This window comes from Deinococcus budaensis, from assembly GCF_014201885.1.
In the GTDB taxonomy this organism is placed as follows: domain Bacteria; phylum Deinococcota; class Deinococci; order Deinococcales; family Deinococcaceae; genus Deinococcus; species Deinococcus budaensis.
In genome coordinates this window covers 1-54,806 of the sequence record NZ_JACHFN010000011.1, presented here as the reverse complement: position 1 = coordinate 54,806, position 54,806 = coordinate 1, and the positions used below count along the sequence as shown (strand labels likewise).

At 71.0% G+C, this 54,806-nt stretch carries 50 protein-coding genes, 1 tRNA gene and 1 pseudogene (1 of these 52 running past the window's edge); 25 read left to right on the top strand and 27 right to left on the bottom strand.

Annotated elements, in window-relative coordinates; all coding sequences use genetic code 11:
* Positions 1–5: the 3' end of a hypothetical protein gene (locus tag HNQ09_RS13770; protein ID WP_184030400.1), read on the top strand. Its footprint begins 568 nt before the window's first position; 5 of the gene's 573 nt are visible here — the last part of the coding sequence; its start codon lies beyond the left edge, outside the window; the stop codon is at positions 3–5.
* Between the two features lie 104 nt (positions 6–109).
* On the opposite strand, the gene HNQ09_RS13765 is transcribed toward HNQ09_RS13770, so the two are convergent.
* From HNQ09_RS13765 to HNQ09_RS18970, 3 genes are all read right to left on the bottom strand, one after another.
* Positions 110–529, bottom strand: a complete 420-nt coding sequence (locus HNQ09_RS13765; RefSeq protein ID WP_184030396.1) for a Fur family transcriptional regulator — start codon at positions 527–529, stop codon at positions 110–112.
* Between the two features lie 84 nt (positions 530–613).
* Entirely contained in the window at positions 614–1,345 is a 732-nt protein-coding gene (locus tag HNQ09_RS13760; RefSeq protein ID WP_184030393.1) for a hypothetical protein, read from the bottom strand.
* Positions 1,342–2,466: a phage holin family protein gene (locus HNQ09_RS18970; RefSeq protein WP_246363369.1), complete on the bottom strand. Its 1,125-nt coding sequence runs from the start codon at positions 2,464–2,466 to the stop codon at positions 1,342–1,344. The genes HNQ09_RS13760 and HNQ09_RS18970 overlap by 4 nt, the downstream gene beginning before the upstream one ends.
* A gap of 67 nt (positions 2,467–2,533) precedes the next feature.
* Here HNQ09_RS18970 and HNQ09_RS13750 point away from each other — a divergent pair, with 67 nt between their 5' ends.
* The 3 genes from HNQ09_RS13750 to crtI all read left to right on the top strand — a co-directional run bounded on the left by HNQ09_RS13750 (position 2,534) and on the right by crtI (position 6,123).
* A complete protein-coding gene (locus tag HNQ09_RS13750) occupies positions 2,534–3,247 on the top strand; it encodes a class I SAM-dependent methyltransferase (RefSeq protein WP_246363368.1) in 714 nt (237 codons plus the stop codon).
* Positions 3,248–3,334: 87 nt separating this feature from the next.
* Complete coding sequence (locus tag HNQ09_RS13745; protein ID WP_380003569.1) at positions 3,335–4,234, top strand: phytoene/squalene synthase family protein; 900 nt, start codon at positions 3,335–3,337, stop codon at positions 4,232–4,234.
* Positions 4,235–4,365: 131 nt separating this feature from the next.
* Entirely contained in the window at positions 4,366–6,123 is a 1,758-nt protein-coding gene (gene crtI, locus HNQ09_RS13740; RefSeq protein ID WP_184030388.1) for a phytoene desaturase family protein, read from the top strand.
* A gap of 61 nt (positions 6,124–6,184) precedes the next feature.
* Here crtI and HNQ09_RS13735 read toward each other — a convergent pair whose 3' ends face one another.
* Positions 6,185–7,015 carry a M12 family metallopeptidase gene (locus HNQ09_RS13735; RefSeq protein WP_184030386.1) on the bottom strand — a complete coding sequence of 277 codons (831 nt, stop codon included), beginning with the start codon at positions 7,013–7,015 and terminating at the stop codon, positions 6,185–6,187.
* A gap of 35 nt (positions 7,016–7,050) precedes the next feature.
* Complete coding sequence (locus HNQ09_RS13730) at positions 7,051–7,905, bottom strand: alpha/beta hydrolase (RefSeq protein WP_184030383.1); 855 nt, start codon at positions 7,903–7,905, stop codon at positions 7,051–7,053.
* Positions 7,906–8,117: 212 nt separating this feature from the next.
* Here HNQ09_RS13730 and HNQ09_RS13725 point away from each other — a divergent pair, with 212 nt between their 5' ends.
* Positions 8,118–8,555 carry an OsmC family protein gene (locus HNQ09_RS13725; RefSeq protein WP_184030380.1) on the top strand — a complete coding sequence of 146 codons (438 nt, stop codon included), beginning with the start codon at positions 8,118–8,120 and terminating at the stop codon, positions 8,553–8,555.
* A gap of 107 nt (positions 8,556–8,662) precedes the next feature.
* Positions 8,663–9,223 carry a P-loop nucleotide/nucleoside kinase family protein gene (locus HNQ09_RS13720; RefSeq protein ID WP_246363367.1) on the top strand — a complete coding sequence of 187 codons (561 nt, stop codon included), beginning with the start codon at positions 8,663–8,665 and terminating at the stop codon, positions 9,221–9,223.
* 5 nt (positions 9,224–9,228) lie between these two features.
* Here HNQ09_RS13720 and HNQ09_RS13715 read toward each other — a convergent pair whose 3' ends face one another.
* Together HNQ09_RS13715 and HNQ09_RS13710 are read right to left on the bottom strand one after the other, a co-directional pair.
* A complete protein-coding gene (locus tag HNQ09_RS13715) occupies positions 9,229–9,435 on the bottom strand; it encodes a hypothetical protein (RefSeq protein WP_184030377.1) in 207 nt (68 codons plus the stop codon).
* Positions 9,432–9,788, bottom strand: a complete 357-nt coding sequence (locus HNQ09_RS13710) for a winged helix-turn-helix transcriptional regulator (RefSeq protein ID WP_184030374.1) — start codon at positions 9,786–9,788, stop codon at positions 9,432–9,434. The genes HNQ09_RS13715 and HNQ09_RS13710 overlap by 4 nt, the downstream gene beginning before the upstream one ends.
* Before the next feature lie 89 nt (positions 9,789–9,877).
* Here HNQ09_RS13710 and HNQ09_RS13705 point away from each other — a divergent pair, with 89 nt between their 5' ends.
* Together HNQ09_RS13705 and HNQ09_RS13700 are read left to right on the top strand one after the other, a co-directional pair.
* Entirely contained in the window at positions 9,878–10,498 is a 621-nt protein-coding gene (locus HNQ09_RS13705; RefSeq protein WP_184030371.1) for a nitroreductase family protein, read from the top strand.
* 81 nt (positions 10,499–10,579) lie between these two features.
* Complete coding sequence (locus HNQ09_RS13700) at positions 10,580–11,272, top strand: HNH endonuclease (RefSeq protein WP_221269839.1); 693 nt, start codon at positions 10,580–10,582, stop codon at positions 11,270–11,272.
* Between the two features lie 100 nt (positions 11,273–11,372).
* Here HNQ09_RS13700 and HNQ09_RS19280 read toward each other — a convergent pair.
* The 4 genes and pseudogenes from HNQ09_RS19280 to mntC all read right to left on the bottom strand — a co-directional run.
* Positions 11,373–11,438: pseudogene (locus tag HNQ09_RS19280) on the bottom strand (hypothetical protein); the annotation flags it as partial.
* 183 nt (positions 11,439–11,621) lie between these two features.
* Positions 11,622–12,434, bottom strand: coding sequence for a manganese ABC transporter permease MntB (mntB, locus tag HNQ09_RS13690; RefSeq protein ID WP_184030368.1), 813 nt, complete (start codon positions 12,432–12,434; stop codon positions 11,622–11,624).
* A 49-nt stretch (positions 12,435–12,483) separates the two neighbouring features.
* Complete coding sequence (gene mntA, locus HNQ09_RS13685) at positions 12,484–13,206, bottom strand: manganese ABC transporter ATP-binding protein MntA (protein ID WP_184030365.1); 723 nt, start codon at positions 13,204–13,206, stop codon at positions 12,484–12,486.
* Between the two features lie 88 nt (positions 13,207–13,294).
* A complete protein-coding gene (gene mntC, locus HNQ09_RS13680) occupies positions 13,295–14,272 on the bottom strand; it encodes a manganese ABC transporter substrate-binding protein MntC (protein ID WP_184030362.1) in 978 nt (325 codons plus the stop codon).
* A gap of 131 nt (positions 14,273–14,403) precedes the next feature.
* Between mntC and treS the strand changes: the two genes are divergently transcribed.
* The gene (treS, locus tag HNQ09_RS13675; protein ID WP_184030359.1) at positions 14,404–16,074 is read left to right on the top strand and encodes a maltose alpha-D-glucosyltransferase; all 1,671 of its coding nucleotides are present in this window, start codon (positions 14,404–14,406) and stop codon (positions 16,072–16,074) included.
* 71 nt (positions 16,075–16,145) lie between these two features.
* Here treS and HNQ09_RS13670 read toward each other — a convergent pair whose 3' ends face one another.
* The gene (locus HNQ09_RS13670; protein ID WP_184030357.1) at positions 16,146–16,844 is read right to left on the bottom strand and encodes a Bax inhibitor-1/YccA family protein; all 699 of its coding nucleotides are present in this window, start codon (positions 16,842–16,844) and stop codon (positions 16,146–16,148) included.
* 119 nt (positions 16,845–16,963) lie between these two features.
* Here HNQ09_RS13670 and HNQ09_RS13665 point away from each other — a divergent pair, with 119 nt between their 5' ends.
* Positions 16,964–17,335, top strand: coding sequence for a hypothetical protein (locus tag HNQ09_RS13665; RefSeq protein WP_184030355.1), 372 nt, complete (start codon positions 16,964–16,966; stop codon positions 17,333–17,335).
* A 3-nt stretch (positions 17,336–17,338) separates the two neighbouring features.
* On the opposite strand, the gene treY is transcribed toward HNQ09_RS13665, so the two are convergent.
* The 6 genes from treY to HNQ09_RS13635 all read right to left on the bottom strand — a co-directional run bounded on the left by treY (position 17,339) and on the right by HNQ09_RS13635 (position 27,107).
* A complete protein-coding gene (gene treY, locus HNQ09_RS13660) occupies positions 17,339–20,194 on the bottom strand; it encodes a malto-oligosyltrehalose synthase (protein ID WP_184030353.1) in 2,856 nt (951 codons plus the stop codon).
* Entirely contained in the window at positions 20,191–21,987 is a 1,797-nt protein-coding gene (gene treZ / locus HNQ09_RS13655; RefSeq protein WP_184030502.1) for a malto-oligosyltrehalose trehalohydrolase, read from the bottom strand. The genes treY and treZ overlap by 4 nt, the downstream gene beginning before the upstream one ends.
* Positions 21,988–22,232: 245 nt before the next feature.
* A complete protein-coding gene (gene glgX, locus HNQ09_RS13650) occupies positions 22,233–24,371 on the bottom strand; it encodes a glycogen debranching protein GlgX (protein WP_184030351.1) in 2,139 nt (712 codons plus the stop codon).
* Between the two features lie 241 nt (positions 24,372–24,612).
* Positions 24,613–25,407, bottom strand: a complete 795-nt coding sequence (locus tag HNQ09_RS13645) for a hypothetical protein (RefSeq protein WP_184030349.1) — start codon at positions 25,405–25,407, stop codon at positions 24,613–24,615.
* Positions 25,408–25,500: 93 nt separating this feature from the next.
* Positions 25,501–26,478, bottom strand: a complete 978-nt coding sequence (locus HNQ09_RS13640) for an ABC transporter substrate-binding protein (RefSeq protein WP_184030347.1) — start codon at positions 26,476–26,478, stop codon at positions 25,501–25,503.
* A gap of 86 nt (positions 26,479–26,564) precedes the next feature.
* Positions 26,565–27,107: a DinB family protein gene (locus HNQ09_RS13635; protein WP_184030345.1), complete on the bottom strand. Its 543-nt coding sequence runs from the start codon at positions 27,105–27,107 to the stop codon at positions 26,565–26,567.
* Positions 27,108–27,178: 71 nt separating this feature from the next.
* Between HNQ09_RS13635 and HNQ09_RS13630 the strand changes: the two genes are divergently transcribed.
* Positions 27,179–30,319, top strand: a complete 3,141-nt coding sequence (locus HNQ09_RS13630; RefSeq protein ID WP_184030343.1) for a DEAD/DEAH box helicase — start codon at positions 27,179–27,181, stop codon at positions 30,317–30,319.
* A 1-nt stretch (position 30,320) separates the two neighbouring features.
* Here the strand turns inward: HNQ09_RS13630 and HNQ09_RS13625 are convergent, their stop codons facing one another.
* On the bottom strand, positions 30,321–30,560 hold the full coding sequence (locus HNQ09_RS13625; RefSeq protein ID WP_184030340.1) for a hypothetical protein: 240 nt from the start codon (positions 30,558–30,560) through the stop codon (positions 30,321–30,323).
* 327 nt (positions 30,561–30,887) lie between these two features.
* Here HNQ09_RS13625 and HNQ09_RS13620 point away from each other — a divergent pair, with 327 nt between their 5' ends.
* Positions 30,888–32,417 carry a S10 family peptidase gene (locus HNQ09_RS13620; RefSeq protein WP_184030338.1) on the top strand — a complete coding sequence of 510 codons (1,530 nt, stop codon included), beginning with the start codon at positions 30,888–30,890 and terminating at the stop codon, positions 32,415–32,417.
* Between the two features lie 44 nt (positions 32,418–32,461).
* Positions 32,462–33,424, top strand: coding sequence for a hypothetical protein (locus HNQ09_RS13615; protein WP_184030336.1), 963 nt, complete (start codon positions 32,462–32,464; stop codon positions 33,422–33,424).
* Positions 33,425–33,483: 59 nt separating this feature from the next.
* Here the strand turns inward: HNQ09_RS13615 and HNQ09_RS13610 are convergent, their stop codons facing one another.
* Positions 33,484–35,448, bottom strand: a complete 1,965-nt coding sequence (locus HNQ09_RS13610) for a DNA topoisomerase subunit B (RefSeq protein ID WP_184030334.1) — start codon at positions 35,446–35,448, stop codon at positions 33,484–33,486.
* A 309-nt stretch (positions 35,449–35,757) separates the two neighbouring features.
* Here HNQ09_RS13610 and HNQ09_RS13605 point away from each other — a divergent pair, with 309 nt between their 5' ends.
* The 5 genes from HNQ09_RS13605 (at position 35,758) to HNQ09_RS13585 (ending at position 40,886) form a co-directional block, all read left to right on the top strand.
* Complete coding sequence (locus tag HNQ09_RS13605; RefSeq protein WP_184030332.1) at positions 35,758–37,809, top strand: vWA domain-containing protein; 2,052 nt, start codon at positions 35,758–35,760, stop codon at positions 37,807–37,809.
* A 43-nt stretch (positions 37,810–37,852) separates the two neighbouring features.
* The gene (locus HNQ09_RS13600; RefSeq protein WP_184030330.1) at positions 37,853–38,335 is read left to right on the top strand and encodes a hypothetical protein; all 483 of its coding nucleotides are present in this window, start codon (positions 37,853–37,855) and stop codon (positions 38,333–38,335) included.
* Positions 38,336–38,400: 65 nt separating this feature from the next.
* Positions 38,401–39,045: a cyclase family protein gene (locus HNQ09_RS13595; protein WP_184030328.1), complete on the top strand. Its 645-nt coding sequence runs from the start codon at positions 38,401–38,403 to the stop codon at positions 39,043–39,045.
* Positions 39,042–40,223: a kynureninase gene (kynU, locus tag HNQ09_RS13590; RefSeq protein ID WP_184030326.1), complete on the top strand. Its 1,182-nt coding sequence runs from the start codon at positions 39,042–39,044 to the stop codon at positions 40,221–40,223. Before HNQ09_RS13595 ends, kynU begins: the two co-directional genes overlap by 4 nt.
* 42 nt (positions 40,224–40,265) lie before the next feature.
* The gene (locus HNQ09_RS13585; protein ID WP_184030323.1) at positions 40,266–40,886 is read left to right on the top strand and encodes a LysE family translocator; all 621 of its coding nucleotides are present in this window, start codon (positions 40,266–40,268) and stop codon (positions 40,884–40,886) included.
* A 270-nt stretch (positions 40,887–41,156) separates the two neighbouring features.
* Here the strand turns inward: HNQ09_RS13585 and HNQ09_RS13580 are convergent, their stop codons facing one another.
* Both HNQ09_RS13580 and HNQ09_RS13575 read right to left on the bottom strand, forming a co-directional pair.
* Positions 41,157–41,621, bottom strand: a complete 465-nt coding sequence (locus HNQ09_RS13580) for an acyl-CoA thioesterase (RefSeq protein ID WP_184030320.1) — start codon at positions 41,619–41,621, stop codon at positions 41,157–41,159.
* Positions 41,618–41,953, bottom strand: coding sequence for a 4a-hydroxytetrahydrobiopterin dehydratase (locus HNQ09_RS13575; RefSeq protein ID WP_184030317.1), 336 nt, complete (start codon positions 41,951–41,953; stop codon positions 41,618–41,620). Before HNQ09_RS13575 ends, HNQ09_RS13580 begins: the two co-directional genes overlap by 4 nt.
* Positions 41,954–42,103: 150 nt before the next feature.
* On the opposite strand from HNQ09_RS13575, the gene HNQ09_RS19190 reads away from it, so the two are divergent.
* The 4 genes from HNQ09_RS19190 to mutL all read left to right on the top strand — a co-directional run bounded on the left by HNQ09_RS19190 (position 42,104) and on the right by mutL (position 47,384).
* A complete protein-coding gene (locus HNQ09_RS19190; protein WP_281378328.1) occupies positions 42,104–42,226 on the top strand; it encodes a hypothetical protein in 123 nt (40 codons plus the stop codon).
* Between the two features lie 59 nt (positions 42,227–42,285).
* On the top strand, positions 42,286–43,071 hold the full coding sequence (locus HNQ09_RS13570) for a hypothetical protein (RefSeq protein ID WP_184030314.1): 786 nt from the start codon (positions 42,286–42,288) through the stop codon (positions 43,069–43,071).
* A gap of 114 nt (positions 43,072–43,185) precedes the next feature.
* A complete protein-coding gene (gene mutS / locus HNQ09_RS13565) occupies positions 43,186–45,732 on the top strand; it encodes a DNA mismatch repair protein MutS (RefSeq protein ID WP_184030311.1) in 2,547 nt (848 codons plus the stop codon).
* On the top strand, positions 45,729–47,384 hold the full coding sequence (gene mutL, locus HNQ09_RS13560; protein WP_184030308.1) for a DNA mismatch repair endonuclease MutL: 1,656 nt from the start codon (positions 45,729–45,731) through the stop codon (positions 47,382–47,384). Before mutS ends, mutL begins: the two co-directional genes overlap by 4 nt.
* A gap of 3 nt (positions 47,385–47,387) precedes the next feature.
* Here the strand turns inward: mutL and HNQ09_RS13555 are convergent, their stop codons facing one another.
* Both HNQ09_RS13555 and HNQ09_RS13550 read right to left on the bottom strand, forming a co-directional pair.
* Positions 47,388–48,626 (bottom strand): hypothetical protein, encoded by a 1,239-nt coding sequence (locus HNQ09_RS13555; protein WP_184030305.1) that lies wholly within the window; start codon positions 48,624–48,626, stop codon positions 47,388–47,390.
* Positions 48,623–49,168, bottom strand: coding sequence for a flavin reductase family protein (locus HNQ09_RS13550; protein WP_184030303.1), 546 nt, complete (start codon positions 49,166–49,168; stop codon positions 48,623–48,625). The genes HNQ09_RS13555 and HNQ09_RS13550 overlap by 4 nt, the downstream gene beginning before the upstream one ends.
* 50 nt (positions 49,169–49,218) lie before the next feature.
* Here HNQ09_RS13550 and gltX point away from each other — a divergent pair, with 50 nt between their 5' ends.
* Positions 49,219–50,655, top strand: a complete 1,437-nt coding sequence (gltX, locus tag HNQ09_RS13545; RefSeq protein WP_184030301.1) for a glutamate--tRNA ligase — start codon at positions 49,219–49,221, stop codon at positions 50,653–50,655.
* Between the two features lie 88 nt (positions 50,656–50,743).
* Here gltX and HNQ09_RS13540 read toward each other — a convergent pair whose 3' ends face one another.
* Positions 50,744–51,874 carry a WD40 repeat domain-containing protein gene (locus tag HNQ09_RS13540; protein WP_184030299.1) on the bottom strand — a complete coding sequence of 377 codons (1,131 nt, stop codon included), beginning with the start codon at positions 51,872–51,874 and terminating at the stop codon, positions 50,744–50,746.
* 101 nt (positions 51,875–51,975) lie between these two features.
* Between HNQ09_RS13540 and HNQ09_RS13535 the strand changes: the two genes are divergently transcribed.
* Both HNQ09_RS13535 and HNQ09_RS13530 read left to right on the top strand, forming a co-directional pair.
* Complete coding sequence (locus HNQ09_RS13535; RefSeq protein ID WP_184030297.1) at positions 51,976–52,395, top strand: cobalamin B12-binding domain-containing protein; 420 nt, start codon at positions 51,976–51,978, stop codon at positions 52,393–52,395.
* Positions 52,396–52,440: 45 nt separating this feature from the next.
* The gene (locus tag HNQ09_RS13530; RefSeq protein ID WP_343057817.1) at positions 52,441–53,637 is read left to right on the top strand and encodes an MFS transporter; all 1,197 of its coding nucleotides are present in this window, start codon (positions 52,441–52,443) and stop codon (positions 53,635–53,637) included.
* Positions 53,638–53,640: 3 nt separating this feature from the next.
* On the opposite strand, the gene HNQ09_RS13525 is transcribed toward HNQ09_RS13530, so the two are convergent.
* Together HNQ09_RS13525 and HNQ09_RS13520 are read right to left on the bottom strand one after the other, a co-directional pair.
* Entirely contained in the window at positions 53,641–54,048 is a 408-nt protein-coding gene (locus tag HNQ09_RS13525) for a hypothetical protein (protein ID WP_184030296.1), read from the bottom strand.
* Between the two features lie 95 nt (positions 54,049–54,143).
* Positions 54,144–54,233 (bottom strand) — tRNA-Ser (locus HNQ09_RS13520).
* Between the last annotated feature and the right edge of the window lie 573 nt (positions 54,234–54,806).

The following is a 54,806-nucleotide window of genomic DNA, read 5'->3' as shown; positions in this document are numbered from 1 at the left end:
CTTGACCTGGGCGGGGAGCCTCCTTGAGTTCGGGGGCGGAGGGGTGGTGCTGTCTGACGGCCTGACCGTCTCGGGGGCCTCGCCGTCCTGAGCGCGAGGCGGGGGGCAGTCAACCTTCCCTGCGGCCTTCGCCCTGACCGGAAGCCTGCGGCGCCGCGCACGCCGGACAGCGGCCGTAGAGCGTGACCTCGTGCGCTTCCACGATGAAGCCGCCCGGGTACACCGTGCCGCGCGGCAGGGCGACCGGGCAGGTGTGCAGCGTGAAGACCCGTCCGCACGCCGTACACGAGAAATGGTGGTGGTGACCGCGTCCGCTGGGTTCATACCGCGTCTCGCCGTCAAGGGTCACCGGGTGAATGCGCCCCTGTTCGGTCAGCAGCTTGAGGGTGCGGTACACGGTCGCCACCCCCAGCCCCGGCAGGTCACTTTGCGCGCGCGTCAGCACGTCGCCCACCGCCAGAGGCCCCTCGGCGCCGTCGAGGACGCGGGCGATCACGTCGCGCTGGCGGGTGCTGCGGGTGGCCGTCATGGGGGCAGGCTAGCAGACTTGATTTGCCCGTATCAAAAAACAGCCCACCTTTGCGGGCAGGCTGTGAACAGGGGTGGAAGCCGGTCAGCGCAGGTTAGGATTGACCTTTTCCTGGGGGGCGATGGGCGTGCCCTGGGCCTTGGCCTCCACCGTGCTGGGGCGCGTGGGCAGCTCGCCGGGGTGGCTGGGCGCGGCGGTATCACGGCTCTGCTCGCCGTAGCCCTGAATCTGGCCTGCCTGGGCGCCTGCCGTAGAGGCTGGGGGGCTGGCCGGGGTGCCGGCCGTCTGGGCTGCGCCGCCCTCCGGACGTTTGAGGAAGCTGGCCGCGCCCCCCCCGCCGCTGGGGGCCGGGCGGCGGGCGGCGGGCGACTGGGGTCTGGCTGCGCCGCCCTGGGGCGCTCCGGACTGCCCAGGCTGCTGGCCCGCGCGGTCGAGCATGTTGTTGGCGATCTCCTCGAGTTTGGGCGTCAGCACCTTGTCGTTGAGGGCCTTGAAGGCCAGGGTTCCCAGGGTGGCGACCAGGGCGCCGCCCACGCCTCCGCCCTTTTGCTTTTGCTGCGCCTTCATCAGCGCCTTCTGCTGCTTGACCGGGCTGGTCGCGTCCACGTAGATCTTCTTGCTGCGCCGGAACTGCCGCCCCACGACCACGCCCAGCAGCGCGCCGACGGCCGAGGCGCCGCCCAGCATCTTGAGGGGGTCTTTTTGCAGTTGCACCTGAAGGCTGGCACGCTCGGTGAGGGCGTCCACGCTGGCTTTCAGACGGGCGCGGGCCTCCTCGCGTTCGTCGCGGTACTGCCCCTGAGACGGACCGGTCACGACTGGCCCTCCTTTTTCATGTCCTCGCGGAAGGTGGGGGTGGTGCTGACTTCGATGCCGGGCGCGTCCTTGAGGACGACCGGGTGCTGGATGTTGGGGTCGTGCTTCGGGGTGTGCCCGCCGTGGCCGCCCGCGCCCGCGTCGTGGGTCTCGCTGCCGTCGAGCTTCTTGTTCAGGCCGCTGCCGTACACCTGCGGTTCGCCGCTCTCGGTCGCCTCGTAGACGGGGAGCCGCACCTCTCCCGCGTCGGTGCCGCGCAGCTCGGTGCCCTGGGAGACGCCCTCCTGACGAGTCAGGGTGGTCTTGATGCCCGACCCCTGGTCGCTGGCGTTCACGCCCACGCCCCCGGCGGTAAAGCCCGAGGTGCTCTGGCCGGGCCGCACGGTGCCGCGTTCCACGTCGGCGCCCATGCCCACCGAGGCCGCGCTCGCCCGCGTGCCGCTGTAGGCCGGACCCGCGCTGTCGATGTTGGCTGCCGTGTCGGGCGACACCCGCGTGGAGGGCGCCGAATTGCCGGTGGGCGCCGCCGGAACGGTCCCGCGTGCGCCCGTCCCCGTCGTCCCCGCCCCCACGCCGCCTGCCACCGCGCCGCCCGTCACCGGGGTCACCACGACCGCGCTGCCGGTCACCGCGCCGCCCTGGGACGCCGCCGGGCGGGAGGTCGGGGCGGTGCCGGGCGCCGCCGCGTAGGTCACGTCGCTCAGCTTGCGGCGCTGCTCTTCCTGGTACTCGGCCTCCAGCCGCTCGTCTTCGGTCATGGGGCCGCCCCGGCGTCCGCCGCCGGCCGCGTCGTCGCGGGGCACCTCGGCGCCGAGGCGCTTAAGGCCCAGCAGGACCAGGGCGGCCGTCAGGGCAAAGCTCACCAGCGCGATCAAGAGGGCGGCGGCCCAGGCCCCCAGGCCCAGGCGCATCAGGCCGTAGAAGACGGCCAGAATCAAGAAGACCAGCCCCATGATCAGCGGGCCGGTCGCGCCCAGCAGCATCACCGCGCCGATGCCCTTGACCTTGGCGACCCGGCCCACCTGCTGCGCCACCGCGCGGATTTCGGTTTTGGCGAGCGTCACAGCCGCGTCGAACACCTCGACGAGTGCGCCTCCCATGCTCTTGCGTTCTTCTTGCATATGTCCTCCGGCAAAGGGCCATGCCCCGGCAGGGCAGGGGCCAATCCTGCCCAGCATAATGAACCCCATGCTCACCCCGCGCCAGAGCCAAGAAAACCTGAACTCAGCGGGGGGCCTGGCCGGTGACCGGCAGCCGGCGCTCACCCTGGCGCAGCGCAGCAACCTCTGGCCGGTGACGCCGCCCGCTTACCCGGCGTGGCGGGCGCGCTCGCTCTCGCGGCTCTCGGGTCAGGCGTTCGGCCTGGAGCGTGAAGCGCGGCTGTTCCGGACGCTCTGCTCGCCGCAGCCGGGCGAGTTCTGGCTCGACGTGGGCACCAGCACCGGCTTTTACGCGGGGGTCCTCGCGCGGGCAGGCTGCCGGGTCCTGGCCGCCGACCTCAGCGCCCCTATGCTGGCGGCGGCCCGGCGGCGCGAGCGGCAGCCGGGCATCGACTGGTACCTCGCCAACCTGGAGGCCAGCGGCCTGCCCGGCGCGAGCTTCGGCGGCATCACGGTCGGCGCTACCCTCAACGAGACGCGCGACCCGGCCCGCCTGCTGGCCGAACTCGAGCGGCTGCTGCGGCCCGGCGGGCAGCTGTGGCTGATGTACCTGGGGCGCACCGGGGGACCGCTCCAGGCCGCGCTCTCGCAGCCAGCGCTGGGCGGGCTGACCTTTCCCGATCCCGCCTGGGTGGGGCGGCAGCTGCCCGGACTGACCCGCGCCTCGGGGCTGCGGGTGGGCGCGGTGGTGTTCGAGCGTTACCTCAAGCCGGACCCCGGGGCGGGTCTGCCCCTCTGGTAAGCTGGGCCACCTGGTCAGCGATGTGTAAGAAACCGTGACTTCCCCGAGCAGTTCCGCGCATACACTCGCGGGTAGAGGAGCCAGACTGTGACCCAACTCTCCCCAACCCCGGTTCCGTCTCCGCCCCCGTCGGCGGTGGCGCACTGCCGGGACGTGACGCGGCGGCACAGCCAGACGTTCTATCTGGGATCGCGCTTCTTTCCGGCCCAGGAGCGCGCGGCGGTGTGGGCGGTCTACGCCGCTTGCCGCACCGGCGACGACCTTGTGGACGAACGGACCGGCGCCGCCGCCGAGGAGGGGCTGGCCGAGTGGTGGACCCGCATTCAGGCCGCCTTCCGGGGCCAGCCTGCCGCCCATCCCGGCGACGTGGCGCTGGCCTGGGCCGCCGCCCGTTGGCCGATCCCGCTCTCGGCTTTCGAGGAACTGCACCAGGGCCTCCAGATGGACCTGCGCGGACAGGTCTACCGCGACATGGACGACCTGACCCTGTACTGCCGCCGGGTGGCGGGCGTGGTGGGCTTCATGATCGCGCCCATCAGCGGCTACCGGGGCGGCGAGCGCACCCTGCACTGCGCGCTGATGCTGGGGCAGGCCATGCAGCTCACCAACATCCTGCGCGACGTGGGCGAGGACCTCGAACGCGGGCGGGTGTACCTGCCCGAGACCCTGCTGCGCGAGTACGGGGTAACCCGCGCCGCGCTGGAAGCCGGGCAGGTCACCCCCGAGTACCGCGCCCTGATGGAACACCTCTCGGCCCAGGCCCGCGCGTGGTACGCCGAGGGCCGCGCCGGGATTCCCTGCCTCAATGGCAGCGCCCGCCTCGCCGTGCAGGCCGCCGCCCGCTCCTACGAGGGCATTCTCGACGACCTCGCCCGGGCGGACTTCGACAATTTCCGCCGCCGCGCGCATGTCAGCGGCACGCGCAAGCTGCTGCTGTTGCCGCGCGCCTGGTGGGAACTGCGCGGCGCCCTCGCCTACAAGCTGTGACGTCCCCTGCGCTGCCCCCCGGCCTGCGAGCCGCCTGAACAGCGGCCGATCTCGCCCCGCCCCGCCGGGGGGGTCCGTCCCGCTGCCCAGCGGCCCTCCCGCTCCCCCCCTCCCTTTTCCCGAGGAACGCCATGTCCGACAGTCCCTCCCCACGGTCCCCATCCCGCCCGCCCGCCCCTCGCCGCCGCAAAACCGCCCTGATCATCGGCTCGGGCTTCGGGGGCCTGAGCCTGGGCATCCGCCTCCAGAGCCTGGGTTTTGACACCACCATCCTGGAACGGCTGGACGGTCCTGGGGGCCGCGCCTACCAGAAACGCACGCCGGACGGCTACGTCTTCGACATGGGGCCGACCGTGATCACGGTGCCGCACTTCATCGAGGAGCTGTTCGCGCTGGAGCGGGACCGCGCGGCGCTGGACCAGCCCGACTACCCCGAGCACGTCCTGCACGGCGAGCGTGTGCGTGAGGGCGAGAGCGGCGGCCCGCGCACCCGCGACTACGTGCGGCTGGTGCCGATCTTGCCCTTCTACCGCATCTATTTCGACGACAGGACCTATTTCGACTACGACGGCGACCCCGACTCGACCCGCCGTCAGATCAGCGAGCTGGCCCCCGGCGACCTCGCGGGCTACGAGCGTTTTCACCGGGACGCGCAGGCGATCTTCGAGCGCGGCTTTCTGGAACTGGGCTACACCCACTTCGGGGACGTGCCCACCATGCTGCGCGTCGTGCCCGACCTGCTGCGGCTGGACGCGGTGCGGACGCTCTTTTCGTTTACCAGCAAGTATTTCGAGTCCCCCAAGCTGCGGCAGGTCTTCTCCTTCGAGACGCTGCTGGTGGGCGGCAATCCCCTCTCGGTGCCCGCGATCTACGCGATGATCCATTTCGTCGAGAAGACATGGGGCATCCACTACGCGATGGGGGGCACGGGCGCGCTGGTCCGCGCTTTCGTGCAGAAGTTCGAGGAACTTGGCGGCCGCATCGAGTATGGGCGCGGCGTGGACGAGATTCTGGTCAGTGACGACCGGGGCCGCCCGGTCCGGGCGCCGCTGGGAGCGCGGGTGGCGCGGGGCGTGCGGCTTGAAGGCGGTGAGGAACGGCACGCGGACATCGTGGTGAGCAACGGCGACTGGGCGAACACCTACCTGAAGCGCCTTCCCCGCGCCGCCCGGCTGGTCAACAGTGACCCGCGCGTGAAGGCCGCCCGCCAGAGCATGAGCCTGCTGGTGATCTACTTCGGGTTCCGTGACGACCCCGCGCGCCCGCTGGACCTGCGCCACCACAACATCATCCTGGGGCCGCGCTACGAGGAACTGCTGCGCGAGATCTTCGGTGGGCAGCCGCTGGCGAAGGACTTCAGCCAGTACCTGCACATTCCCACCCTGACCGACCCCAGTCTGGCGCCCCCCGGCCACCACGCGGCCTACACCCTGATTCCGGTGCCCCACAAGGGCGCGGGGCTGGACTGGGACACCGAGGGGCCGGGGCTGACCGACCGCGTGCTGGCTTTTCTGGAAGAGCGCGGCTACATCCCCGACCTGCGCGCCCGGCTGACCCACTGCGAGTTCGTCACGCCCGACTATTTCGAGGGCACGCTCGACTCGTACCTGGGCAACGCCTTCGGGCCGGAGCCGCGCCTGGTGCAGAGCGCGTATTTCCGCCCCCACAACCGCTCGGAGGATGTGCGCAACCTCTACCTCGTCGGGGCCGGGGTGCAGCCGGGCGCGGGCACCCCCAGCGTGATGATGTCGGCCAAGATGACGGCCCGCCTGATCGCCCAGGACTTCGGCATTCACCCCGACATCCGGGATGGGGGTGGCGGCGCCCAGCGTGAGCCGGAGCCGGTGGGGGAGACGCCCCAGCGCCCGCTGGCCGAAGTCACGCCCTGACGCTGAACGCCCAGCGAAAAGGAGCCTGCCCTCACGGGGCCAGGCTCCTTCGTCGTGGCCCTCAGCGCGGGTAGAGCGCGTTGATGGTGCTCACGTCGGTGCCGCTGTAGCCGCTGCGCTGGCCCATGCGGTTCAGGTCCACGGCGCTGCTCAGCGGCTTGATCGCCAGCTTGCCGTCGAAGTAGGCGGGGTAGTGCATGATCGAGTCGAAGTCGTAGGCGCCGTAGCCCGCGCTGCCGGGACGGATCTGGTACTGGCTCTGCCAGTCGGCGGGGATGTTGTTCCACTGGATCGCCACGTACTGGTCGCGGTCGGGCCGGGTCTGCTCGTGGAAGAGGCCCATCGCGTGCCCGAACTCGTGCATGATCGTGCCCACCGTGCAGCGGTCGGCCAGGGAAAGCGTCTGGCGCCCGCCCACCATCCCCAGGCTGCTGGAGCAGGTCGTGCCGGTGTTGTAGCTGATCTGCACGTAGTTGGCCTGGGTGGTGCGCGGCGTGACGACCACGTTGGTGGTCGCGCGGATGTTGGCGGCGGCCTGCGTCACCCGGTCGCGCACCGCCTGGGGCACGTTGCTGGCAAAGGTGTAAGGAATGGTCCGGCCCGTCCAGCGGTAGCGGGTGTCCACCACGTAGGTGCCCTGGGCGCCCACCGCGTTCACGTCGTCCGCGAGCAGGATGTCGTCTTCGAGCAGCAGCATCCCGTCTTTCACGAAGCCGGTGACAAGCTGGCGGCTGCCGTCTTCCAGGATCAGGGTCGCCTGCCGGGTCTCGGGGCGGGCCGCCCCCAGGCTGCCGCCGGGCGCGGCGACGGTCTGCGGCGTTCCCGAGGGCGCGGCCCCGCAGGCGGCGAGGACGGCGGACAGCAGGGCCAGCAGCGGCAAGGTTTTGGGCATGGGCAGACGCTAGCCCGCGACGTGTGATGGACCGTTCAGGCGGGTTCAGCCTGCCGGAGCTGGCGCTCCAGCCACGCCAGCACCCGGCCCAGCACCTGCTCGCGCTCCTCGTCGTTCAGGAGTTCGTGGTAGCCGCCCCCGACCAGATGCAGCGTCTTGTCGGCGGCGGGAATGGCTTCCACGAAACGGCGCGAGCCGGCGGGGTCGGTCACGCGGTCGGCGCTGCCGTGCAGGACCAGGGTGGGCAGCGTCCAGCGCGGGTACCTGGCCCACAGCTCTCCGCTCAGGCGCAGCATCGAGGCCGCCGTGCGGGCGGGCACCCGGCCCTGGTAGATGCCCGCGTCGGCCCGGTAGGCGCTCACCTCGTCCGTCAGGCGCGAGAGGTGGCCGCTGTCCAGCGCCGTGACCTGAGCGGCGGGCGCGACCCGCGCGATCAGGGGAGCCAACGCCTTGAGCCAGGCGGGTTCTCCCTCCCCGATCAGCAGCGCGGGACTGGAGAGGATCACGCCGCTCAGGCCGCGCGGGTCACGGGCCACGCTGGCCGCCGTGATCAACCCGCCCAGCGAGTGCCCGAAGGCGAAGACAGGGACCGCCTGGGGCCGCAGCGTCTCGCGGGCGCGCAGGTGATCCTCCACGAGTTCAGCCACGTCCACGACCGCCTGTCGCCCGTCCGAGGCGCCGTGCCCCCGCAGGTCGGTGGCGTACACGCTCAGGCCCGCCCCGACCAGCGCGGGAATCAGGGCGCTGTAGCGCTCCACGTAGCGGCCCGCGTACTCCCCGAACCCGTGGGTGAGCAGCACGGCGGCGCGCGGGCGCTCGGCGGCCCAGGCGTAGCCCCGAACGGGCGCCCCAGTTTCCCAGGGAGACGGCTCCCAGCGTGAGGGTGACATGCGGGCAGTCTAACTTCCGCCTCACTTCGGCGCCCCACAGAGGCTGGCTCCGGGCCGCTGCTCCTGGCAGCCTTCTTCCCCCGAGCGGACGTGTGGTCAGGCCACCTGGGCTGGAGGTCCGGCCCTCCTCCCGGCAACGCCCCGTCCAGACGCCGCCCCAGATGAAGAGAGGCTGAACGCGCCGCGCCGCGCGCCGGGCGCAGACTGCCCGCATGGCAGACATCGCACGCAAGGCCAGCGCCCAGTGGGCGGGCGACCTCCGCAGCGGCCAGGGCACCGTCAGCACCGAGTCGGGCACCGTGCAGGGCGCGCAGTACTCCTTCAAGACCCGCTTCGAGCAGGGCGTGGGCACCAACCCCGAAGAACTGCTCGCCGCCGCCCACGCGGGCTGCCTTACCATGCAGCTTTCGGCGCTGCTCTCGGGCCACGGCCACACCGTCGAGAACCTCAGGACGGACGCGACCTGCGAGATGGTCAAAGACGGCCCCGGGTTCAAGATCAGCACCATGCGCCTCGTCGTGCGCGGCAAGGTCACGGGAAGCGACCCGGCCGATTTCGAGGAGCATGTGCAGCAGGCCGCCCGGCTGTGCCCGCTGAGCCGGATCATGACTGGCAACGTGGAGATCGTCCACGAGGCGGTGCTGGAGTAGGCCATCAGCTTTCAGCCGTCAGCGCCCCTGCCCCTCGCGGTGGGGGCGCCCGCTGTCTGGCGCATATAGGGTAGGGGACAAGTCCCCGGGCCGCTAAGCTGGCGGCCATGGCCATGGCCTTCCTGTACCACCTCGCCGGGCCGCCGGGCAGCGGCAAGCGGACGGTGGGCCTGCACCTCGCGCGGCGGACTGGAGCCGTGCTGCTGGACAACCACCTCTTCCGGGACGCGGTGTACCGGCCTTACGGTGCGGACGGCGTGCGCCCGGTTCCCCCCGAGCTTCAGGCGCTCGGGGCGCAGGTCTGGGCGCTGGGGTTGCAGGCCGCCCGGCTGGCTCCGCGCGACGTGAGCCAGATTTTTACCGCATATCACACGGAGGGAGAGAGTGGACGCGCCTCGGCGGAGCGCATTCGGGCGGTCGCTGTGGACCGGAACGCCGTGTACGTCCCAGTTTGGCTGGAGTGCCACGAAGAGGAACTCGCTCGCCGCATGACCCTGCCCGAGCGGCGCGAGCGGGCCAAGATGCGCGATCCGCAGGCGCTGCGCGAGGTCCTGGCGACTTCCGGCACGCTGGCCCCACCTCCCGGCGCCCTGCGGCTCGACACGGCGCAACTCACTCCGGCCGACACGGCGCTGTTGATCGCGTCGCACGCCGGGGCGCTGTTCTGAGAGCTTCAGTCCAGGCGAAAGCGCACGGGTTCGGGGTCCTCGGGGACCGGGCGCTCGTCGGGGGTCAGGCCATGCCCGCCGAACAGGCCCCCGGCGGCCAGGCTCGCCCCCAGCGCGTCGCCGTGGCGGGGGTCACGCTCGTCCGGGCGGACAAAACGTGAGAGCACGATCAGCCCCACGGGCAGGGCGACGAAGATCAGGAAAGCGGTCATCCGGTCAGCTCCACGGGCGCCTGGGCGCTGCTGCGGTCCAGATGTACCCGCGCCCAGGTGTCGATGGCGTTGATCACGCCCTGCAACTCGCGTCCGGCCGGGGTGAGGCTGTAGACGCTGCGGGCCAGTTTGCCCTGGGTGTCCTCGGTGCGCTTGGCGATGAGGGTGAGCTGCTCCAGATGCTCCAGCCGCTGCGTCAGCGTGGCGCTGTTGCAGCCGCCCACCGCCCGCGCGAGTTCGTTGAAGCCCTTTTCGCCGTCCAGCAGGGCGCGGACGATGTGCAGCACCCACTTTTCCTGCAACACGCCGATGGCCCGGTAAACCGGACAGAAGCCTGGGTGCGCGGTGCTCATGGGTCAACTGTACACCCCCCGGCCCCGGCAGATCAGGGCACAAGTCACATCACTTGACTTTTCAAAGCGGTGGGGATAACCTTTTGGTCATGACCGCGACCCTGACCCGCCCGTTGACCGCCACCGAGGCCATCGAGACCCGCCGCAGCATCCGCAAGTTCGTGCAGGAGCCGGTGGACCAAGGCGACCTGCGCGAGATCCTGCGCCTCGCCTCGCTGGCCCCGAGCGCCTGGAACGCGCAGACCTGGCGCTTTGCCGTCGTGCAGGACCCGCAGCTGAGAGAGCAGCTGCGCGAGGCCGCCTACGGCCAGGCCCAAGTCACGAACGCTCCCGCCGTGATCGTGGTGTACAGCGACATGGAAGACACCCTCCAGACTGTCGAGGAGACCGCGCACCCCGGCATGGGCGAGGCGGGCCGCAGCGGCCAGCGCCAGACCTTCGACGGCGTCTTCGGACAGCAGGACGTGGCGCAGCGTGGGCAGTGGGGCCTCTCGCAGGCCAACATCGCCTTCGGCTTTCTGATGGTCGCCGCGCGGGGCCTGGGCTACGACACCGTGCCGATGCTGGGCTTCGACCCCGCGAAGGTGCGGGCGATCCTGGGGCTGCCCGAGCACGTGCAGTTCGCCGGAATGCTGCCCATCGGCAAGCGCGCGGAGGAGGGCTTCCCGCACCACCGCCACCCCGTCGAGCGCATCACGAAGTTCTACTGACCCCCAGCTCCGCTCACCGCCGCCCCCCACCGGGGCGGTTTTTGTTGGGCTGGCCCGGCGTGACCTGGTAGCGTGGCTTCCATGCCCGCCCGCGTGATGAGTCATCTGGAGATGTGCCTGCGCGAGGGCGTCTCCCTCCAGCGCGGCATGAATTTCCGGGTGCGCGGTGGACACAGCGTGCTGTTGATGTCGGTGCAGCCGGGCGCCCCCTACCGCGACCAGCTCAGCGAGGACGGCACGGCGCTGCACTACGAGGGCCACGACGCGCCGCGCCACACCACCGGAGGCCTCGACCCCAAGACCGTTGACCAGCCCCTGCGTACCCCAGGGGGCAAGCCCACCCAGAATGGCCTTTTTTTCGAGGCGGCGCTCGCCGCCGAACGCGGGGAGGGTGCGCCCGAACGGGTGCGGGTCTACGAGAAATTGCGTCCCGGCATCTGGGCCGACAACGGCACCTTTCACCTGATGGGCGCCGCGCAGGCGTGGGACGGCGCCCGGCACGTCTTCATTTTCCGGCTGAAGGCGGTGGGCAGCGAGGAGGAGGGTGCCCCGCCTGTGGCCCTGCACCCCGAGCGCCGCCGGCTGATTCCCGGCTGGGTCAAGCTGGCCGTGTGGCAGCGGGATGGAGGCCGCTGCGTGGAGTGCGGCGCCCGCGACGACCTTCAGTTCGACCACGTCCTGCCCTGGGCACGCGGGGGCACCAGCCTGACGCCCGACAACGTGCAGCTGCTGTGCGCCCGGCACAACCGGGAGAAGAGCGCCCGCATCGGCTAGACCGGTGGGTGCTGGATCTCCCGGTCACCTGGCCCGCCCGCACGTCCCAGACCCGGCTTGCGTCGGGGGCGCCGGGGCCGGCCATCAGGCGCAGCAGCGCGCTCTCGCCGCTGCCGCTGTCTCCGGTCAGGCCGAGCCGTTCGCCCGCGCCGACTTCCAGGGCCACCTCTTACCTCTTCCACCACCGTCCGGTTCCCGAACACATGGGGGACCCCACTCAGACGCAGCATCACACCACACCCCCTGCGGGCGAGCCGTCCTGCCGGGAGAGGGCGGGACGAGGCTTTGGGCTGAGGGGATCAGTGCAGGGGAAGGAGGGGCAAGGGCAGGAAAGTCTTCTGAGGGGCCGTCAGGACTCCCGGCGCCGCACTCCCAGCGCCAGCAGGAAGATCGCCGTATTGACCAGCACGATGGTCGCGCCCGCCGCCGTGTCCAGAAAGTAGCTGAGGTACAGCCCGGTCACCCCCCCCAGGATGCCCAACCCGGCGGCCAGCAGGACCATCTTTTGCAGGCTGCGGGCCAGCAGCCGGGCCGAGGCGCTGGAGGTGATCAGCAGGCTGACACTGAGTGTCGTGCCCACCAGCTGCACCGTCAGGACCACGACCAGCCCGATCAGGATCAGCAGCAGGCTCTCCAGCCGCCGCACCGGCAGGCCGATGGCGCGGGCCTCGGTGGGGTCGAAAGAGGCGAGCAGCAGTTCCTTTTGCACGGCGGCCAGCAGCGCGCCCACCACCAGCGTCACCGCCAGCGCCCCCCACAGGTCGCCGGGCGTGACGCCCAGCGGATTGCCGATCAGAAAGCCCGCGAGGTCGGTCGTGAAGGTCGGCGCCCGCGACAGCATCACCACGCCCAGCGCGAACATGCCCACGAACACGATGCCGATGGCGCTGTCCTGCTTCAGCCCGCTGCGCTGCCCCACCGCCCCGATCCCTAGCGCGGTGAGCACGGCGGCGACCAGCGCGCCCAGCAGCAGGTTGCCTCCGGTCAGAAAGGCCCCCACCAGGCCCGGAAAGACCGCGTGGCTCATCGCGTCCCCGATATAGCTCAGGCCGCGCAGCACCACCCAGGCGCCCACCAGGGCGCACAGCACGCTGACCAGGACCACGGCGGCCAGGGCACGTACGAAAAAGTCGAATTGCAGCGGATCGGTGAGCCAGTCCATCAGCGGGGACCTGCGGCGTTGAGGGGGAAAAGAGAGGCGGGGCGGCGCATCAGGCCTCCGCGTGGGTGTGGCCCAGGTGGCTGGAGCTGAAGGTGGCCTCGATGTTGCGCGGCGTATAGACCTCGGCGGGGGTGCCGTCGGCGATGACGCGGCGGTTGACCAGGACGAGGTGGTCGCACCAGCGGCTGGCCTGCTCCAGGTCGTGGGTGACCATCACGACGGCGCGGCCCGCGTCGGCCTGGGCGCGCAGCAGTTCCATCAGTTGCTCCTGGGTGGCGGCGTCCACGCCGGTCAGCGGCTCGTCGAGCAGCAGCACCCGGGCGTCGCGCGCCAGCATCCGCGCGAGCAGCACCCGCTGGCGCTGGCCGCCGCTGAGGGCACCGATATGCCGCCCGCGCAGCTCATACACCCCGGTCTGGCGCAGCGCGTCCGCGACCTGCGCGCGGTCGCCTCTCCCCGGCCAGCGCAGCCAGCCCACCCGCCCGGTGCGGCCCATCATCGCCACGTCCCAGACCGTGACCGGAAAGCCCCAGTCGAGCGTCTGCTGCTGCGGCACGTAGGCCACGTCGCTTTGCGCCCCCATGCCGGGGCCGAAGGTGACCCGCCCGGCGGCGGGCGCGCTGAGGCCCACCACGGTCTTGAGCAGCGTGCTTTTGCCTGCCCCGTTCGGCCCGATGACCGCGCTGAAGCTGCCCGGCGCAAAGCGCACCGTCGCGTCCTCCAGCGCCGTGTGCGCGCCGTAGCGCACCGTCAGCCCCTCCACACCCAGCATCCGCCGAGCATAGCGCGCGCCGTGCTGATATTGCGAGCGCGGAATCAAGAGCGGAGAGCGGGCGGCAAGGTGGCCTGCCTGGCACCCCCTACCTCAGCACCCGCACCACCGTGTCCACGTTGTACCGGAAGGCTTTCAGGAAGGTCTCGCCCGCGCTGCCCTTCGGCCCCAGCGCGTCGGTGTAGAGGGGTGGGGCGATCTTCGCGCCCGTCTCGCGCGCGAGGGTCTGGGCCAGCCGGGCGTTGAGGGTGTTCTCGGTCAGGATCACGCGGGCGCCGCTTTTTTTCACCGCCTGCACCAGCGCGGCGAGTTCGCGGGCGCTCGGCTCGCGCTCGGTGCCGCCGCCGGGAATGACCGTGCCCACGATGCTCAGGCCGTAGCGCCCGGCCAGGTACCCCAGGCTGTCGTGGTTGGTGACGACCCGGCGCCGCGCGGCAGGCACGCTGGCAAATTGCTTTTTCGCGTAGGCGTCGAGGGCCTGGAGCTGCCGCAGATACGCGGCGGCATTGTTCGCGTAGCTGGCCTTTCCCGCCGGGTCGAGCCGGGTCAGGGCCGCCTGCACGTTGCGCACGTACCCGGCCGCCAGCGTGGGGTCCCACCAGGCGTGGGGATCGAACTCGCCGTGGTCCCCATGCCCGGCTTCCCCGTGTTCCTTGCCCGCGTGGGCCTCGTCCTCGTGGCCGTGACCAGCCTCATGGAGCTTCAGGCCCCTGGTCAGTTCGGTGACGGGCACCCCCGGCGCGGCGGCCTTGAGCCTGGGCAGCCAGGGTTCCAGCCCCGCCCCGTTGGCAAAAAGGGCGCGGCTGCTCGCCAGGCGCCGGATCACGTTGGTCGTGGGCTGAAAGCTGTGGCTGTCGCCCCCGGCGGGCACGATCACGTTCACGCTGACCCGGCTGCCGCCCACCGCCCGCACGAAATCCGCGACGATGGTGTTCGTGGCGCTCACCGGCAGCGCGGCGGCTTGCGCCGGGGCGCCTGCGGCGAGCGCTCCGGTCAGCAGGGCCGCGCAGAGGAGGCGCGGCCAGCGGGAGGCATGGCGGGGGGACGGAGACGGGTGGGTGGTCATATTGATTTATCTTTATCAATTCCTGGCGGCTCAGGAGGCAGGCTGGCTCACAGTCGGCGGCGCGGCCGCCCAGCGGGGAACCCCCGGCCAGCCCCCTGGCAGCGCTTCCAGCGGCGCTTTACACTGCGCCGATGACCCAGGCTGCCCCCCCTCCCGAGTGGTACAAGAGCGCCGTCTTCTACGAACTGTCCGTGCGGACCTTTGCCGACGGCAACGGCGACGGCAAGGGGGACTTTCCGGGGCTGACCGGGCGGCTCGACTACCTCAAGGACCTGGGCGTGGACTGCCTGTGGCTGCTGCCCTTTTACCCCAGCCCCCTGCGCGACGACGGCTACGACGTGGCCGACTACACCGAGATTCACCCCGACCTGGGCACCCTGGACGACTTCCGGGTCTTCCTGCGCGAGGCGCACGCGCGTGGCCTGCGCGTGATCGGTGACCTGGTCACCAACCACACCTCGGCGGAGCACCCCTGGTTCCAGGCGGCGCGGCGCGGCCCCACCCTGCCCGACGGCAGCCCGAACGAGTACCACGACTACTACGTCTGGAGCGAAACCGGCCGCGAGTACGCGGAAGCGCGCATCATCTTCACCGACACCGAGACCAGCAACTGGAGCCTCGACGAGAGCTGCGGCAAGTACTACTGGCACCGCTTCTTCTCGCACCAGCCGGACCTGAACTTCGACAATCCCCGGGTGCAAGAGGAGCTGCTGAACGCCGCGCGCTTCTGGCTGGACTTGGGCGTGGACGGCTTCCGGGTGGACGCCGTGCCCTACCTGATCGAGCGCGAGGGCACCAATTGCGAGAACCTGCCCGAGACGCACGACATCCTCCGGGGCCTGCGGCGGATGGTGGACACCGAGTACCCCGGCCGCCTGCTGCTCGCGGAGGCCAACCAGTGGCCGGAAGACGTGGTGGAGTATTTCGGCCACGAACACGACCCCGAGTTCCACATGTGCTTCAACTTCCCGGTGATGCCCCGGCTCTTTATGAGCCTGAAGCGCGAGGACACGACCTCCATCCGCGAGATTATGGGCCGCCTGCCGGGCATCCCCTCTTTCGGGCAGTGGGCGACTTTCCTGCGCAACCACGACGAGCTGACGCTGGAGATGGTCACCGACGAGGAACGCGCCTTCATGTACGCGGCCTACGCGCCCGACACCCGCATGAAGATCAACGTGGGGATTCGCCGCCGCCTCGCGCCGCTGCTCGACAACGACCGCCGCCGCATCGAGCTGCTCACCACCGTGCTGTTCGCCCTGCCCGGCAGCCCGATCCTGTATTACGGCGACGAGATCGGCATGGGCGACAACCTGACCCTGGCCGACCGCAACGGCGTCCGCACGCCGATGCAGTGGAGCGCGGGCGTCAGCGGCGGCTTTTCCTCAGCTGCCCCCGAGCAGTGCTTCTACCCGCCCATCCAGGACCCGGTCTACGGCTACCAGCGCGTCAACGTGACCAGCCAGGAGCGCGACCCCAGCAGCCTGCTGAAGTGGATGTCCCGCCAGCTCGACCTGCGCCGTGCCCATCCCGTCTTCGCGCACGGCGATCTGACGTTCATCGAGACCGGCAACCCGGCGGTGCTCGCCTTCACCCGCCAGCACGACGGCGAGACCCTTTTGATCATCAGCAACTTCGCCGGAAACGCGCAGGCCGCGCACCTCGACCTCGCCGAGCATGTGGGCCGCGTGCCCGTGACCCTGGCCGGGGGAAGCCACTTCCCGGCCATCGGGGAGGGGCCGTACCCGGTATTGATGGGCAAGTACGACTACTACTGGACCAAGCTGACCGGGGTGCGGTAAGAAAGCAGGTGCCAGCACAGGAAAAAGGCCCCGGCGTTCGCTGGGGCCTTCTGTGTGGCGAGCGCCTCGGCTCAGTCGTCGCTGCCGCCCACGCCGCCGCCGCCGATTCCGAAGAGGCGCAGGATAAAGAGGAACATGTTGATGAAGTTGAGGTACAGCGCCAGGGCGCCATTGATCGCCGCGCGCTCGGCCATCTCGCCCTGCACGCCGCTCAGCGCGAGGTTGCGCAGCATCTGGGTGTCGTAGGCGGTCAGGCCCGCGAACAGCAGCACGCCGACCACGCTGATGCCCAGCGTCAGGGCGCTGCTCGCCACGAACAGGTTGACGATCATGGCGATCAAGAGGCCGATCAGGGCGAAGAGGAAAAAGCGGCCCATCGCGCTGAGGTCACGCTTGATGACGTAGCCCACCACGCTCATCGCCGCGAAGGTCCCGGCGGTGGTCAGGAAGGCGGCCGTCACGGCGGCGGGGCTGTAGACGAACAGCAGCGCGCTGAAAGTCAGCCCCGTCAGGGCGGCGTAGACGATGAAGAGGGTCCCGGCCAGGGCGCTGTTCATCCGCTGCGCCAGCCCGCTGAGGGCGAACACGATCACGAGCTGCGCGATGATCAGGGGCAAGCGCAGGTTCATGACCTGATAGGCCAGGCCCTCGTTTTGCGCGGTGAGGTAGGCGACTCCGGCGGTCAGGGCCAGGCCCGCCGCCATCCACGAGTACGTCCGCGCCATGAAGGTGCGAACCAGATTTTCGGTGCGTGTGGCAGTCAGTTGCATACGCCTCAGGATACGGGGTGGGGGGGTGAAAAGTTTCCGGCCCATCTGGAGCCTGCTCTTCCCCGCTGGGGGTACGCTGAAGGCCCCGCCCCTCACCCTTCCCGTTTCCGGAGGCCCCCATGAGACCCCTCCCTCCCTTCCTCCTCACCCTGAGTCTGGTCGGCGCAGGGATGATCGGCCCGGCGGCGCTGGCCGCGCCCGCAAATGGCCCAGCCGTCCGGTGGAGCGGCTACAGTTCGCTGCTCTCGGTGGAAAAAAACCAGGGCGGCACCCATTCTTTCACCGCCTCCTGGGTGAGTGGGGCACTGACGGCGCGGCGGACGGTCAGGTACAGCCTCCGTTTTCGGGGAGGCCGCGTGTGGGTCGGGCCGCGTGCCCTGAAGCCGGGCTGCGTCAGCGGGCAGCTCGCGCGGGGAACGGTGGTCACCTTCCGGGGCGCGACCCGCGTGGACTTGCAGGTGCCCCCGCGCGGGTGTGCCCCGTCCCCCTGACCGCTACTCCCTGACCAGCAGCGCCAGCGGGAACGTCTCCAGCACTTTCGCCACGGGCACCTTCTGGCCGCGCACGCGCAGGCGTTCGCCCGTCAGCACGTTGCGGTAGCTGCCGGGACGCGGCAGGGTGAGCTGGCGGTTGCCCCAGACCTCCCCCAACGCCCAGGGCGCCTTTTCCCGGGTCAGGGTCAGCGTGAGGCGCGGCGCGACCGTCACGGCGACCTCGTCCGCGTGCTCGCGGGCAAAGGCGAGCAGGTACTTTCCGGCCTCGATGGGGCGGTAGCCGCCGTGACGAAACAGCTCCGGGTGTGCCCGCCGTGCCCGGAGGGCCGCCCAGGTCACCAGCAGCTTGACGCCGCCGTCCGGGTAACGCGCCAGCAGGTCGGCGGCCAGCCCGGGGCCGTCCACGGGCCAGCGTTTCTCGATGCGCGCCAGCAGACGGGCGCGCGCCGGGTAGTCCACCGGGCGGCGGTTGTCGGGGTCCACCAGGCTCTGGTTCCAGCCCTCGCAGCCCTGGTAGGTGTCGGGCACGCCGGGCGCGGTCAGGCGCACCAGCGTGGCCGAGAGGCCGTTTTGCGCCCCGTGGGTCGAGATGCGCGCGTGCAGTTCACCCAGGCTGCTCAGGAAACGCTCGTGGCCCAGCAGGCCGCGTACCAGGTGCTCCAGCGCCGCCTCGTACTCGCCGTCGGGGGCGGCCCAGCTGGTGCGCAGCTTGGCCTCGCGGGCCGCCTTGAGCAAGTAGGCGCTGAGGCGCTCCCCGAAGTCCTCCAGACGGCCGTCCAGCGGGTAGGCGCCCAGCACCGTCTGAAGCAGGGTGTAGGTGTCCAGCGCGGCGGGCGCGCGCCCGGTGTCCAGGTCCTGTTCGAGCGAGCGGATCAGGGGAGACCAGCCGCTGAGGTAGGCCGCCCAGGTTTGCGGCAGCTCCGAAAGCACGCTGATGCGCGCGCGCGTGTCCTCGCCGCGTTTGGTGTCGTGGGTGGAGGCGGCGAGCATGGCATGGGGCCAGCGGGCCTGCCGGGCGCGGGCCGCCGCGTGAAAGGCCCGGGGCGGCGTGCCGAACAGCGCCGGGTCGCCCCCCACCTCGTTCAGGGAAAGCAGCCGCGCGTAGCGGTAAAAGGCGGTGTCCTCGGCGCCCTTGGCGGTGACCGGGCCGGTGAGCTGCTGGAACTTCAGCGCGAAGTCGGCGTAGCGGGCGCGGGTGGCCTCGCCCGGCGCGTCCAGCCGCAGCACCGCCGAGAGAAAGTCAAAGAGGCTGGGGTCGAGGTCGCGGCCCGCCGCCGCCCGGTGCGCCTTGGCCTCGCGGACCGCGTGCTCGATCTTGGCGTCGTCGCCCGGCTCGCGCGAGCCGCCTTCGCGCACGTAGGTGCGGTACACCGGAAAGGAGGCGATGGTTTCGCGAATCACCTCGCGCAACTGGCTGAGCGTGAAGTCGCGGAACCTCAGGTCGGCTTCCGCCAGCCGCTCCAAATGCTCGGCCAGCACGTTGACCTCGCCGGGCAGCGAGACGCGCTGAATCAGGTGCTTGCCCGCGTAGAGGTGCTCGCCGTAGCTCGCGCGGTCTCCGGTGAAGCGGCGGTAGATCGCCGTGACCTCCTCCTCGTGCCCGGCCTCCACGAAGGTGCCGCCGAGCTGCGCCAGAAAGTCGTAGCCGGTCGTGCCGTGGATGGCCCAGTCTCCAGGCAGGGCCTCGCCGGGTTCCAGAATCTTCTCGGCCACCACGTAGAGGGGCAGCGCTTCGCCCTCCTCCCCCCGCCACTCGCGCCCCAGCGCCCGCGCGGCCCCGCGCTGGAGCGCCCGGAAGTACCCGGCGGGGTCGTAGAGGCCGTCGGTGTGGTCGAGCCGCACGCCCGTCACCACCCCGTCCCCGATCAGCTCGAAGAGTTTGGCGTGCGCCCAGTCGAAGACGCGCGGGTCTTCCATCCGCAGCGCCGCGAGGTCGTTGATGTCGAAAAAGCGCCGGTAGTTGATCTGCTCGGCGGCCACCCGCCAGGAGGCCAGCCGGTAGTTCTGGTCCTGAATCAGGGCGTCGAGGCGGGCGGGGTCGGCGTTCGTCTCCGTCACCATGCGGTCGAGCGCCGCCCGCACCGGGCGCGAGGCCTCCGCCAGCGTCCCCAGCCGCCGGGTGATGACCTCGGACTCCTGCGCCCGCGCGAGGCGGTCCTCGTCGGTCAGGTCCGCACTCGTCGAGACGGGCAGGTTCGCCGCCGCCCGCGCGACAGAAGCGAGTTCGGCGTGGTCGGCGGCTGGCAGGAGGCCGACCAGTTCTGCCGCCAGCGCGGTCAGCGGCCCGGCCAGCGTGCGCGGCGAGACGGGCAACCGGCGCTCCCAGTAGGTCAGGAAAAACGTGCCGCCTTCGCGGTGCAGCACCAACTCGCCGCGCTCCAGTACCCGCCCGTACTGCTCGCCCAGCACCGGCAGCAAGACCTTGTTTTCCAGCGCCCGCTTGAGCGGCTGCCAGGAGATGTCGAAAAAGTGCGCGTAGCGGCTGGCCTGCCCGTGGGTCAGCACGTCTTCCCAGTAGGGGTTGTGCCCCCCCTGAATGCCCATGTGGTTGGGCACGAAATCGAGAATCAGGCCCAGTCCCAGCTCACGCGCCCGCGCCGAGAGCCGCCGCAGTCCCGCTTCGCCGCCCAGGGCCGGGTTGACCTGCGCGTGGTCGGTCACGTCGTAGCCGTGCGTGGACCCCGGCGTGCTGGTCCAGACCGGCGAGAGGTAGACCTCGGTCACGCCCAGCCGCGCGAGGTAGGGAAGCAGGCGGCGGGCGGCGGCGAAGTCGAAGCCCGCGTGCAGTTGCAGGCGGTAGGTGGAGGAGGGGAGATGGGGAGGGAGGGGCGCGGCGGGGGAAGGCACTTCCGTCATCCCTGTGACCCCAGCAGGACCGCTTCGCCGTAGCCCAGCGCCGTGCCCTCACGGCCTTCGGAGTGCCGCAGCACACGCGGCGGGAGCGCAAAGGGAAGGGGAAGCGCCCCGGCCTCCACCGCCTCCCGGCCCAGGTTCCACAGCAGCACCCGCTCGCTGCCGTCCCCGGTCGCGCGGCGCACCCACAGCACGTTCCCCCCCTCGCTTCCGGCCTGGAGGTTCCGGCGCTCGCGGTCTTGCAGCACCGGGTCTTCCCGGCGCAGGTGCAGCAGGTCGCGGTACAGCGAGAGCGTGCGCGCGTGTTCGCCCTCCCCGCGCTCGGCCCAGTCGAGTTTCGCCTGCCGGAAAGTGGCCTCGGCCTGCGGATCGGGCACCTCCCCGGCGGCGAAGGAGTCGAAGTGGCCGAATTCCCGGCGGCGGCCCTCGCTCACCGCCCGGCCCAGGTCGCCCGCGTGGTCGCTGAAAAAGGGAAAGGGAGCCGACGCGGCCCATTCCTGGCCCTGAAACAGCAGCGGGGTCATGGGCAGCGTGAGCAGCAGGGTAGACGCGCCCCGGAACATCGCCGGGGTCACGCGCTCCAGGTGATGCACCCGGTCACCCACCGCCCGGTTGCCCACCTGGTCGTGGTTCTGGATGAAGTAGACGAAGGCGGGCGCCCCCAGGGCGTCGGCGGGCGCGCCGCGTGGGGCGCGCTCCAGCGGCCACTCCTGGCCCTCGAAGACCCAGCCCCGGTTCAGCACGTGGGCCAGCGCCGCCGCCCCGCCCTGAAAAGGCGCGTAGTAGCCGTCGCGGTCCCCGGTCAGCGTCACCCGCATCTCGTGGTGAAAGTCGTCCACCCACAGGCCGTCGAGGTGGAAATCGGTCACGAGGTCCGGCCGGTTGCGGTAGTCCTCGGCGATCAGCAGGTGGCGGCCGCCCAGCGCGTGGACCTCGTCCGCCAGCTCGCGCAGGATATGGACGGGCGAGTCGTCCTGCATCTCCTGGGTGGCGTCCAGCCGCAGGCCGTCGAAGCGGTAGTCGCGCAGCCACATCCGGGCGTTGCCGGTGATCAGGCGCCGCATATGGGGTTCGGCGTAGTCCAGCCCGGCTCCCCAGGGCGTGTGAAAACGCGCCGTGAAGTACTCCGGGCTGTACACGCCCAGATAGTTGCCGTCCGGCCCGAAGTGGTTGTAGACCACGTCCAGCAGCACCGCCAGCCCCAGCCCATGCGCGGCGTCCACAAAGGCCATCAGGTCTTCCGGGCGGCCATACCCCGCGTGGGGGGCGTAGAGGGCCACCCCGTCGTAGCCCCAGCCGCGCGTGCCGGGAAAGGCGGCCAGCGGCATCAGTTCGATGGCCGTGACGCCCAGCGCCGCCAGCTCGGGCAGTTTCTCCAGGGCCGCCCGGTAGGTCCCCTCCGGCGTGAAGGTGCCGACGTGCAGCTCGTAAAAGACGCATTCGGCCAGGGGCCGCCCGCGCCACCCGGTGTGCTGCCACCTGTAGGCGTGCAGGTCCACGACCTCCGCCTCGCCGTGGACCCCGTCCGGCAGGGAGAGGGCGTAGGGGTCGGGCCAGGGCTGGCCGTCCAGCAAGAAGAAATACCGCGCCCCGGCCTCCACCGGCAGCACCGCCTCGAAGAGGCCGCCTCCCAGCGGCGTCAGGGGATGGGCCGCGCCGTCCACCCGCACCCCGACCTCCCGCGCGGTGGTCGTCCAGACCCGGAAGCGGGTGCCGCCGCCGGGGAGAGGCTGGGCGCCCAGACGTTGAGTGTCCGGACCTTGAGCGGCCGGGCGGTCGGGAAGCTGGGCCGCCACCGGGGAGGCGGGCTGCTCGGCCGCGGAAGAGGAGACGGCCGCCGGGCCGAATTCGGGAGAGGTGTTCACAGGTGCTCCTTCCGGGCGGCAGGACCCACCCCCAGGGCCGGGGTCTGCCGCAAAACGGGTCAGCCTAGGCGGCGCGCGGTGAGGTGGGATGAGGGGCGCTTCAAGGGGGACTTCAGCCTCGCCCCCCTCCTCCCCCGGCCGGTCCGGGCTGGGCCACGGGTGCCCAGGGCCGGGCCTCACTCCCTCACGCAGCGGTAGAGCTTCACGCTGCGTGCCCTAAGGGTGGTCTCGCTCCCGGCGGGCCGCAGCTCGTGCGCCCCGTCGTCGGTGGTGTCGAGCAGCAGCTGCCAGACCTCGCAGCCGTCGAGGTCGGGCAGGCGGAAGGGCAGGTCGATGTGCGAGGCCGAGAGCAGCAGCAGCAGGTCGGCGTCCCTGAGGGGGCGGCCCTCCGCGTCCACGTCGTCGAGGCCGTCGCCGTCGAGGAACATGCCCAGCGACTGGGTCTGGGGGTTGTTCCAGTCGGCGTCGCTCATCTCCTGGCCGTCGTAGCGCAGCCAGACGATGTCACGCACGTCCGCCCCCCGGATGGTGCGCCCCGAGAAGAACTTGCGGCGGTGCAGCGCGGGGTGCGCCTTGCGCAGCCGGATCAGCTTGCGGGTAAAGGCCAGCAGGTCGGCGTCGATGTTGTCCCAGTCGTACCAGCTGATGGGGTTGTCCTGGCAGTAGGCGTTGTTGTTGCCCCGCTGGGTGCGCCCGATCTCGTCGCCGCCGAGCAGCATCGGCGTGCCCTGGCCCAGCAGCAGGGTGGCCAGGAAGTTGCGCTGCTGCTGCGCCCGTAGGGCGTTCACCGCCGGGTCGTCGGTCTCGCCCTCCACCCCGCAGTTCCAGGTGAGGTTGTGGTTGTGGCCGTCCTTGTTGCCCTCGCCGTTGGCCTCGTTGTGCTTCTGTTCGTAGGTCACCGAGTCGCGCAGGGTGAAGCCGTCGTGGGCGGTCACGAAGTTGATCGAGGCCGAGGGCTTGCGCCCGTCGCGCTGGTAGAGGTCCGAAGACCCGGTCAGGCGGTAGCCGATCTCGGACGCCAGCCCGCCCTCGCCCTTCCAGAAGGCGCGCATGTCGTCGCGGTAGATGCCGTTCCACTCGGCCCAGTTCACCGGAAAGTTGCCGACCTGATAGCCCCCCTCGCCCACGTCCCAGGGTTCGGCAATGAGCTTGACCTGGCTGATCACCGGGTCCTGATGGATGATGGTGAAAAACCCCGAAAGCTGATCGACCTCGTGCAGCCCGCGCGCCAGCGTCGAGGCGAGGTCGAAGCGGAAGCCGTCCACGTGCATCTCGGTGACCCAGTAGCGCAGCGAGTCCATGATCAGTTGCAGGGTCTGGGGGTGCCGGACGTTCAGGCTGTTGCCGGTGCCGGTGTAGTCGAAGTAAAAGCGCGGGTTGTCGGCCACCAGCCGGTAGTAGGTGGGGTTGTCGATGCCCTTGAAGCTCAGGGTCGGCCCCATATGGTTGCCTTCGGCGGTGTGGTTGTACACCACGTCGAGGATGACCTCGATGCCCGCGTCGTGCAGCGCCCGGACCATGTTCTTGAACTCGGGCACCGCGCCCGCCGGGTCCCCGCGCCGCGCCGCCGCCGAGTAGCGCACGTCGGGGGCGAAGAAGCTGAGCGTCGAGTAGCCCCAGTAGTTGGTCAGGCCCTTGTCCAGCAAGAAGGGGTCGTCGAGGTGCTGATGCACCGGCAGAAACTCGACCGCCGTGATGCCCAGCTCGCGCAGGTAGCGCAAGATCGGCTCGGTCGCCACGCCCGCGTAGGTGCCGCGCAGCGCCTCGGGCACGTCGGGGTGGGTCATGGTCAGGCCCTTGACGTGCGCCTCGTAGATCACCGACTGGTGAAAGGGCACCTTCGGCTTCTGGTCGCCCACCCAGTTAAAGAGGGGGTCGATCACGATGCCCAGCGGCGCGCCGCGCTGCTCGGCCGTCTGCATGGTGAGGTCGTCGCCGCCCGGCACGTAGCCGAAGACCCCGTGCTCGAAGCGCTCGGTGCCGTCGAGCGCCTTGGCGTAGGGGTCGAGCAACACCACGTTGGGGTTGAAGCGCAGGCCCTTCTCGGGCGCGTACTCGCCGTGGACGCGGTAGCCGTAGCGCTGGCCCGGCCCCACGCCCGGCAGGTAGCCGTGCCACACGAAGGCGGTCTGCTCGGTCAGGGCGAGGCGGGTCTCGTGGCCTGCCTCGTCGAAGAGGCACAGCTCGACGCCCGAGGCGTTTTCGGAATACAGCGCGAAATTGGTGCCCTTGCCGTCCCAGGTCGCGCCCAGCGGGTAGGGACTGCCGGGCCGCAGCAGCGCGGGGGCGGTGATGGGAAGTTCCGTGGTGGTCATGCTCTCCTCTGCGGGCGGCCTGCGCCCCCTTTTTCTGCAAGATCAGGGGCGGCAGCTCCCTGGATTCCCCCGAAAGGTCAACCCGCGAAGTCGCCGCCCGTATCTGGATACGTTATCAGACGGCTCTCACGCCGCCCGCAAGGTGGCTTACAAGGTGGCGCGCCGGGACGCCGCCCTAGGCCGGGGCCATTCTGAAGATCGGCCGCGCCCGGAGCCGGAAAGGGGTGGGGCCGACGCTGGCCTAGAAGCCCAGCTGGGCGCGCGGCCTGCCCAGCTGGGCCAGGCGCTCGGGGGTCCACAGCTCGTAGGTGTACATCGGGTACTGGCGCTTGAAGCGGCCCACCCGGTCCCAGACCTCGCGCGACTCGAACGGCACGACCAGCAGCAGCCGGATCACCGAGTCCTCGGCGTCGTAGATGTAGAAGTCGAAGGAAAAGGCCTGCTCGCTGCCGCGCTCGGTGAACAGCGGAAAGGAAAAGGGCCGGTAGCGCCAGGCCTTGTTCCTCTCGGTCAGCAGCTGCGCGGCCACCCGCTTGAGGCCGGAGTCGGGAAAGGTCAGGCGCTCGCCGTCGCGGTCGGTAAACACCGTGTCGGGGGGCGGGGTGTCGAGCTGCACGCGCTTGAGTTCGGGCAGCGGCTTTTTCTTGGTCACCCGGGGCGGCGCCGCCCGCCCGGGACCCGGCCCGAAGGGACGCTCAGCGCCGCGCCCCGCTCCGCCGCGCTCCTGGCCGTCGCCGGAGCGGCGCCGTGCGGGGGTGCCCTCGCCAGCGCGTCCGCCAGTGCGGCCAGTCGCCGCGCCGCCCCGTCCGGCGGCCCCGCTGCGGGCGCCCTCGCCCCGGCGCGGTCCTTCCGTGCGCTGTCCCGGCCGCTGTCCGCTCTGGCCTGAGCCGCCCTGGTCCCGGCTCTCGCTGCGGCCCTCTTCCCTGGGGGTGCGTTCGCGCACGGGCCGGGTGGTGTCCCGCGTCGCCCCCCCGCGCCCCTGCGCCGTCATGCGCTTGGGGGCGCGTCCTCTTGAGCCTTTCTTCGGTCCGGTCATGCGGGTAGTGTAGCCGCCAGCCCCCCGCCGTCAGCGGCCAGCAGAACAAAAAACCCCAGCCTGAGCTGGGGGGACGGTGGGGGAGTGGCCGCTCTACTTCGCCAGCCCCCGGATCACGCTGAGGTTCACGAACTTGTTCAGGTCCGGCACGTCACGCGCGAAGCCCGCTTCCTTGTTGAGCTGGGCGTACTCGGCCAGGGTCTTGAGGTTGATGTCCCAGGTGACCTTTGTCCGCGACAGCGCCTTGAACAGCTCGGCCGAGTTGGGCCGCTTGCCGGTAAAAGCCTGAATCTGGTCGGCGACCGCCTTTTGCGCGCCCGCGTTGCTCTTTTTCACGAAGTCGATGGCGGCGAGGTGCCCGCGCAAGAGGTCCTTGACGACCTCCGGGTTCTGGGCGGCGAACTTCGTGTTCACGGTCAGGACGGTGGTGGTGTAGTTGCCGCCCTCCCAGATCGCTTTTTCGTTGGCGATCAGCCGGGCGCCCTGCGACTCCATGATCGCTCCCCAGGGTTCTTGCACCAGCGCGGCGTCCACCTGCTTGGTGGCGAAGGCGGCGGGCATGTTCGCCGGGTCGATCGGGATGACGGTGACGGTGCCGCCCTCGTCGGTGGCCTTCAGGCCGTTGACGTGCAGCAGGTGGCGCAGGCTGATGTCCTGGGTCGAGCCGCGCGTGGGCACCGCGACCTTCTTGCCGCTCAGGCCCTTCACCGAGCGGATCCCGCTGTCCTTGCGCCCGACGAGCACCGCGCCCGCGTTCGCCGCGCCCGCGTACACCTGAATGGGCACGCCGCGCATAAAGGCGTTCATCGCCGGGCCGGGGCCGACGTAGGCCGCGTCGATGGCGCCCGCCGCAAAGGCCTCGTTGACCTGCGAGCCGTTGGCGAACTCCTTGACGACCAGCTTCACATTGCTGCCCAGTTCCTTCTGGATCAGGCCGCGCTGGATGCCGACCAGCCCGGCGGTGTGGGTCACGTTGGGAAACACGCCGAGGCGCAGTTCTTTGGTCTGCTGGGCGCCCGCGCTGCTCAGAGCGAGCGTCAGGGCGGCGAGGGAAAGGAGGGTCCGCTTCATAAAACAAAGCATAGCAGAGAAGTTGACCGAGTTTGTAATCTGTCTGGACTGGGTACGGTCAGCGTGGCTGCACCCGTTCCGCTGGGTCAGTTCGTCTCGGTACTCTCCAGCAGCCTTCGGAGCACCATCAGTTGCCCCACGTGATAGGCGTTGTGATCGGCCACCAGCAGGAACTCGCGCAGCCAGGTCTGGCCGCCGCCTTCCGGCCCCGCCCCGTTGGGCACCACTGCGAGCAGGTCCGTCGCCGGGTCGTCCAGCAGCTCCAGCAGCGCGGCGAGGTCGTCGCGGCAAGCCTGGGCCTGGGCGTGCCAGTCCTCTGCGCTGACCTCTGCGCTGACTTGTTCCGTGCTGGGCTGCTCCGTGCGCTGCGGCCAGTAGGCGGCGGGCCACTGGGGTTCCGCGTAGGTCCCGTCCCGCACGAAATTCAGGATGTCGCGCTGGGCAAAGCGCAGGTGCCACAGCAGGTCCCAGGCGGAGTAGGGAAGGCCGCCTGGGCGCTCGTGGAGGCGTTCCAGCGGAAAATCCTCCAGCACGCCCTCCAGCGTGAGGTGGGCCTGGGGCGCCGTGAGCAGCGCGCGGAGGTGGGCGCGCAGGGCCGCGTCGGCCGCCTGGGTCATGCCGGGGGTCATGGCCCACTGTACCCGCCCCATCGTTCCCTGCCTCGCCCTTTGCCGGGGACCCACCCGCGTACAATCTTCCGGTGACGGTCGCCGCTCCCAACCTCTCCCGCCTGCTTCAGCCCGCGCCCGCAGGCAACGTGCTGCTGCTGCCGCAGGTGGCCCGCGCGGCCCTGTTTGCCGCCCACCCCGGCCCCGCCGTGCTGCTCACCACGCCCGACCGCCTGCCGGGCTACGCCTCGGCGGGAGCGCTGGGGGCGCCGGTCAGCGTGAATCCCGGCCTGCGCGACTGGGCCGCGCGGCACGAACACGTCGTGCTGGACGTGAACACGGCGCTGGACCTTTTCCCCGCGCACCCGGAAGACCACGCCCTGGCCCTGCGGGTCGGCGGCAACTACCCGCGCGAGGAGCTGCTCTCGCGCCTGGAACGCCTGGGCTACGAGCGCCTGACGGACCCCGAGGAGGGCGAGACGGGGTACCTGCTGCGCGGCGACACGCTGGAGCTGCGCCTGGGGCCGGGCGCGGGCGTGCCTGCGGGCGAGGAGGCGCTGACCCTCCGGGCCGAATTCTTCGGCGACGAACTCGACACCCTGCGCCGGTTGAGCGGCGGCGAGCTGACCGGCGAGAAGATCCGGGACTTCACGCTGGAGCCGACCGCCGACTACCTCACCGAGGTCAAGTGGGACGCGACCCGCCTGGAGCTGCTGCCGGGGCGGGTGTTTCTGGACGCGCCCGAGTTCTATCCTTCCGCGCTGGGGCCGCTGGCCGACACCCTCTGGCCCCGGCTGCGTGGGCGCGAGGTCACCAGTTTTGGCCGCTCGCCGCTGGAACTGACCGATTTCGAGTCGGGCCTGGAGGTGCTGCCCTTTTACCGCGCCCGTCTGGGCGACCTGGAACGCGACGTGTCCGGGTGGCGCGGGGCGGGGTACCGGGTGATGGTCCTGGTCCGGCACGACCGCACGGCGGCTTACCTCGCCGACAAGTTGCTGAACACGCACGAGATTCCCTGGCTGAGCGTGCCCCGGGTCGAGGAAGGCGGGCTGGGCTTCCTGCGCGCGCACGGCGAGGGCGGCTTCGTCATTCCCGAACACCGCACGGTGGTCCTGACCGAGGACCTGATCTACGGCTTCCAGGGCGGCTCGGCGCTGCGCGGCAAGCGGCTGGGCGGCAAACCCGTCACCGACGCGCTGGGGTTGCACGTGGGCGACTACCTGATTCACCCCGAGCACGGCATCGGGCAGTTTCAGGGCCTGGAGACGCGCACGGTGCTGGGCGTCACCCGCGACTACCTCAACCTCGACTACCGGGGCGGCGCGCGCCTCAGCGTGCCCATCGAGCAGCTGCCGGTGCTGCGCCGTCACCCCGGCACGACGGACGACCCGCCGGTCCTGAGCAGCTTCGACAAGAAAGACTGGGCCAAGGCCAAGGAAAAGGCCCGCAAGAACGCCGAGGAGGTCGCCGGGAAACTGCTGGTGCAGTACGCCGCCCGGCAGGTCACCCCCGGCAACAGCTTCCCGCCGCAGCCCGAGTGGGACACGCAGGTGGAGAAAAACTTCCAGTTCGAGCTGACGGGCGACCAGAAGACCGCGCTGAAAGAAACGATGCGCGACCTGGAAAAGGCCCACCCTGCCGACCGCCTGATTTCCGGGGACGTGGGCTTCGGCAAGACCGAGGTGGCCCTGCGCGCCGCGCACCGGGTCGTGGGGCACGGCGCGCAGGTCGCCATGCTGGTGCCCACCACCCTGCTGGCCGAACAGCACACCTCGACCTTTGCCGCGCGCTTTAAGGACCTGCCGGTGCGGGTCGAGGGCCTCTCGCGCTTCACCGGGGACAAGCAGGCCAAGAGCATTCTGGGCGACCTCGCGCAGGGCAAGGTGGACATCATCATCGGGACGCACCGGCTGCTCTCGGGCGACATCGGGTTCAAGAACCTCGGGCTGATCATCGTGGACGAGGAGCACCGCTTCGGGGTGGGCCAGAAAGAAAAGTTGCGGGCGCTGCGCGGCCTGCCGCCCGTCTCCAAGGAAGGCCGGGTCGAGATTCCCGAGGGCGTGCGGGCGGTCGACACCCTGGCCCTCTCGGCCACCCCGATTCCGCGCACCCTCTACATGAGCATGGTCGGCCTGCGCGACATGAGCAGCATCCAGACGCCGCCCAAGGGCCGCAAGCCCATCCAGACGGTCCTCACGCCCTTCGACCCCCTGACGGTCCGCGACGCGATCCTCTCGGAGATCGAGCGCGGCGGCAAGGTCTTTTACATCCACGACCGCATCGCCTCCATCGGGGCCAGGAGCCTGTACCTGCGCAACCTCGTGCCCGAGGCGCGCGTCGGCGTGGCGCACGGGCGCATGAACGAGGAGGAACTCGAGGAGATCATGCTGGGCTTCGAGCAGGGCGCCTTCGACGTGCTGCTCTCGACCACCATCGTGGAAACCGGCCTCGACATCCCCGAGGCGAACACGATCCTGATCGAGCGCGCAGACCGCCTGGGCCTCGCGCAGCTCTACCAGCTCCGGGGGCGCGTCGGGCGCCGGCAGCAGACCGCCTACGCGTACCTCTTCTACCCGCCGCGCATGACCGAGAACGCCCAGCGGCGGCTGTGGGCGATTGCCGATCTGCAAGACCTCGGTTCCGGGCACCTGCTGGCCGAGAAGGACATGGAGATTCGCGGGGTGGGCAACATCCTGGGTGAGGAGCAGCACGGGCACGTGCAGGCCGTCTCCATCGACGTGTACACCGAGATGCTCGCGCAGGCCGTCGCCCGGCTCAAGGGCGAGAAGATGGAGGCCCCGGCGAGCGTGTCCATCGACCTGCCGGTCAACTCGCGCCTCACGCCCGAATACTTCGGCGGCGACGACGAGGCCCGCATCGCGACCTACGGGCGGCTGTCGGAGGCGCGCACCCTCCAGGCGATCAGCCGGGTCGAGCGCGACCTGCGCAAGAAGTACGGGCCGCCCAGCCCGGAGGTCCAGAACTTCATCGACCTCGCCAAGCTGCGGCTGACGGCGGTCGCCAAGCGGGCGCTGAGCATCGGCGAGACGATGACGCACCTGCAAATTACCTTCGCCTATAAGGGGCTCGACTACGACGCGCCGGGCCTGAAGCGCTTCCCGCACAAGACCGAGGTGACCACCTTCCCGCCCGCCGTGCGGCTGGAAAAGCGCGGGCTGAAGCCGGACGACTACGCGCGGACCCTGATCGACCTGCTGGGGTATTTCGGGTAGGTCAGGGGGAGGCGGTGGGCGTCACCATCACGGCCCGCCCGACGAATTTTCCATCCCGAAGTGAGTACCAGGACGCCCACTTGCGGGGACCCTCGACGTGGGTCAATGTGGTGGCGGTGGGGCTGACGGCTTCCAGCTCGTACGAATCGCCCAGATACCTTTTCCACACCGTGCGCCCGCTCCTCACGTCCCGCGCCAGCAGCAAGCTTGTCACCTCCAGCGTCTTGTCGCCGGGAATCACGGGACTGGCTATGACCCGACCGGCTGTGGCGAGGATGACTTGCGTCTGCCCCGCTGTGAGGACGTGCCGGAGCTGATAGGGGGCGGGCAGAGGAGGGCGGACGACGCTTGCACTCGCGACCGCCACAAGGCCGAGAGAGAAGAGGGCGAGGCGGAGCATGGGGCCAGTGTAGGGACGAGCATGATGAACCTCTGACCGCGTCCAGGCCCAGACATTCGTCATGAGTCCGGCACAGGAGCGCCCCACCCGGCCACTGCCCCGGCGCCGGGCCAGAAGCCACATCAGACGCCACGCCCCCCACCCCCACGCGCTAGAACTACCCTACCCATGAGCGACGAACAGCAGGAGCGGACCGCCGGGCAGGGCGCCGAAGTGAAGGTCAGGGTCAAGACCGGCGAGCGGGAGCGCGGCGAGGACGAGAAGCCCCGCGACGAGGTCCGCGTCACCCGCCACCGCATCACGGTGGGGGGGCGCGAGCTGGCTTACACGGTCACGGCGGGCACGCTGCTGCTGGCCGAGGAGAAGCACGCCAAGGAGGGCGAGTCCGAGGGCTTCAAACCCCGTGCCCGGGTCTTTTTCGTCGCCTACGCGCTCGACGGCGAGCACGGCCCCCGCGAGCGGCCCGTCACCTTCAGTTTCAACGGGGGTCCCGGCAGCTCGTCGGTGTGGCTGCACCTGGGCCTGCTGGGGCCGCGCCGGGTGGTGATGGGCGACGCGGGGGCGCTGACCGGGCCGCCCTACGACCTCACCGACAACGAGTTCACGCTGCTGACACACTCCGACCTGGTGTTCATCGACCCCGTCAGCACCGGCTACTCACGGGTCGAGGAGGGCGAGAAGCCCGGCGACTTCCACGGCTTCCAGAAGGACATCGAGTCGGTGGGCGACTTCATCCGGCTGTGGACCAGCCGCGCCGGGCGCTGGCTCAGCCCCAAGTTCCTGATCGGCGAGAGCTACGGCACCACCCGGGCGGCGGGCCTCAGCGGGTACCTTCAGGAGCGGCACGGCATGTTCCTGAACGGCATCATGCTCGTCAGCGCCATCCTGGATTTCTCGACGGTGGACTTCACGCCGGGGCACGACCTGCCGTACATCGTCCACCTGCCCACCGCCGCCGCGACCGCCTGGTACCACGGCAAACTCGCCGGGGAGCGCCCGCTGGAGGACGTGCTGCGCGAGGCCGAGGCGTTCGCGGACGGGGACTACGCCCGCGCCCTGCACGCCGGGGCACGCCTGAGCGGTGAGGAACGGCAGCAGGTGGCCGGGCGCTACGCCGCGCTGACCGGCCTGGACGTGGCCTTTGTCCTCCGCAACGATCTGCGCGTGACCCTGGCCCGCTTCGGCAAGGAGCTGCTGCGCGAGGAGGGCCGCACGGTGGGACGCCTCGACAGCCGCTTTACTGGCCTGGACCGCGACTCCGGCGGCGAGAGCTATGAGTCCGACCCCAGCCTCAGCGCGATCCTGGGGCCGTACTCGGCGGCGATGAACCACTATGTCCGCGCCGAACTGGGCTTCGAGTCCGACCTTCCCTACGAGATCCTGACCGGACGGGTGCGGCCCTGGAGCTACCAGGAGTTCGAGAACAGGCACGTGCGCGTCTCGGACACCCTTCGCAAGGCGATGCACCAGAATGGGCACCTCAAGGTGCTGGTGGCGTCGGGCTACTTCGACTTCGCCACGCCGTACCACGCGGCCCGGCACACCCTCGATCACCTCGGCCTCGACCCCAGCCTGCGCGGCAACCTGCGCGAGACCTTCTACGAGGCCGGGCACATGATGTACGTCCACCGTCCCAGCCTGGAGCGGCAATACGCGGACCTGACGGCCTTCGTGGAGTGGGCCGCAGGGTGGGGCTGACGTTGTCGGGACGCCTGACCCGGCCCCGCCGATTAGGGTGATTCATGTCACCCTTGACCCTGCTTCGCCCGGCGGTCAGTCCCCTCACCCTGCAACTGGGGGTCGCGCTGGCCGCGCTGGTTCTGCTCGCGCCCTTCCTGGGGGTGCTGCCGCCCGATGCCCGGCCAGCCGCCGCTGGATGGGTCTCGGCGGCGGTGTTGTTTGACCTGACCGTCTCGGCGCTGGGGCTGGGGTGGATCACGCAGCGGCGCAGAGGGTTCGGGCCGGAGCAGGCGACCCTGACGCTGATGCTGGGCCTCTCGCTCGCGGGAGCGGTCCTGCCCGGCTGGCGGGGGCCGCTCTGGGTGGGGGCAGGGCTGCTGGGCGTGGGCGTCTGGGGGCACAGCCGTCGCCCGAATGTGACCGGCCCCCACGCGACCCCACTGGAGCGCCGCACCGACTCCCTCGCCCGCTTCCTGCCCCACCCGGTCGCGGCCAGCCTCGCGCACGACTCGCTGCTGTGGCCGGGGCTGTGGCGGCGGGACGCGCAGGTGCCGCCCGGCGCGGAGGTGTTCACGACCCATCAGCGGGCCGGGCGCGAGGTCTACGTGTGGCTGTATCTCGCCTCCGAACTGCCGCTGCATCTCGGCCTCCACGCTGCGCTGGGACAGAAGGGCGACGGGGGCTGGGCGTGGCTGTTCACGGCCGCCGACGGCCTGTTCACCCTCTGGCTCCTCGCGCTGAGCCGCAGCTTCGGGCGCTTTCCGCTGGCCGTGTCCGGGGAGCATCTCCGGCTCAGTCAGGGCCTGCTGTGGTCGGCCAGTGTGCCGCTGAGGCTGGTGGAGGGAGCCGCCCCCGGCCGGGACGCCCAGGCCATGCGGCTGACCCTCGTCACGCCGCCCAACGTGACGCTCACGCTGCGGGGGGACGTGACCCTGCGCGGTCCCTTCGGCCTGACCCGCCGGGGCCGCCGCTTCTCGCTGTTCGTGGACGACCCGGCGGGGCTGGCGCGCAGGCTGAACGGTTGAAGGCCGCAAGCAAAGGCCCGCCCCGTGCAAGTGGGGCGGGCTTCGCTGCTTGGTGCCGCTTACACGCTGATCTCGGCGAAGCGCGCGTTGTCCTGAATGAACTTCTTGCGCGGCGCGACTTCCGAACCCATCAGGTCCTCGAAAATCTCGTTGGTCACGATCAGGTCTTCCACCTTGACCTGTTTCAGCGCCCGCGTCTCGGGGTTCATGGTGGTGTCCCACAGCTGGTCGGCGTTCATCTCGCCCAGCCCCTTGAAGCGCTGAATCTCGTACTTCTTGCCTTCCTTGTTGGCGCGGGCCACGTGCGTTTTGAGTTCTTCCTCGGTGTAGAGGTAGGTGCCCTTTTTCTCGCGGCCCACCATGATGCGGTAGAGGGGGGGCTGCGCGATGTAGAGGTAGCCCTGCTCCACGACCGGGCGCATGTAGCGGTAGAAGAACGTCAGCAGCAAAGTAGCGATGTGCCCGCCGTCCATGTCCGCGTCGGTCATGATGATGATCTTGTGGTAGCGCAGGTTGGAGAGGTCGAAGTGCATCCGGTCCCCGGTGCCCTCCACGCCCGCGCCGATGGCCCCGATCAGCGCCCGGATCTCGGCGTTTTTCAGGATCTTGTTCAGCTCGGACTTCTCGACGTTCAGGATCTTGCCGCGCAGGGGCAGGATCGCCTGGAAGCGGCGCTCGCGCCCGCCCTTGGCCGAGCCGCCTGCCGAGATGCCCTCCACGATGAACAGCTCGGACTCCGAGGGGTCCTGTGAGGAGCAGTCGGCCAGCTTGCCGGGCAGGTCGTCGTTTTCCAGCGGGTTGGAACGGCGCACGATGTCGCGGGCCTTGCGGGCCGCCTCGCGGGCGCGGGCCGCCTCGGCCGCCTTCTCCACGATGGTCTTGCCGATCTTGGGATTCTCTTCGAGGAACTCCGCGAACTTCTCGCCCACGATGGCGTTCACGGCAGTCTGGGCTTCGCTGTTGAGCAGCTTGACCTTGGCCTGCGACTCGAACTGCGGCTCGCCCAGTTTGACGCTGACGACGCAGTAGATACCTTCGAGCAGGTCGTCGCCGCTGGGCACCGGGTTGCCCGCCTTGATCAGGTTCTTGTCCTTGGCGTACTTGTTCAGGATGCGCGTGTAGGCGGTCTTGAACCCGGTCAGCGGCGTGCCGCCGTCGCGGGTGCGAATCATGTTCGCGTAGGTCAGGATGTTGTCGCTGGAGTAGGTGTTGGCGTGGATAAAGGCGACTTCCACCTCCACGTCCAGGTGGGTCCCGCGCATCACGATGGGCTGGTCGTACAGCAGCTTGGTGTCGTCGGTGACGAGCGCGCGGGCGAAGTTGGCGATGCCGCCCTCCTCGTGGAAGACCTCCTCGCGGATCTCCCCGGCGTGCAGCTCGGTGCGCTCGTCGCGCACGACGATTCTGAGGCCGGTCAGGTACGCCAGCTCGCGCAGGCGGCCCCGGATGCGGTCGTAGCCAAAGAGGTTCTCGAACTCGGAAAAGACGGTGGGGTCGGGGTGAAAGGTCACCTGGGTCGACCACGTCACGTCGGCCGGGGTCTTGCCCAGCACTTCCAGCGGCGTGACGACCTCGCCGCGCTCGAAGCGGATGTGGTGCAGTTGGCCGCCCTTGTTCACGGTCACGTCGAGGTAGGTGCTCAGCGCGTTTACCACGCTGGAACCGACGCCGTGCAGGCCGCCGGACACCTTGTAGGCGCCGCCGCCGAACTTGCCGCCCGCGTGCAGCTCGGTGAAAATCACCTCGATGGCAGGGCGGTTTTCGGACTTCATCAGGTCGACGGGAATGCCGCGCCCGTTGTCGGTGACGGTGGCCGAGCCGTCGGCGTGCATGATGACGTGAACCTCGTCGGCAAAGCCGCCCAGGCCCTCGTCGATGGCGTTGTCGATGATCTCGGTCAGCAGCTGGTGGTAGCCGTCTACCCCCGTGCCGCCCTGCACGTACATGCCGGGGCGCTTGCGAACGGCCTCCAGCCCCTTGAGAATCGAGATGGAGCTGGCGTCGTATTCGTGGGTCTGCGTCATGGTCCTCCTGCTTGCCCCCGGGTGGAGGGCGGTGACGGTACGGATGGTCGTGGTTCCGGAATGCCGCACTGCCGAAAAAATCGGCGCTGAGCGCGCCTCCGGAGGTCCCAACAGTATACAACCTGAGTTGAAATGGGTCAAATGGATTACGTAATGGACGTAATATGAGGCCACGACTTGTCCCCGCCGCCAGGCCGTGCAAAGGGCGTCTGACACGGTCTCGGGGCCGGGATGGTCCGGCGCGGAAAGGCCCGCAGCGGGGAGCCTGCCCTTCCCGCCGCCCCCCCGGGCGGGCACAATGGGGACCGCATGCGTCCTGCCGCCGTGACCCTTCTCTCCGCTCTGCTGGCCGCCGGACTGGCCTGCGGCCCCCGCTCCGGCGCCCGCGCGGCGGCCCCCGCGCCCGCTGAAACCGGGACGCCCGGCGTGACCCTGCGGCGGGCACCGGCCGCTCCCGCCAGCCCTCTGGCCTGTGCGCTGCCCCCCGGGCCGCTGCCGAGCCAGACGCGCGCGGTCTTCATTCTGGACACCAGCGGTTCGATGCGCGGGATCGGGGACGGGAAGGCGGACATCTTCGGGCGGGTGGTGGCGGCGGTGAACGCCTACGTGCGGGCCGAGCGGCCCGACCGGGTGGAGCTGGTGACCTTCGACGGCGGCCTGCGCTCGTCGCGCGGGTACAGCCTGCCGGGAGACCGGACGCGCTGGAACAGCGACCTCGCCGCGCTGCGGGCCGACGGGCAGAACACCTACCTGTACCGCAGCGTGGCGCAGGCCCTGGCGCCGCTGAAGGCCGGGGGCTACGTGACCACCGTGCTGGTCCTGACCGACGGTATCGACAACGACCCCGACCCCGCCCAGACGGCGGCGCGGGCGCTGGGAGCCTTTGGCGCGCGCGGCCCGCTGGACACGCTGCATTACGTCGCGCTGGGCACCGCGGTTCCCGCAGAGGCCCAGGCGGCCCTGCGGGGCAGCGGGTACGCGCAGAGCCTGACGGTACCGGTGGGGCAAGCGCCGGAGCTGACCGGACTGGGCGTGGGAATTGCCACCGTGACCGACCCTGCCCGCGTCCCCGCGCCCTTTCCGGCGGGCACGCCGCTGGTGCTGGGGGTGCCCGGGGGGTTCCCGGTTCGTCTCGCGGGGAGCACGGCGCAGGGCGGAGGCGTGGGCCTGGAGGTCGCGGGCCGCGTTCCCCACGGCACGCCCGCGCTGCTGTGCGCCCCCCCCGCCACGCCGGGAGGACTGCCCCGGCGGGTGCTGCTGCGCCTGGAGGTCGGCCCGGCGCCCGGCCTGAGCTGGCTCAACCCCGGGGCCGACCGCGCCCTGCGCCCCGGCGAGAGCGTGACCCTGCGCTACCGCCTGAGCGCGGCGACCGACCCGGCGGGCCTGACCCTGCGCCTGCCCCCGGGCCTCACGGGCGAGCTGCTGCGGCTTCCCGGCGGGCGCGAGGTGGGCGTGCGCCTCACCCGGCAGGCCCCGGACGCAGCAGGTCCCCTGGTGCCCCGACTGGTCTTCGGGGACGGCCAGAGCCTGCCGCTGGCCCCCATCGTGGGAGGAGAGGGGAGGGCTGCCCCGGTGCCGCCCCCGGCCGCCGCCCCGCCGAACGGCGCGCGCCCGGACGCAGCGGACGGAAACGGTCCGTGGGGGCCGCTGCTGGGCGGCCTGCTGGCGGCGGGGCTGCTGGGCGGAGGCCTGCTGCTGTGGCGGCGTCGCCGGGGCCGGGCAGGCCCGCGCCCGGCTCCCCCGGTGCTGGCCCCGCCCACCGCCGTCGAGGGCATCGAGTACGGCGAGGACCGCACCCTGGCCCTGGTGGGGGCCGGTGGGCGCGGCACGGCGGTGCCCATTCCGCTGAGCGGCCCGTTCGACCTGGGGCAGGTGGCCCGGGTGCCTCACCTCAGCGGCCTGCGCGCCGAGCAGCACCGGGACGGCCTCCGGATGCTGCGGGTGCCGGGGGACCTGGAGGTCAGCCAGGGCGCGCGGCTGCTGGGCGCGGGCGACGTGGTGCGGCCCGGCACGCTGCTGGGCGTCGCGGTGGCGCGGCCCGCGCGGTCGCCGCTGCCGCCGCTGGGCACCCTGATCGGCCTGGGATTGCCGCTGCGGCTGCGCGCCGACGGGGTCACCCTGCACCTCGTCGGTCCCTACGGCGAACACGCGCTGGCCCTGCGCCCCGGCATCACCGACGTGGGCGAGGCCGTGGGGGCGGGCGCGCTGCACGGCCTGAAGGTCGCGCCCAGCGGCCCCCGGGTCCTGCTGGCCGCCGTGCCCGCAGGCGTGACCCTGCGCCGCTTGCAAGACGGCGCCGAGCTGCGCCCCGGCACCTACCTCCCGGCCGAGACCGGGATGGAGCTGCCCGGGACCGGTTGAGGCCGGGGCCGCCGGGGGAGGGCCGCGCGTTACGCTGGGCGTCATGGAGTTCTTGCGGCTGATCCACGGGTACCAGTTCGGCAGCGGCCTCGCGCTGCTGTTTCCCACGCCCTACGCCCTCGCCACGCTGGTCCTGTTCGTCTGGAGCCTCGGCCCGGCCCTGAGGCGCGAGGTGCGGACCGGATTTCTGGTGTGGCTGCGCCTGACCTGGGTCCTCACGCTGATTCCGGTCGTGACGGGCGTGGTGCTGGCCCTGGGCGGCGCCAAGGTGCCCAGCGCGACCGACGTGGGCGGCGGCCTGAGCAAGTACGGCCTGCCCGCCGACCCCAGCCGCAACTGGGAACACTGGATGTATTCGGCCTTTTGCCTGCTGAGCCTCTACGTGATCGAGGTGCTGGTCAAGGGGCGACTGATCGAGCACCGCAGCGGCCTGCGCTTCTTGCCGGTGGCGACCCTCTTTTTGTACGGCTGCGCCTACATGGTGGGGCGGGTGGCGGTCTTTCCGGGCAGCACGCCAGGAACGTGAGGCGGCGGTCAGATGGGGGAGACCGGACCCGGAGCGGGCCGCCGGGAGCTGCTAGCCTCTTGGCCATGATCGACATCTCACGGCCCCTCACGCCGGGGCACCCGACCTGGCCGGGCGACGCGCCTTTCCGGCTGGAGGCGGGTGGGCGCATCGCCCGGGGCGACAGCGTGAACACGGGCGAGCTGCGAACCAGCACCCACACCGGCACCCACGTGGACGCCCCCTGGCACTACGCGGACGCCGCCCCCCGGCTGGGCGAGGTCGGCCTGGAGGTGTACCTGGGCCGCTGCCGGGTGCTGAGGGTGGAGGCGCCCGCCGGGCTGGTCGGCCCGGACGCGCTGGCCCCGCTGCCCGGCACGCTGCCGCCCCGGCTGCTGCTGCACACCGGCCAGCCTGCCCACTGGGCCGAGTTTCCTGCGGCGTTCGCCGCGCTGGACCCCGCCTTCGTGCGCGAGGCGGCGCGGCGCGGCGTCCGGCTGATCGGCACCGACAGTCCCAGCGTGGACCCGCTGACCAGCAAGACGCTGGACGCCCACCACGCCTGCCTGGGGGCCGGAATCCTCATTCTGGAGGGCCTGAACCTCTCGGCCGTCCCGGACGGCGAGTACGACCTCGTCTGCCTGCCGCTGCCGCTGGTGGAGGCGGACGGCGCCCCTGCCCGCGCGGTGCTGCTGCCCGCCGGAACGTTGCCCACAGGAGACCCAGCATGAGACGTGACCTCTTTGCCATGCCGCCCGGCATCTACCTCGACGGCAACAGCCTGGGCGTGATGCCGCACGCGGCCAGGGAGGCGGTGCTGCGCCGCCTGGACGAGTGGCAGACGCAGGCCGTGAGCGGCTGGGAGCACTGGTTCGGGCTGGCCGAGAGCCTCTCGCCGGGGGTCGCGCGGCTGGTCGGGGCGCAGCCGCACGAGGTGATCGCCACCGGGAGCATCACCGCCAACCTGCACGCCCTGCTCGCCACGCTGTACCGGCCGCGAGGCGAGCGGCGTCACCTCGTCGCCACCGCGCTGGACTTTCCCTCCGACGTGTACGCGCTGCAAAGCTGGGCCGAGCGCTACGGGGCCGAGCTGCGGCTGGTAGGGAGCCGCGACGGCCACACCCTGCACCCGGACGACCTGCGGGCCGCCTTCCGGGAGGACGTGGCGCTGGCGCTGCTGCCCACGGTGCTGTACCGCTCGGGGCAACTGCTGGACGTGCCCGGCCTCACGCGCGAGGCCCACGCGCGCGGCCTGCTGATCGGCTGGGACGCCGCGCACAGCGTGGGCAGCGTGCCGCACGCGCTGCACGGGGACGGGGCCGATTTCGCGGTGTGGTGCCACTACAAGTACGTGAACGCGGGACCGGGCGCCCCCGGCGGCCTCTTCCTGCACGAGCGGCATCACGGCCGCACGCCCGGCCTGCGCGGCTGGTGGGGCCACGCCAAGGAGACCCAGTTCGAGATGGCCCACGAGTTCCGCCCGGCGCCCGGAGCGGGCGGCCACCAGCTGGGCACGCCGCCGATCCTGGCCCTGGCGGGGCTGGAGGGGGCACTGAGCGTCTTCGGCACCCTGGAGATGGGCGAGGTGCGCGCCCGCAGCCTTCAGCTCACCGACCACCTGCTCGCGCTGGTCGACGCGCAGGTGCCGGAGCTGAGGGTGGTCACGCCCCGCGCCCACGCCGAGCGCGGCGGGCACGTGGCCCTGGCCCACCCGCAGGCCCACGCGCTGAGCCTCGCGCTGCGGGAGCGCGGCATCGTCCCCGATTTCCGTCAGCCCGACATCCTGCGCCTCGCCCCGGTGGCGCTCTACAACACCGGGGCCGAGCTGGAGGAAACGGTGCGGGTGCTGCGCGAGTTGCTCGATACGGGCATCCACACCGCGCCCACGGCGGCGGGTCTGGTGACCTGAGCCAGCCACGCCCGCGCGTCCCGGCACCCGCTACGCTGGGGCATGGACGGCTCCCTGCTGGGCTTCGTGGTGTTCTCGCTGCTGCTGACGCTCACGCCGGGGGCCGACACGGCGCTGGTGACCCGGGCCGCCCTGGCCGGGGGGCGCCCGGCAGGCTTCGGCGCGGTGCTGGGCGTATCCAGCGGCCTGCTGTTCCACGCCGCACTCAGCGCCCTGGGCCTCAGCGTGATTCTGGCCCGCAGCGCCGCCCTGTACGAGGCGGTCAAGCTGGCGGGCGCCGCCTACCTGCTGTATCTGGGTGTGCGCGCCTGGCTGGACGCGCGCCACACGGCGCAGGCCACAGCGGAGGCGGTCCGGCCTTCCCTGGGGTTCGGGGCCGCGCTCGGGCAGGGGCTGACCACCAACGTCTTGAATCCCAAGGTCGCGCTCTTTTACCTCACGGTGCTGCCGCAGTTCGTGCCGCCGGGACCGGGGGCACTGGGGCACGCGCTGGGGCTGGCGCTGATTCATTTCTCGTGGGGGGTGTTGTGGCTGGGAACGCTGGTGCTGCTGATCGGCACGCTGGCGCCCCGGTTGCGTGCGCCCCGGGTGCGGGCCGGGCTGGAGCGGGTGACGGGCGGGGCGATGGTGTTGCTGGGGCTTCGGGTGGCGTTGGGGCGGTAGGGGCAGGTTGGAGTCGGGGAAGCTCATCGCTGCGCTCGGCAAGGGCAGACGGGCGGCGCTGGTGGGCGTGGTTCTCAGCCGGAACGTTTGATCTTGGTGCGGTCACGCTGCTTTCACCCAGGGAGCGGCGCGAGCAGGGCGGGGGGAAGGCGGTGCGGGAACAGCTCACTCGCACCTGTGCGGCGTCCGCTGTGCCTGTCGTTGGAAAGCTTTAGCTTCTGCTCTTCTCTCCCGGCTCAGGGGGGAGCGGCTCCCGCCTCCTTCCCACCCTCAGAACCCGAACGCCTCCAGCACCTCGCGCGGGGTGCGCTTGGGCCGTCCGGTCACGGGGTCCACCCAGACCCACTCGGTCTGGCACTCGGCCAGGCGTTCGCCGTCCGCGCCGTCTGGGGTGGCGCGGTCGAGGGTATAGGCGCGGATGCTGCGGACACCCGCGCTGACGGTCAGGGCGGTGCGGATGCGGACCGGGTCGCCCAGCAGCGCAGGCTTGTGGTAGGTGATGATGTGCTGCCGGGCAACCGGCACGGCGCCCAGCTTGATCAGGGCGGCGGTGCCCATCCCCTGCCGCAGCGCGTGGGCACGGGCCACCTGCTCGCACCAGGCCAGATACACGGTGTTGTTGACGTGGTGCAGGTCGTCGAGGTCGCCGGGCTGCACGGTCAGGGTCAGCTCGTGCTTGCGCTCGGGCGCCAGGGCACTCCACAGCACGTCGGCGTCGGGAATCCGGAGCTTCAAGGCTGCGCGTCCCCCCCGGACTGCCCGCCCAGCAGGGCATTGACCGCCTGCGCCCCCTCCAGGTCGAGGTCCGTGACGCCGCCCACGCTGTGGGTGAAGAAATTCAGCCGCACCCGCCGGTAATAGATATGGATGTCGGGATGGTGGTCCCGCGCCTCGGCCAGCGCCGCGACCCGCACCGCGAAGTCCACGCCCTCCTGATAGCTGCCGAACTTGAATTCCCGGAACAGCTTGCCGTCGTCGCCCCACCAGCCTTCCGGTTTGCGCTCCTGCACGTCGCCGTCGGTCAGTTTGCGGGCGGGGTCGTAGCCCATGCGCGGGTCGTAGGTCATGCGGCCATGCTACGGGAGGCCCCGGCGCACGCCGCCCCAGGCGGAACGCGGTGCAGCGCCCCCATGGCCCCCCGTCAGGTGTATGCGATTTCTCACATCTTTAACAAGTCTTCAGTTAAGATCAGCCCCACATCAGAAACGAGGTTCCTCATGCGTGTCTTTTTGATCCGGCTGCTGACCCGCCGTTCCCCGGCCCGCCCCTCGCCCGCGCGCCCCGCGCCCCCCGCCATCACCGACCTTGACCTGCTGCGCGCTCTGGGGTGCGACGAATAGGGGAAGGCTGGGCAAATCTGCTTGCGATGCTTCCTGGCCGGGGCTACGGTGAAGGGGTCATGAAAAACATTGCCCTGTTGACGCTGACGTGCTCCGGCCTGCTCCTCGCCTCCTGTGACCGCAATCCGCGTCCCAGCGACGTGACCGCTGTATCGGGTGTTTTGAAGGAGCCGACCTTCAACGAGAGCACCCTGACGTTTGGAACCCAGGCCTGGACGGGCGGCGCGGGAACCCTGATTGCGGAGGAGTTCGGTGGTAAGGAACTCGCCCGCACCTCGCTGGCGGCAGACGGCAGCTTCAACCTGCCGCTTCCGCAGACGGTGGCTCCCGAGTTGCTGACCTCGCTGGACGTGAGCGATCTGAACCCGGTCGAGGGCTGCACCGGCACGGTCACGAGCAGCGGCCAGGCGAACGGAACGGGTCTGGACCTGCGCGTCGATGCCGCCAAGGACGGCGAGGTCGCTCCGGCGGCGTTCCGGTTCAACAAGGACAGTGCCGGAAATTACACCAGCCTGACGGTGACGGCGGGTGTGCTCGTCTACGTCGACCGCGCCGTGACCATCAAGGGCACCCAGACCTGCACCGTGGAGGGCACCAGCGCCAGCCTGAATGTGGACTGGCAGCTCCGGCAGGGCTGGAACAAGACCACCATCGCGCTCGACCTCAAGCTGACTGAGGACATGTTCGTTGGCGGCGTCAACCTCGGGAGCGGCAGCTTCCCGGCCGACTGGCTGTACCTGGGGGAGACGGATGTGGCCTCTCCGCTGGGCGCAGCGAGCCTGAAAGCGGCGGGCCTGAACCTCACCGACCTCAAGGCACGCTTTCAACTCCCCTTCTTCCGCTAAGCCCTCGCTCCCCCAACCGCTCCGCCTCCACGCGGGGCGGTTTTCGTTGTCCCAGTCCCTCAATTGCAACTCCTATTCCGTCCACAACAGAACGGCGTGCGCTATTCTCCGCCCATGCCGGTGGGAGTGCCGCAGAGCGTGCTGAAGGGAACGGGATCGGGGGTGCTGCCGCCGATGCTGGAGCAGTATGTGGCGCTGCGCGACCTGCATCCGGATTTTCTGCTGCTGTTTCAGTGCGGCGACTTTTACGAGACCTTCGGGGAGGACGCCGAGCGGGCCGCGCGGCTGCTGGGCATCGCGCTGACGCACAAGAGCAGCAAGGACTTTTCCACGCCGATGGCCGGGGTGCCGATTCGCACGCTGGACAGCAACGTCGAGCGGCTGCTCGCGGCGGGCGTGCGGGTGGCGGTGGCCGACCAGATCGAGGAACCCGGCTCGGGGCTGGTGGACCGCAAGGTCACGCAACTGCTCACGCCGGGCACGGTGACCGAAGAGCGGCTGCTCACCGCCGACGAGAACTACCTCGGCGCGGTGGCGACCGGCGACGGCTACGCGCTGGCGCTGCTCGACGTGTCCACCGGAGAGTTCCGCTGCGCCGCGTTTCATACCCGCACGGCGCTCTACGACGAACTCGCCCGGCACCGGGCGCGTGAGGTGCTGCTGGCTCCCGAACTTGCCGGAAACGCCGCGTTGCTGGCGGATTTCCAGACCCGCTTTCCGGTGATGCTCTCGCCCGCCAACTTCGGGGAGGAGGCGGCGCGGGCCGAACTGGGCGAGGTGCTGGGCGAGGTGCCGGGGTCGCTGGGGTCCTCGGCCCTGGTGCGGGCCTGCGGGGCGGTGCTGGGCTACGCGCGGCTCACCCAGCAGGGGCGGCTGGAGATGGTGCGCCGGGTCGTGCGTTTCGAGCCGGGGGCGCATATGCGCCTCAGCGAGGCGGCGGTGCGGGCGCTGGAGGTCTTCGCGGCCCAGTCGCCGCAGGGCGTGACCCTGATGGACGTGCTGAATGAAACGCGCACGGCGGGCGGGCGGCGGCGGCTGCGGGCCTGGCTGCGCGCGCCGCTGCTGGACGAACTCAGCATCCGCTCGCGGCTGGACGCGGTAGAGACCCTCACCCGCGCCGCCGACCTGCGCGGGGCGGTGCGGGCGCTGCTGTACCGCGCGCACGACCTCGAACGCCTCGCTGCGCGGGTGGCGACCCGCCGGGCCACCCCACGCGAGGTCGCTTCGCTGGCGCGCACGCTGGAACTGCTGCCCGAAGCGACCCGGCTGCTGGACGGGCACGACGGCCTGCTGGCGGGGGTCCGCGCCCGGCTGGGCGCGCTGCCCGACGTGGTGACCCTGATCCGCGCCGCGCTGGTGGACGACCCGCCCATCCGCGCGGGCGAGGGCGGCCTGATCCGCGACGGCTTCCACGCGGAACTCGACACCCTGCGCGAGGGCGCCCTGGGCCACCGCGCCTGGTTGGCCGAACTGGAAACCAGCGAGCGCGGGCGCACCGGGATTGGCAGCCTGAAGGTGGGGTTCAACAACGTCTTCGGCTATTACCTGGAGGTGACCGGCGCGCACCTGGGCAAGGTGCCTGCCGACTACCGCCAGATCGCCACCCTGAAAGACCGTGCCCGCTTCACCCGCCCGGACCTGCGCGACCGCGAGCGCGAGATCGCCCGGCTGGAGACGGCGGCGGGGCGGCTGGAGCTGGAGGTCTTTACCGAGCTGCGCGACGGCCTCGCGGCCCACGCCGAGGCGCTGGGCGAGGCGGCGGGAGCGCTCTCGGACCTCGACGTGCTGACCGCCCTGGCCGAGATCGCGGTGGAGTGCGGCTGGGTGCGGCCCCAGACCGTGTCCGGTGGCGCGCGGCTCTCGCAGGCCCGCCACCCGGTCGTCGAGCGGGCGACCGGCGGACGCTTCGTGCCCAACGACGCCGAGCTGGGGCCGACGCGGCACACTCTGCTGCTCACCGGGCCGAACATGGCGGGCAAGAGCACCTACCTGCGCACGGTGGCCCTCTGTGCCCTGCTGCACCAGGTCGGGTCCTTCGTGCCTGCCGACCACGCCGAGCTGCCCGTCTACGACGCGATTCATACCCGCATCGGCGCCAGCGACGACCTCGCGGGGGGCCGCAGCACCTTCATGGTCGAGATGAGCGAACTGGCGGCCATCCTGCACGGGGCCACCCACCGCAGCCTGGTGATTCTGGACGAGGTGGGGCGCGGCACCTCGACCCTCGACGGCCTCGCCATCGCGCAGTCGGCGCTGGAGCACCTGCACGCCACGGGGGCGCACACCCTCTTCGCCACCCACTACTTCGAGCTGACCCGGCTGGAGGCCGACCACCCCGGCCTGGTGAACCTGCACGTCGCCGCCGAGGAGGACGAGACGGCGCACGGGGGCGCGGGCGGCCTGACCTTTTACCACCAGGTCATTCCCGGCGCGGCCCGCCAGAGCTACGGGGTGGAGGTCGCGCGGTTGGCGGGGCTGCCCGCACCCGTCACCACCCGCGCGGCCCGGCTGCTGACCGCCCTGAACGCGGGGGGCGACGACCGCAAGCTGACCCGCGAACTCGCCGCGCTGGACCTGGGGCGCCTGACGCCGATGCAGGCGCTGGAGCTGCTGCACAAGTGGCAGGGGGAGGCCCGGGGTGGGGGAGGGACGGAGGCGTGACCATCCGCGTCCTGCCTCCCCACGTCGCGCGGCTGATCGCGGCGGGCGAGGTCGTGTCGCGCCCGCTCGACGTGGTGCGCGAACTCGTGGAAAACGCGCTGGACGCCGGAGCCACCCGCATCGAGGTCGAGGTGGAGGGCGGCGGCCTCGCGCTGGTGGCGGTGCGCGACAACGGGGCGGGGATCGCGGCGGACGCGGTGGCCCTCGCCCCGGTGCGGCACGCGACGAGCAAGCTCGAACCCACGGCGGGGGCGGTGGAGCGCGTCTCTACCCTGGGTTTCCGCGGCGAGGCGCTGTGGGCGGCGGCGCAGGCGGGCGAGCTGCATCTGGTGACCCGCCCGGCGGCGCAGGTCGGGGCGGCGGAGGTGCGGGCCTCGGGCGAGGACGTGACCGTGCGGCGGACCTCGGCCCCGGCGGGTACGGCCGTCACGGTGCGAGACCTCTTCGCCCGGCTGCCCGCCCGCCTCCGCACCCAGGCGCCCCCCGCCGCCGAGGTCCGCGAGATCACGGCGCTGGTGGGCCGCTACGTGCTGCACCATCCGGGCCTGCACTGGCGGCTGACGGTGGACGGTGATCCCCGCCTGACCCACGCGCCCGCCGACCACCGGGGCGCGGTGGCGAGCGTGTACGGCCCACTGAGCGCGAACCGGGTACTCCGGGTGGACGGCGAAGGCGTGCGCGGCGTCGTCTCGCGCCCCGAGCTGACCCGCGCCCGGCGCGACCGGATGCACTTCAGCGTGAACGGGCGGCCGGTGCTGGCGCCCCCGGAACTCGAACGGGCGGTGATCGAGGGCTTCGCGGAGTTGCTGCCCTCCGGCGTGGCCCCGCTGTGCGTCCTCGACCTGACGGTGGCCCCCGAAGACCACAACCCCAACGTCCACCCCGCCAAGCAGGTCGTGGCGCTGGCCGACCTGCCCGGCGTGGCGGCCCGCGTGCAGGGGGCGGTCGCCTCGGCCCTGGCCGCGCACCCGCTGGCCCGCGCCGCGCCCGCCCTGATCGCCCCGCCCGAACCGCAGACGGCGCCCGAGCGCGGCGGTTTCCCGGTTCTCACCCTGGTCGGCGTGTACCAGGCCCTTTACCTGCTGGCCCAGGGGGAGGGCGACCTGTGGGTGGTGGACGCGCACGCCGCGCACGAGCGCGCGCTCTACGAGCACTTCACCCGGTCGCTGGGCGCTGAGCCTCCCGTCGAGCTGCCCGAGCCGGAACTGCTGCACCTCACCCCCGAGCAGGTCGCCCGGCTGCACGAACGCGGCGCCGAGCTGCGCGGCTGGGGCCTGGGCATCGAGGACTTCGGCGCGGGGCTGGCCCGGCTGCGGACCCTGCCTGCCACGCTCGCCGCGCTGCCGGTGCCCCGCTTGCACGAGCAGATCGTGGAAGCGGCGCTGGGCGGCAGCCCTGACCCCCGCCGCGACGTGCTCGCCCGGCTGGCCTGCGCCCCCGCCCTCAAGGCCGGGATGCTCGACGCGGACAGGGGAGAGGCCGTGCTGGCCGCCCTGGCGGGATGCGAGCAGCCCTGGGCCTGCCCCCACGGCCGCCCGACCACCCTGCGCCTCTCCGAGCGCGACCTCGCCCACGCTTTCGGGCGGCGGGGGGTGCGGGACGTGGCGCGGGGGCGGGACGAGGTGCCGGGCGGCAGGAGCGGCGGGCGGTAAGGGTCAGGCCAGCCGGGCGAGTTCCCGCACGGCCTGTTTCAAGTAAAAGGGCGTGTACTCGGGGCGCCATCCCGGCACCGTGCCTTCCCACCCCCGGAATTGCGCGTCGTAGACGGCGGCGCGGTGCAGCAGGGCCAGGGGCAGAGTCTTCAACAGCAGTCGGTCGGCGCCGGGGCAGCCCAGGGCGTTCACGTAAGCCGCTGCCAGCCGGGCTTCCAGATCGGCCTGGGCCAGCCTGACGGGCAGCTTTGCCCGCGCCGGGTGCAGCGTAAAGGCCAGGAACCACCCCGCGTCCATGAAGGGGTGCGCCGCACTCGCCGCCTCGCTCAGGTCGAACCAGACGCTGCCGCGCGGGCCATGCAGGGCGTTGCGGGGATGGGCGTCCCCGTGGGCGGGCAGGTCCGGCAGACCCAGCGCCCCGAGGTCCCGGAAGGCCGACCGGACGGCGGGCCGCGCTTCTTCCAGCGTTCCGATGTGCTCAGGCCCCAGCCCCCAGGTCTCCAGGGCCGCCCGGTCGCCCAGCAGAGTGTCCACTCGCCCGGTCACCTCGTCGAGCGGCCAGGCGGGGCAACCGAGCCTGGCGAGGGCGGTGGCGTCGGCCCCCGTCTGCAACCGGGCGAGGCGTTCCAGGGCCTGTTCCCAGGCGGTCAGTTCGGCCACGCCGTCCAGCAGCTTGCCCCCCGAGGCGCTCACCAGCAGCCCCGCCCCGGGATCGGCCCACAGCAGCGGCGGAAGGAGGTCCGGCAGCGTCTGGGCGAGCCGCGCCGTCACCGCCGCCTCGCGCCCAGTTTCGCTGGCCTTGAGGTACACGGCGCCCCTCTCCGTCTGCGCCCGCACCACGGCGACGAGATCGTGATGGTGGACGGGGTCCAGCCTGCCGGTGCGGCGGAGGCCCACCTGTTCCAGCGCCGTTTCCAGCACCGAAGCGGCCCGCTGCGGCCACCCGGGGCGCTGCCACGCCCTCGCGCCTGCCAGGGGGCTGAGGTCGGCCTGGCCCCACCCGAACCCCCCCGGCGCCTGATCCCCAAGCGCCTGAAGCTGTGCCGCGCCTTCCCGGCCCATCGCCCGCCCGCCGTCGTGCAGCAACCAGCTCTCCAGCCCCCAGGCGGCGCGCAGGCTGGCGGTCAGGTCCGCGTCCGCAGCCAGCTCCACCTGCGGCAATGCACCGTCCCGCAGCAGCACCCGTAAGCCGTCGGGATGCCACAGCGCCACCCGAAGCGCCGCAGACCTGCCGCCGGTCATGCGAAGTCCTCGGGCGGGTAGACCGCTCTCCCCGGGGCCGTCGTCACGTACGCGCTGCGGCCCAGGTACACGGCCGCCTCGCCCGCGAACAGCCCGGAGTCGTCGTACATCGCCGGGTCGTACCGCACCCCCGTCACCCGCCCCACGAAGAGGTCATGGTCGCCCGTCGGCACCACCTCCACCACCTCGCAGGTGTAGTGCAGGTAAGCCCCGGCGAGGGCCAGCCCTGCGTCCGGCAACACTGCCAAACCCAGCCGCGCGAACTTGTCTCCACCGTCGTGCAGGCTCAGCACGCCCGCCCCCTGCACGGCCCGCGCCGCCGCGAAGGGCAGGAAGTTCACGCCGAAGCGTCCACTCTCCACGATCAGCGGATGGGTCGCGCGTTCTCGCCCCACCGCCACCCCGTACAGCGGCGGCTCGGCACTCAAGGCGGTGTGCCACCCCACGCTGAGCACATTGCGCGTGTCCGTGTGCTCGGCGGTCACGAGGGCGACGGTGCCGGGGTAGTAGCCGAAAAAACGGGTGGTCTGGGCCGAGAGCATGGCCCCGAGGATAGGGCGCCCCGCCCCCAGGCCCGTATCCTGTGCCTGATATGCCTGTCGTCACCCGCATCGCCCCCAGCCCCACCGGAGACCCGCACGTCGGGACCGCCTACATCGGCCTCTTCAACCACACCCTCGCCGCGCAGGCCCGGCAAAGGGAGGGAGAAGGCCGCTTCATCCTGCGCATCGAGGACACCGACCGGGGCCGCTACGTCGCGGACAGCGAAACGCGCATCTTCCAGATGATGCAGTGGCTGGGCCTGACCCCCGACGAATCGCCCCTGCAAGGCGGCCCGGGCGGTCCCTACCGCCAGAGCGAGCGCACGGGGCTGTACGGCGACCACGCCCGGCAACTCGTCGCCTCCGGCCACGCCTACTACGCCTTCGAGACGCCTGAGGAACTGACGGCCCTGCGCGAGCAGGCGCAAAGTGAAGGCCGCGTGATCGCCGTGCCCAGCCGCGACCTCGATCCCGCCGCCGCGCAGGCCCGGGTGGACGCGGGCGAGGCCGCCGTGGTCCGCCTGAAGGTGCCGCGCGAGGGCGAGACCGTCGTGAACGACCGCCTCCGCAGGCCCATCGCCTTCCAGAACCGCGAGATCGACGACAAGGTGCTGCTCAAGGCCGACGGCTTCCCGACCTACCACCTCGCCAACGTGGTGGACGACCGCCTGATGGAAGTCACCCACGTCGTCCGCGCCGAGGAATGGATCACCTCCACGCCCATCCACGTGCTGCTGTACCAGGCCTTCGGCTGGCCCGAACCCGTCTGGGCGCATATGCCCCTGCTGCGCAACGCCGATCGCAGCAAGATCAGCAAGCGCAAGAACCCCACCTCGGCCGAGTGGTACATGAACCAGGGCTTTTTGCCCGAAGCGATGCTCAACTTCCTCGCCACGATGGGCTGGACGCACCCGGACGGCGTGGAAATCTTTGACCTGGCCGAATTCCAGCGTGTCTTCCGGCTGGAGGACGTGACCCTGGGCGGCCCGGTCTTCAGCCTCGACAAGCTCAAGTGGATGAACGGCAAGTACCTGCGGGAAGTGTTGAGCGAGGAGGAGGTCGCGCGGCGCCTGCACGCCTACCTCGCCTCGCAGAAGCGCGAGCTGCCGCTGGACGGCTACTTCCGCGCCGTGGTCCGCATGATGATCCCGCGCATGGACGTCTTTTCCGAGTTCCTGGACAAGACGCCCTACTTCTGGTCCGAGGACTACCCGGTGAACGAGAAGGCGCAAAAACTGATCGAGGAGGGCCGCCCCTTTCTGCCCGACCTCGCCGCGCGGCTGAAGAACCTGCCCGCCTTCGACCAGGCCACGACCGACGCGGCCCTGCGCGCCTTTGCAGAGGAACGCGGCCTCAAGCCCGGCAAGGTGATGCAGCCCCTGCGCGCGGCCCTGGCGGGCACCAGCGAAAGCCCCGGCATGTTCGAGATGCTCGAAGCGCTGGGCCGTGAGCGCGTGGTGGCGCGGGTGGAGCGCGCGGCGCGGTAGGGGCGTGTGGCCCGTCGCTGGTGGCGTGGAGAGGGGCGGAAGCTCAGGCCAGCGCCCCAGCCTCCACAGGCCACGGGCCACACGCCCTCTATTGCTCAGGCAGCGCGTACACGTTCAGGCGACCGTCGCCCGAGGCCACCGCCAAACGGTTCCCCTCACGGTTGACGGCGAGGGAAGGCCACAGGCCGGGCTTGTTGGGAAAGGCCGTGAGCGGCTCCAGCGCCTGCGAGGGCTGCTTCAGGTCCAGGCGGGCCAGCCGTCCATCGGTCCAGGCCGCGTACAGCACGTTCCGGGGTGCGATCACCACGTCCGTGACCTGCACACCGGGGCCGGGGGTCCCAAGTTGCGCGACCCGCTGACCGCTCGCCAGGTTCCAGACCGCCACGCCCGCGCTGTCCTCGTCCGCCACCACGAAGCGCCCGTCCGGGCTGAAGGTGGGGGCGTCGGCATATTCGTACCTACCCGCCCGCCTCAGGCTCCGCAGTCCTCCGGCGGCGACGTTCCAGACCCGCACTTCGCGGTCGCAGGAGAAGGCGAGGTGGGTGCTGTCGGCGTTCCATGTCGCCCCGGTCGGCCAGGGTCCCGGCCCGCGCATACAGTCGGTGGGCTGCGGCGGCAGAGCCTTCAGGCGGCTCGAAAGGTCGGTGGCCCACACCTCCACCCGGCGGCCCTCCCCGACCGTCACCACCGAGCGCCCGTCCGGGCTGACGTGCTGGCTGAGAAACTTTCCCGGAACGGCTCGCAGCAGCCTGCCTGTCTGCGCGTCCCAGCGGCGCAGGCCCGTCTGGTCGGCGGTCAGCAGGAAGCGGCCATCCGGCGTGAAGCCGATGTCGAAGATGAACGAGGTGTCCTGACCGCAATCCAGAACCCGTGTGAGGGCACCCTCCAACGCCGCGATCTTCCGGCCCGCCGTCACGTCCCATACGGCGACCTGACAGCGGTCAAAGTCGAGTTGCGCGGCCAGCACCCGGCCTCCGGGCGTCACGAGGGGCGAACGCAGTTTGCTGTTGCCGGAGAACTTCACCGTGCGGGGTGAACCCTGCCGGGGTACCAGCACGGCCGCCGCGCCGTCGTCATCCACCGCCACGGCGCGCTGACGGTCCACATGGATAGCCCACCGGGCATTCGGATGGTTCAGCGTCTGCATGGGGGTCGGGAGGGAGGCGGCGGCCTGGGCGGCACTTGCCAGAGTCAGACCCAGAAGGAGCGGGCGGCGCATCCTCCCAGTCTGAACCCCTCCAGTGACCGCCGCCTGAAGATTCCTGCGCGCGGCAGGCGGCTACAATGCGCTCTGAGAGCAGGTCCCAGGAGGAACTCAGCATGGAAGATCGCCGCATCAGGGTCCTGATTGCCAAGCCCGGCATGGACGGCCACGACCGGGGCGCCAAGGTGGTGGCCCGCGCCCTGCGCGACGCCGGAATGGAAGTGGTGTACACCGGCCTGCGCCAGACCGCCGAGATGATCGTGAACGCCGCCATTCAGGAGGACGTGGACGCCATCGGCCTCTCGGTGCTGTCGGGCGCCCACATGCACTATTTCCGCGAGGTGTCCGCGTTGCTCAGAGAGCGCGGCGCCGAGGACATCATCCTCTTCGGCGGGGGCATCATTCCCGATCAGGACCTGCCCAAGCTCGAAGAACTCGGCGTGGGCAAGGTCTTTACCCCCGGCGCCAGCACCCAGGACGCCGCCGCCTACCTGAAGACCGCCGTGGCCCAGCGCTGGGCGGCCCAGGGCACCTGAAGCGCTCCCCGTGAACCCCAGAGACCGCATGAGCACCGAAGTCCAGTGAGCGCCGAGACGCGGCCCGTCCCGGCTGTTCCCACGTCGGCGGCCCTGCCGCTGGGGCGGCTCGCCCCGCTGTACGGCGCGCAGGCCCTCGCCACGGGCGCGACCACCGTCAGCACCGTTCTCGCCAGCCTGATTATGAGTGGCCTGGGCCGCGAGAGCCTCGTCGGGCTGCCCAGCACCCTGATCAGCGCGGCGGCGGCCCTCTCGGCGGGGTTCTTCGGGGCGCTGATGCTGCGCCTGGGCCGCCGGACGGGGCTGGGGCTGGCCTTTATGCTGGGGGCGGTGGGGGCCGGGCTGGGCTTCCTGGGGGCGCGGGCCGGGGCGGTGCCGCTCTTCTTGCTGGGCGCGGCCCTGGTCGGGGCGGCGCAGGGCGGCTACCAGCAGGCGCGGTACGCCGCCGCCGAAAGCGTCCCCGAGGGGCGGCGCGGCACCGCCCTGGGCCTCCTGATGCTGACCAGCGTGCTGGGGTCCTTTGTGATCACCGGCTTTTCCGGCGCGGTCGAGGGCCTGGGCAACCGCCTGGGCACCACCGCCGAGGTCGCCGGGTGGCTGGTGGGCGCGGGGTTGCTGGCCCTGGCGGCGCTGCTGATCGGCGTCTGGAGGCCGCTGCGTGCCCCGGTCGGGGCCGGGGAGACGATCACGGCCCCCCGCCTCTCCGTCCGGCAGGCCTTTGGGGTGCCGGGGGTGCGCTCGACCGCCCTGGCCCTCGCCACCGCGCAGGGGCTGATGGTCACGCTGATGAGCCTCACGCCGCTGCGTGCTCACCACGCGGGCATGGACCACGGCAGCGTGGCCGCGCTGATCTCGGGCCACGTGGCAGGCATGTTCGCCTTCGGGTGGGTGACCGGCCCGCTGATCGACCGCCTGGGCCTGCGCTTCGGCTACGTGGGCGGCGCGGGGCTGCTGCTGGCCGCCGCCCTGACCGCGCCGCTGCCGGGAACCGCGTGGTTGGGGGTCAGCATGTTCCTGTTGGGCCTGGGGTGGAACCTCGCCTTCGTGGCCGGAAGCAAGGCCCTGGCCCGCCACCCCGCCGCGCAGGGCGTCACCGACGGTCTGGGGTACGTGGCCGCCGGACTGGGCACGCTGCTGGGCGGTGTGGTGATCGCGCGGGCGGGTTTTCCGGTGCTCGCTTATGCCTGCGCCGCCTTCGCCCTGCTGCCGCTGCTGAGCGCGTGGCGGGTGCGGCGGGCCTGAACGTCAGCCCAGGACCGCGTCCAGCAGCACGCTGAGAATCACCCCGGCCCAGGGCAGCCCCAGCAGCAGGAAAGCGGGCGGCCACAGCAGCACCCCGGCGGTGGGCCGTCCGCCGCGTTCCCGGCGGGTCAGCCGGGCGGCGGGCAGGTAGAGCGCCCCGCTGAGCGCCAGCCCCAGCAGCAGCGGCGTGGTGTCCACCGCCCAGCCGCGTCCGCCCAGGGCCGCGTCCAGCAGGGGCAGCACCAGGGGCACGCAGGCCGCCGCCGTCGCCAGCCAGGTCACGGCCCGCCAGCCCGCCGAGCGCCGCCCCGTGCGCTGGCATTCCCCCAGGGCAGCCAGACCCGCCGTCCCGAAGGCCAGCAGCAGCGGCAGGGGCAGCCACAGCAGCAGGGTCAGCAGCGCGTCGGCCATGCTCCAGCGTAACGGTACGGGCCGCGCTCGGCGGGGAGCAGCGGTGCGGGCAACGAAAAAGGCCGCAACCAGCGGCTGCGGCTCAGTCTCTCAGTTGGCGGAACGGGAGAGATTCGAACTCTCGGTACGGTTGCCCGTACACACGCTTTCCAGGCGTGCCCCTTCAACCACTCGGGCACCGTTCCAGCGGTAGGCAGAGTAGCGGATGAGGAGAGGGAGCGCAAGGGGTGAGGAGCAAAGGCGTTTGACTGCACTAATAGTGTCTCATCCCTATGGAAGCATAGAGTGATCCGGCTTCTGTCCTGTGGCTAAGAAGATTTCATCTAAAGGTGTTTAGGCTATTGACATCAAGGATTGCACGTCTAATTGACCTGTAGTCATCCTGAGGCACCTCGGTGAATTTCTCGTTGTCGTTTTCGCCAGTGTCGAATAGTCCTTTAGGAGCGTTGCTAGTATTGAGCAACTCAACATAACAACCGTAGTCGATTTTGAATACAGTGAACCTTTCACCAGGATTATCTTTGGATGAAACACTCCGTTTTAAGACGTGTAGCACTCGGGCGTCGTAGAGAAAATTCAAGAAAGAATTTGAATTTGCTTCTCGTTGAGGAACCAGGAACGCTCTGGCCTTTCGCGCCCCAATTACCTCATCTACTATATAACACGCCGTTTAGGGGTCGGGACAGCCGCCCTGGGTGACGGCCACAACGCATAAAAATGGAGTCGGTATGGCTAGATACCGACTCCATCACAGTTTA

What these genes read in the sequence shown, in the direction of transcription:
- HNQ09_RS13765 (WP_184030396.1), bottom strand. Translation starts at nt 529, where the DNA reads ATGACGGCCACCCGCAGCACCCGCCAGCGCGACGTGATCGCCCGCGTC.
- HNQ09_RS18970 (WP_246363369.1), bottom strand. Translation starts at nt 2,466, where the DNA reads ATGCAAGAAGAACGCAAGAGCATGGGAGGCGCACTCGTCGAGGTGTTC.
- HNQ09_RS13750 (WP_246363368.1), top strand. Translation starts at nt 2,534, where the DNA reads ATGCTCACCCCGCGCCAGAGCCAAGAAAACCTGAACTCAGCGGGGGGC.
- crtI (WP_184030388.1), top strand. Translation starts at nt 4,366, where the DNA reads ATGTCCGACAGTCCCTCCCCACGGTCCCCATCCCGCCCGCCCGCCCCT.
- HNQ09_RS13735 (WP_184030386.1), bottom strand. Translation starts at nt 7,015, where the DNA reads ATGCCCAAAACCTTGCCGCTGCTGGCCCTGCTGTCCGCCGTCCTCGCC.
- HNQ09_RS13730 (WP_184030383.1), bottom strand. Translation starts at nt 7,905, where the DNA reads ATGTCACCCTCACGCTGGGAGCCGTCTCCCTGGGAAACTGGGGCGCCC.
- HNQ09_RS13725 (WP_184030380.1), top strand. Translation starts at nt 8,118, where the DNA reads ATGGCAGACATCGCACGCAAGGCCAGCGCCCAGTGGGCGGGCGACCTC.
- HNQ09_RS13720 (WP_246363367.1), top strand. Translation starts at nt 8,663, where the DNA reads ATGGCCATGGCCTTCCTGTACCACCTCGCCGGGCCGCCGGGCAGCGGC.
- HNQ09_RS13715 (WP_184030377.1), bottom strand. Translation starts at nt 9,435, where the DNA reads ATGACCGCTTTCCTGATCTTCGTCGCCCTGCCCGTGGGGCTGATCGTG.
- HNQ09_RS13710 (WP_184030374.1), bottom strand. Translation starts at nt 9,788, where the DNA reads ATGAGCACCGCGCACCCAGGCTTCTGTCCGGTTTACCGGGCCATCGGC.
- HNQ09_RS13705 (WP_184030371.1), top strand. Translation starts at nt 9,878, where the DNA reads ATGACCGCGACCCTGACCCGCCCGTTGACCGCCACCGAGGCCATCGAG.
- HNQ09_RS13700 (WP_221269839.1), top strand. Translation starts at nt 10,580, where the DNA reads ATGCCCGCCCGCGTGATGAGTCATCTGGAGATGTGCCTGCGCGAGGGC.
- mntB (WP_184030368.1), bottom strand. Translation starts at nt 12,434, where the DNA reads ATGGACTGGCTCACCGATCCGCTGCAATTCGACTTTTTCGTACGTGCC.
- mntA (WP_184030365.1), bottom strand. Translation starts at nt 13,206, where the DNA reads ATGCTGGGTGTGGAGGGGCTGACGGTGCGCTACGGCGCGCACACGGCG.
- mntC (WP_184030362.1), bottom strand. Translation starts at nt 14,272, where the DNA reads ATGACCACCCACCCGTCTCCGTCCCCCCGCCATGCCTCCCGCTGGCCG.
- treS (WP_184030359.1), top strand. Translation starts at nt 14,404, where the DNA reads ATGACCCAGGCTGCCCCCCCTCCCGAGTGGTACAAGAGCGCCGTCTTC.
- HNQ09_RS13670 (WP_184030357.1), bottom strand. Translation starts at nt 16,844, where the DNA reads ATGCAACTGACTGCCACACGCACCGAAAATCTGGTTCGCACCTTCATG.
- HNQ09_RS13665 (WP_184030355.1), top strand. Translation starts at nt 16,964, where the DNA reads ATGAGACCCCTCCCTCCCTTCCTCCTCACCCTGAGTCTGGTCGGCGCA.
- treY (WP_184030353.1), bottom strand. Translation starts at nt 20,194, where the DNA reads ATGACGGAAGTGCCTTCCCCCGCCGCGCCCCTCCCTCCCCATCTCCCC.
- glgX (WP_184030351.1), bottom strand. Translation starts at nt 24,371, where the DNA reads ATGACCACCACGGAACTTCCCATCACCGCCCCCGCGCTGCTGCGGCCC.
- HNQ09_RS13645 (WP_184030349.1), bottom strand. Translation starts at nt 25,407, where the DNA reads ATGACCGGACCGAAGAAAGGCTCAAGAGGACGCGCCCCCAAGCGCATG.
- HNQ09_RS13640 (WP_184030347.1), bottom strand. Translation starts at nt 26,478, where the DNA reads ATGAAGCGGACCCTCCTTTCCCTCGCCGCCCTGACGCTCGCTCTGAGC.
- HNQ09_RS13635 (WP_184030345.1), bottom strand. Translation starts at nt 27,107, where the DNA reads ATGACCCCCGGCATGACCCAGGCGGCCGACGCGGCCCTGCGCGCCCAC.
- HNQ09_RS13620 (WP_184030338.1), top strand. Translation starts at nt 30,888, where the DNA reads ATGAGCGACGAACAGCAGGAGCGGACCGCCGGGCAGGGCGCCGAAGTG.
- HNQ09_RS13615 (WP_184030336.1), top strand. Translation starts at nt 32,462, where the DNA reads ATGTCACCCTTGACCCTGCTTCGCCCGGCGGTCAGTCCCCTCACCCTG.
- HNQ09_RS13610 (WP_184030334.1), bottom strand. Translation starts at nt 35,448, where the DNA reads ATGACGCAGACCCACGAATACGACGCCAGCTCCATCTCGATTCTCAAG.
- HNQ09_RS13605 (WP_184030332.1), top strand. Translation starts at nt 35,758, where the DNA reads ATGCGTCCTGCCGCCGTGACCCTTCTCTCCGCTCTGCTGGCCGCCGGA.
- HNQ09_RS13600 (WP_184030330.1), top strand. Translation starts at nt 37,853, where the DNA reads ATGGAGTTCTTGCGGCTGATCCACGGGTACCAGTTCGGCAGCGGCCTC.
- HNQ09_RS13595 (WP_184030328.1), top strand. Translation starts at nt 38,401, where the DNA reads ATGATCGACATCTCACGGCCCCTCACGCCGGGGCACCCGACCTGGCCG.
- kynU (WP_184030326.1), top strand. Translation starts at nt 39,042, where the DNA reads ATGAGACGTGACCTCTTTGCCATGCCGCCCGGCATCTACCTCGACGGC.
- HNQ09_RS13585 (WP_184030323.1), top strand. Translation starts at nt 40,266, where the DNA reads ATGGACGGCTCCCTGCTGGGCTTCGTGGTGTTCTCGCTGCTGCTGACG.
- HNQ09_RS13575 (WP_184030317.1), bottom strand. Translation starts at nt 41,953, where the DNA reads ATGACCTACGACCCGCGCATGGGCTACGACCCCGCCCGCAAACTGACC.
- HNQ09_RS19190 (WP_281378328.1), top strand. Translation starts at nt 42,104, where the DNA reads ATGCGTGTCTTTTTGATCCGGCTGCTGACCCGCCGTTCCCCGGCCCGC.
- HNQ09_RS13570 (WP_184030314.1), top strand. Translation starts at nt 42,286, where the DNA reads ATGAAAAACATTGCCCTGTTGACGCTGACGTGCTCCGGCCTGCTCCTC.
- mutS (WP_184030311.1), top strand. Translation starts at nt 43,186, where the DNA reads ATGCCGGTGGGAGTGCCGCAGAGCGTGCTGAAGGGAACGGGATCGGGG.
- HNQ09_RS13555 (WP_184030305.1), bottom strand. Translation starts at nt 48,626, where the DNA reads ATGACCGGCGGCAGGTCTGCGGCGCTTCGGGTGGCGCTGTGGCATCCC.
- HNQ09_RS13550 (WP_184030303.1), bottom strand. Translation starts at nt 49,168, where the DNA reads ATGCTCTCGGCCCAGACCACCCGTTTTTTCGGCTACTACCCCGGCACC.
- gltX (WP_184030301.1), top strand. Translation starts at nt 49,219, where the DNA reads ATGCCTGTCGTCACCCGCATCGCCCCCAGCCCCACCGGAGACCCGCAC.
- HNQ09_RS13540 (WP_184030299.1), bottom strand. Translation starts at nt 51,874, where the DNA reads ATGCGCCGCCCGCTCCTTCTGGGTCTGACTCTGGCAAGTGCCGCCCAG.
- HNQ09_RS13535 (WP_184030297.1), top strand. Translation starts at nt 51,976, where the DNA reads ATGGAAGATCGCCGCATCAGGGTCCTGATTGCCAAGCCCGGCATGGAC.
- HNQ09_RS13525 (WP_184030296.1), bottom strand. Translation starts at nt 54,048, where the DNA reads ATGGCCGACGCGCTGCTGACCCTGCTGCTGTGGCTGCCCCTGCCGCTG.